37 protein-coding genes are annotated in these 43,101 nt (G+C 46.9%); 22 read left to right on the top strand and 15 right to left on the bottom strand.

Annotated elements, in window-relative coordinates; all coding sequences use genetic code 11:
• Window positions 1-184: 184 nt before the first annotated feature.
• Window positions 185-781, bottom strand: coding sequence for a DUF3172 domain-containing protein (locus QT994_RS21580; RefSeq protein ID WP_333050612.1), 597 nt, complete (start codon window positions 779-781; stop codon window positions 185-187).
• A 287-nt stretch (window positions 782-1,068) separates the two neighbouring features.
• On the opposite strand from QT994_RS21580, the gene clpS reads away from it, so the two are divergent.
• On the top strand, window positions 1,069-1,350 hold the full coding sequence (clpS, locus tag QT994_RS21575; RefSeq protein ID WP_015178019.1) for an ATP-dependent Clp protease adapter ClpS: 282 nt from the start codon (window positions 1,069-1,071) through the stop codon (window positions 1,348-1,350).
• A gap of 240 nt (window positions 1,351-1,590) precedes the next feature.
• Here the strand turns inward: clpS and QT994_RS21570 are convergent, their stop codons facing one another.
• Entirely contained in the window at window positions 1,591-1,923 is a 333-nt protein-coding gene (locus QT994_RS21570; RefSeq protein ID WP_006635107.1) for an RNA recognition motif domain-containing protein, read from the bottom strand.
• Between the two features lie 287 nt (window positions 1,924-2,210).
• Complete coding sequence (locus QT994_RS21565; RefSeq protein WP_333177991.1) at window positions 2,211-3,491, bottom strand: hypothetical protein; 1,281 nt, start codon at window positions 3,489-3,491, stop codon at window positions 2,211-2,213.
• A 409-nt stretch (window positions 3,492-3,900) separates the two neighbouring features.
• Between QT994_RS21565 and QT994_RS21560 the strand changes: the two genes are divergently transcribed.
• Window positions 3,901-5,283, top strand: a complete 1,383-nt coding sequence (locus QT994_RS21560) for a UDP-N-acetylmuramoyl-tripeptide--D-alanyl-D-alanine ligase (protein WP_333177988.1) — start codon at window positions 3,901-3,903, stop codon at window positions 5,281-5,283.
• A gap of 123 nt (window positions 5,284-5,406) precedes the next feature.
• On the opposite strand, the gene QT994_RS21555 is transcribed toward QT994_RS21560, so the two are convergent.
• The gene (locus QT994_RS21555) at window positions 5,407-5,841 is read right to left on the bottom strand and encodes a hypothetical protein (protein ID WP_333177986.1); all 435 of its coding nucleotides are present in this window, start codon (window positions 5,839-5,841) and stop codon (window positions 5,407-5,409) included.
• 216 nt (window positions 5,842-6,057) lie between these two features.
• Here QT994_RS21555 and QT994_RS21550 point away from each other — a divergent pair, with 216 nt between their 5' ends.
• Window positions 6,058-7,176: an HNH endonuclease gene (locus QT994_RS21550; RefSeq protein ID WP_333177984.1), complete on the top strand. Its 1,119-nt coding sequence runs from the start codon at window positions 6,058-6,060 to the stop codon at window positions 7,174-7,176.
• A 121-nt stretch (window positions 7,177-7,297) separates the two neighbouring features.
• Here the strand turns inward: QT994_RS21550 and fusA are convergent, their stop codons facing one another.
• The 5 genes from fusA to rpsB all read right to left on the bottom strand — a co-directional run bounded on the left by fusA (window position 7,298) and on the right by rpsB (window position 15,433).
• Window positions 7,298-9,382 (bottom strand): elongation factor G, encoded by a 2,085-nt coding sequence (fusA, locus tag QT994_RS21545; protein ID WP_333046387.1) that lies wholly within the window; start codon window positions 9,380-9,382, stop codon window positions 7,298-7,300.
• Window positions 9,383-9,827: 445 nt separating this feature from the next.
• A complete protein-coding gene (recG, locus tag QT994_RS21540; RefSeq protein ID WP_333177981.1) occupies window positions 9,828-12,341 on the bottom strand; it encodes an ATP-dependent DNA helicase RecG in 2,514 nt (837 codons plus the stop codon).
• 136 nt (window positions 12,342-12,477) lie between these two features.
• Window positions 12,478-13,434 (bottom strand): hypothetical protein, encoded by a 957-nt coding sequence (locus QT994_RS21535; protein WP_333177979.1) that lies wholly within the window; start codon window positions 13,432-13,434, stop codon window positions 12,478-12,480.
• Window positions 13,435-13,620: 186 nt separating this feature from the next.
• A complete protein-coding gene (tsf, locus tag QT994_RS21530; RefSeq protein ID WP_333046393.1) occupies window positions 13,621-14,280 on the bottom strand; it encodes a translation elongation factor Ts in 660 nt (219 codons plus the stop codon).
• A 322-nt stretch (window positions 14,281-14,602) separates the two neighbouring features.
• Complete coding sequence (rpsB, locus tag QT994_RS21525) at window positions 14,603-15,433, bottom strand: 30S ribosomal protein S2 (RefSeq protein ID WP_333046395.1); 831 nt, start codon at window positions 15,431-15,433, stop codon at window positions 14,603-14,605.
• Between the two features lie 435 nt (window positions 15,434-15,868).
• Here rpsB and QT994_RS21520 point away from each other — a divergent pair, with 435 nt between their 5' ends.
• The 4 genes from QT994_RS21520 (at window position 15,869) to QT994_RS21505 (ending at window position 20,774) form a co-directional block, all read left to right on the top strand.
• The gene (locus QT994_RS21520; RefSeq protein WP_333177975.1) at window positions 15,869-18,073 is read left to right on the top strand and encodes a cation:proton antiporter domain-containing protein; all 2,205 of its coding nucleotides are present in this window, start codon (window positions 15,869-15,871) and stop codon (window positions 18,071-18,073) included.
• Between the two features lie 83 nt (window positions 18,074-18,156).
• Window positions 18,157-18,693 (top strand): hypothetical protein, encoded by a 537-nt coding sequence (locus QT994_RS21515; RefSeq protein ID WP_333046398.1) that lies wholly within the window; start codon window positions 18,157-18,159, stop codon window positions 18,691-18,693.
• Between the two features lie 278 nt (window positions 18,694-18,971).
• On the top strand, window positions 18,972-19,598 hold the full coding sequence (locus tag QT994_RS21510) for a DUF3038 domain-containing protein (protein WP_333046514.1): 627 nt from the start codon (window positions 18,972-18,974) through the stop codon (window positions 19,596-19,598).
• Window positions 19,599-19,601: 3 nt separating this feature from the next.
• Window positions 19,602-20,774: a DUF4335 domain-containing protein gene (locus tag QT994_RS21505; protein ID WP_333177973.1), complete on the top strand. Its 1,173-nt coding sequence runs from the start codon at window positions 19,602-19,604 to the stop codon at window positions 20,772-20,774.
• A 175-nt stretch (window positions 20,775-20,949) separates the two neighbouring features.
• Here the strand turns inward: QT994_RS21505 and QT994_RS21500 are convergent, their stop codons facing one another.
• Both QT994_RS21500 and QT994_RS21495 read right to left on the bottom strand, forming a co-directional pair.
• The gene (locus tag QT994_RS21500) at window positions 20,950-23,028 is read right to left on the bottom strand and encodes an abortive infection protein (RefSeq protein ID WP_333177970.1); all 2,079 of its coding nucleotides are present in this window, start codon (window positions 23,026-23,028) and stop codon (window positions 20,950-20,952) included.
• 5 nt (window positions 23,029-23,033) lie between these two features.
• Complete coding sequence (locus QT994_RS21495) at window positions 23,034-23,705, bottom strand: hypothetical protein (protein ID WP_333177967.1); 672 nt, start codon at window positions 23,703-23,705, stop codon at window positions 23,034-23,036.
• 240 nt (window positions 23,706-23,945) lie between these two features.
• Between QT994_RS21495 and QT994_RS21490 the strand changes: the two genes are divergently transcribed.
• Window positions 23,946-24,881 (top strand): OmpA family protein, encoded by a 936-nt coding sequence (locus QT994_RS21490; protein ID WP_333177964.1) that lies wholly within the window; start codon window positions 23,946-23,948, stop codon window positions 24,879-24,881.
• A gap of 165 nt (window positions 24,882-25,046) precedes the next feature.
• Here QT994_RS21490 and QT994_RS21485 read toward each other — a convergent pair whose 3' ends face one another.
• The gene (locus tag QT994_RS21485; RefSeq protein ID WP_333177961.1) at window positions 25,047-26,159 is read right to left on the bottom strand and encodes an AI-2E family transporter; all 1,113 of its coding nucleotides are present in this window, start codon (window positions 26,157-26,159) and stop codon (window positions 25,047-25,049) included.
• Window positions 26,160-26,241: 82 nt separating this feature from the next.
• Here QT994_RS21485 and QT994_RS21480 point away from each other — a divergent pair, with 82 nt between their 5' ends.
• The 3 genes from QT994_RS21480 to QT994_RS21470 all read left to right on the top strand — a co-directional run bounded on the left by QT994_RS21480 (window position 26,242) and on the right by QT994_RS21470 (window position 28,078).
• A complete protein-coding gene (locus QT994_RS21480; protein ID WP_333046408.1) occupies window positions 26,242-26,616 on the top strand; it encodes a type II toxin-antitoxin system RelE/ParE family toxin in 375 nt (124 codons plus the stop codon).
• Window positions 26,617-26,768: 152 nt separating this feature from the next.
• Complete coding sequence (locus QT994_RS21475; RefSeq protein ID WP_333177958.1) at window positions 26,769-27,104, top strand: helix-turn-helix transcriptional regulator; 336 nt, start codon at window positions 26,769-26,771, stop codon at window positions 27,102-27,104.
• Between the two features lie 17 nt (window positions 27,105-27,121).
• A complete protein-coding gene (locus tag QT994_RS21470) occupies window positions 27,122-28,078 on the top strand; it encodes an alpha/beta hydrolase (RefSeq protein WP_333177955.1) in 957 nt (318 codons plus the stop codon).
• A gap of 321 nt (window positions 28,079-28,399) precedes the next feature.
• Here QT994_RS21470 and QT994_RS21465 read toward each other — a convergent pair whose 3' ends face one another.
• A complete protein-coding gene (locus tag QT994_RS21465; RefSeq protein WP_333177952.1) occupies window positions 28,400-28,627 on the bottom strand; it encodes a hypothetical protein in 228 nt (75 codons plus the stop codon).
• Between the two features lie 113 nt (window positions 28,628-28,740).
• On the opposite strand from QT994_RS21465, the gene QT994_RS21460 reads away from it, so the two are divergent.
• A complete protein-coding gene (locus QT994_RS21460) occupies window positions 28,741-28,932 on the top strand; it encodes a DUF433 domain-containing protein (protein ID WP_333177949.1) in 192 nt (63 codons plus the stop codon).
• A 50-nt stretch (window positions 28,933-28,982) separates the two neighbouring features.
• Here the strand turns inward: QT994_RS21460 and cysS are convergent, their stop codons facing one another.
• On the bottom strand, window positions 28,983-30,527 hold the full coding sequence (gene cysS, locus QT994_RS21455; RefSeq protein ID WP_333177946.1) for a cysteine--tRNA ligase: 1,545 nt from the start codon (window positions 30,525-30,527) through the stop codon (window positions 28,983-28,985).
• Window positions 30,528-30,637: 110 nt separating this feature from the next.
• Window positions 30,638-30,760: a hypothetical protein gene (locus QT994_RS21450; protein WP_333177943.1), complete on the bottom strand. Its 123-nt coding sequence runs from the start codon at window positions 30,758-30,760 to the stop codon at window positions 30,638-30,640.
• Between the two features lie 569 nt (window positions 30,761-31,329).
• Between QT994_RS21450 and QT994_RS21445 the strand changes: the two genes are divergently transcribed.
• The 10 genes from QT994_RS21445 (at window position 31,330) to QT994_RS21400 (ending at window position 43,012) form a co-directional block, all read left to right on the top strand.
• A complete protein-coding gene (locus QT994_RS21445) occupies window positions 31,330-32,682 on the top strand; it encodes a DUF4912 domain-containing protein (RefSeq protein ID WP_333177941.1) in 1,353 nt (450 codons plus the stop codon).
• A gap of 703 nt (window positions 32,683-33,385) precedes the next feature.
• Window positions 33,386-34,702 carry an ABC transporter substrate-binding protein gene (locus tag QT994_RS21440; protein ID WP_333177939.1) on the top strand — a complete coding sequence of 439 codons (1,317 nt, stop codon included), beginning with the start codon at window positions 33,386-33,388 and terminating at the stop codon, window positions 34,700-34,702.
• Between the two features lie 258 nt (window positions 34,703-34,960).
• Window positions 34,961-35,869 (top strand): sugar ABC transporter permease, encoded by a 909-nt coding sequence (locus QT994_RS21435; RefSeq protein ID WP_333177936.1) that lies wholly within the window; start codon window positions 34,961-34,963, stop codon window positions 35,867-35,869.
• 64 nt (window positions 35,870-35,933) lie between these two features.
• On the top strand, window positions 35,934-36,797 hold the full coding sequence (locus QT994_RS21430) for a carbohydrate ABC transporter permease (RefSeq protein ID WP_333177933.1): 864 nt from the start codon (window positions 35,934-35,936) through the stop codon (window positions 36,795-36,797).
• Between the two features lie 139 nt (window positions 36,798-36,936).
• The gene (locus tag QT994_RS21425; RefSeq protein ID WP_333177930.1) at window positions 36,937-38,019 is read left to right on the top strand and encodes an ABC transporter ATP-binding protein; all 1,083 of its coding nucleotides are present in this window, start codon (window positions 36,937-36,939) and stop codon (window positions 38,017-38,019) included.
• Window positions 38,020-38,352: 333 nt separating this feature from the next.
• Complete coding sequence (locus QT994_RS21420; protein WP_333046425.1) at window positions 38,353-38,703, top strand: hypothetical protein; 351 nt, start codon at window positions 38,353-38,355, stop codon at window positions 38,701-38,703.
• A gap of 464 nt (window positions 38,704-39,167) precedes the next feature.
• A complete protein-coding gene (locus QT994_RS21415) occupies window positions 39,168-39,578 on the top strand; it encodes a DUF3574 domain-containing protein (protein WP_333177928.1) in 411 nt (136 codons plus the stop codon).
• A 99-nt stretch (window positions 39,579-39,677) separates the two neighbouring features.
• A complete protein-coding gene (locus QT994_RS21410) occupies window positions 39,678-39,944 on the top strand; it encodes a hypothetical protein (protein WP_333177926.1) in 267 nt (88 codons plus the stop codon).
• Between the two features lie 325 nt (window positions 39,945-40,269).
• The gene (locus QT994_RS21405) at window positions 40,270-40,782 is read left to right on the top strand and encodes a hypothetical protein (protein ID WP_333046430.1); all 513 of its coding nucleotides are present in this window, start codon (window positions 40,270-40,272) and stop codon (window positions 40,780-40,782) included.
• A 223-nt stretch (window positions 40,783-41,005) separates the two neighbouring features.
• Complete coding sequence (locus tag QT994_RS21400; RefSeq protein ID WP_333177923.1) at window positions 41,006-43,012, top strand: ABC transporter ATP-binding protein; 2,007 nt, start codon at window positions 41,006-41,008, stop codon at window positions 43,010-43,012.
• The last annotated feature ends 89 nt before the right edge of the window (window positions 43,013-43,101 follow it).

The following is a 43,101-nucleotide window of genomic DNA, read 5'->3' as shown; positions in this document are numbered from 1 at the left end:
AAACCTATCTTTAGTTGAGTTTGAATATATCGATCGCTTCTGTTCTTAGTTTGCGATCGATTATTCAGCAAACCCTACTTAGAGCAGTTTTCGATTCTATGAAATAAAGTAGGGACTTAGGCTTGGCTTAAGTCCCTACTTTATTTCTGTACTTTGCTCAAGTGAAAATCGCTATATCGGCGATTTAGAAATTTTGACCTTCAGTGGTTGGAGCTATCGAACCCGGTTGGTTGAGGAACAGGTTTTTAGCGCCGTCGTTTTGGTAGATACAGTTAATTTCGGGTTGAGCTTCCAGGGGACCGGTGAAGCCAAAGGTGTTCATGCGATTTTTGCACTCTCGCACTTGGTTTTGGCTGACGAGTTTTCTTTGTTCGAGAATAGCCCAGTTATTGGTTCGCAAAACGCATCCGGGACGCATACTCGGCTGCGAGATGTAGACGTTGAAGGGGTTTAGAGTGACGTAGAGGCGCATATCTGTCACCATCGCGCTTGCTCCAAACTGCACGCAAAGTTCCGGGTTCGGGGCACTGCGATCGATAAATTCGCGGGAGGCTACGTTCTCTGGGCTAATTGTAGCTGTGGAGCTAAAGGCAATGCCAATCCCAATTCCCAGAATAAAGACTGCTGTTAAAATCCCTAGGGTGGCGGAATTGAGGAAAGAGGGTTTGCCGGACTGAGGTGGGCGTCGCGACTGTCCGCCAAATGAGCCGGAGTCTTCGTCTCCCCGGGATGGGTCGGCGCTGAATCGGTCGTCGTTGTAGGATTTAGGTTTGCGTTTCATATAAGGTTCCCTCAGTTCTGGAGACTCAACAGGTAGTAGTTTGTTATTTTTAACCGATCTCGCCTTTCTAATATTATGGCGCTAGGAAAGTGGTTGCGGAGGGCCCAGGACACCCCCTCTGGTTTTGGTGTAGGGTTCACAGCTCGCGATCGACCAAGGGGCTGCCTTGTCTGAATTTTCAGATTTCAATAAAATAGCTGAAAGTGACATACTCTTGCACAGCGGAGGAATCCGGCTCAAGACTGTTAACAAATTTTAACATTTTACAAGTCAGGAGGTATAGGTTAGTGTCTGTCGAAATTATTCAAAAGCCTTCCACAGTCCGCAAGCTTGCACCGCGCTACCGCGTTCTGCTGCACAATGATGATTTCAATCCTATGGAGTACGTGGTGCAGACTTTGATGGCGACGGTACCGAGTCTGACTCAGCCACAGGCGGTAAATGTGATGATGGAAGCCCATACTAACGGGATGGGATTGGTGATTGTTTGCGCTCTCGAACACGCTGAGTTTTACGCTGAAACGCTCAATAATCACGGATTGAGCAGCAGCATCGAACCTGACGATTAGAACCTGACGGTACTGCAACGGATTCGCCCAGACCATTTCAGACTCATACCGTCAACCTCTCATACCAAAAAGCCAAGGGTTAGGCCCTTGGCTTTTTGGTATATTTAATCGGGTAGATATGGAAATTTGAAGAGCATAGGTTTTTCGGAACGGCCGGAAGTGGTTCGGAGCTAGGTGAGCTCTCGCGCCAATTTCAACTCTCCAATCTCAAATCTTTATCCGAGGAAACTAAAGAGGAAATTAATAACGTCCTCCTCCGCCTCCTCCTCCGCGAGCAAATTTTCCTGGGCCGCCGCCGCCCCGGTTGCCGCCACCCCGGCCGCCTTCATCTTCGCGCGGCTTGGCTTTGTTAACTTTGAGGTCGCGACCCATCCACTCTGCTCCGTCGAGAGCACTAATGGCTGCATCTTCTTCTGCATCTGTGGACATTTCTACAAAACCGAAGCCGCGGGGGCGACTGGTTTCTCTGTCGGTAGGTAGATGTACTCGCTTAACGGTTCCGTATTCGGCGAAGACGGTGGTGATGTCTTCTTGGGTAACTTGGTAGGATAAGTTACCGACGTATATCGACATGAGGAATAACTCCAAAATTTAGACAGTGCGAAGATTTCAGTTTCGGAGAGTCCCCTGCCGATACAGAAGGGCAAGTTTTTAGACAATTCTGTAGCAATGAACAAAGCCTGCAACTGAATCTGATTCACACTTGGTACTTTAACATAGAATAGCGTCTTTTGAGTAGGTTTCAGCAGTTAATTAAGTCGTTCTAATTAAACGTAAAACTTTTAGGGTATTCATAAAGCTGGTTTATCGGTGTCATGTTTTGCCTGCAGTGGAAGCAGAGAAAGTTGTGGCGCGCGCTCTCACCGCAGGAAAGATACATCCACCTTGCCAAAGTTGGTAGTCAAAGCTAGGTTCACGTTTTCCAAGGCTTTGACTAACCACACCACGCCTTCTCGGGTACTGCATTCGTAGTGACCGAACAAAATTGCCAGCCGCTTTTCTAGGTAGGGCTTGACTTTGCCGCAAATTAGTACGATTTTCAGCAGCAAACCTGTGGTTTGGGTGGGCCCGAGGTTTGAGATTAGGTCGATGAAGACAAAGTGGTTGGGCCGCACAGGACTCTCCACTACTAAAAAGTTCAATAACTGGCTGCAAGTTCTAATCATTAAAAATTCGTTAAACTTCTGATCATCGCTGTGGGGAAGGGTATTTTGTAGTTGCTTATACAATTTTTCGTTAAAGAGACGTTTGCCGTAGCGCTCATCGGTGACAGAAGAAATCAGGTATTCGTACAAGTCGTCTTTAAAGGAGCGGTAGGATTGATTTGTGCTGGCGTTCGCCGTGAAACGGCCCGCTAGCTGTCTGTAGGTATCGGCTCCTTCTACTTTTCCGACAAATTGCTTGAGGGCAAAGAATAGTTCCGGGTCGCTCAACAGGGTCGGATTTTTTATAGGCTGTATATTCCTACCGAAGGAAATGGAGGTTTCCCGACGAGCTATTTGAGCTTTCCTCACTTGGTGAGCGACATATTGTGAGAGATTGATCTCAAATTGCTGCTGCTTTTGAGCTTGGATTTTTTTAATGATTTTCTGCTGTTCGTAGGTGCTGTCGTCGCTGAGGAGGCAGTGTTTGTAGAGGTAAGGGTAACGGGGAATTAAAGTTCCCAGGGCAAGGCTAGCAGGGGTTTTGCTGTTGCTGCTATCTTCATTGCTGTGAGTTATGACTTTGGCTAAGCGTTTGAGGGTGAGGTACTGTTCGCTTTCGATAAATTGATTTACTAATTTAGGGATGGAGCCTCGCCCCCCCGATCGATTGTATCCAAATAATATTTTGGGCGCTTCTTCAAACAGAGCGATCAATTCAGGGATGGCTGCTTGCTTGCTGGGGTATGTTTGCCAGCGGTTGATCAGGATGTGGCAGCAGCGGTTGAGGATGTATTTGAATTCTTGTTCAGCGTGTGCTGAGCGTGCTATTTTTTCGAGTGCGTCGGCGATCGAGCGATCGGGATATCCGACGCCCTCGATAAACAAAGTGCGAAAGCGGCCGATCAGTTCTGCCGGCTGCTCTCGTTGTACCAACTCCAGCCAGTGCTTGTAAAGTAGCTGTTCTTCTTCGTGGCTTTGTCTGTTGTAGTCGTTCACTGTGGATTAACCCTCCGAGGCTGGGGCAGGAGCTTTCAGCGCTATTAGCTTAATGAATTGGCCAATGAATCGCAATAATTGAGTCAACCGAGCTTCTCGCCCGATGGGGCTTAGGGGTAGAAGCTGTCAGCAGCTTAAGCCGATCGATATTTTTTGCTTAGTTAAACTATTTATCAACACCAGCATGACATGAATTGTTGGTAATTAGCAAGGCCTTAAATCACCATCGACTTTGTAAAGTATTGGTAAAGATTGTAGGTGGGTACGGCATAATTTATTGGTGGGCGGACGATTTAGTATTAGGATGATCAAGGTCAATCCTGATCCGCAGCCCGCTGTTAGTTAAATTTGAGGTTGGGCGAGGTAGAATTAGCTTTGAAAATAATTATTTGAAATGTGAGTGCTGGTTATGGTTTGTCGCGTAAGTATCGCCCAACTTGCTGAAATTTTAACTGTACCTTGGCCTGCTGTGTCTGAGGGCGTTTTGACAGCTTTAGGGACAGGTATTGCCACAGATACGCGCACTCTTGAGGGGGGCGAAGTATTTTTGGCGCTGCGGGGAGACAATTTTGATGGCCATCAATTTTTGGCAAAAGCTCGGGATTTGGGGGCGATTGCAGCGATTGTCGATCAAGATTGGCAAGAGGAATTGCCTAATTTTCCCTTGTTGCGCGTTGACGATACTTTAAAAGCTTATCAGTCGATCGCCCGTTGGTGGCGCGACCAATTCAGTATACCTATAGTTGCTGTTACTGGTTCTGTAGGTAAAACTACTGTTAAAGAGTTAATTGCGGCAGTTTTGTCAACGAGGGGAAATGTTCTTAAAACTCAATATAACTACAACAATGAAATTGGAGTCCCAAAAACTCTGTTGGAGCTTTCACCTTCCCAAAATTTTGCTGTAATTGAAATGGGAATGCGCGGGAGTGGCGAAATTGCGCTGCTGTCGCAAATTGCGAGTCCTACTGTGGCGGTAATTACTAATGTAGGAACGGCACATATCGGACGGTTGGGATCGGAAGACGCGATCGCCCAAGCTAAGTGCGAACTGTTAGCCGAAATGCCTGCGGATAGCATTGCTATTCTCAATCACGATTGTGGCAGATTAATCGCAACTGCGTCAAAAGTTTGGCCGGGAAAAACTTTAACTTATGGTTTAGAAGGCGGGGATTTTTGCGGAGAATTGCTCAATCCTGATACAATGTTAGTAGAAGGTGTGGAATTGCCACTGCCGCTGCCGGGACGGCACAATGCTGTAAATTATTTGGCGGCTTTGGCGGTAGGAAAAGTTTTAGGTATTGATTGGGAAGTTTTAAAGCAAGGTTTGTCTGTGCAGTTACCGGATGGACGGGCGCGCCGCTACGATTTGCCCGAAGATATTATGATTCTGGATGAGACTTACAATGCTGGTTTGGAGTCGATGTTGGCGGCGTTGAGACTGTTAGCAGATACTCGGGGAAAGCGCCGGATTGCGGTGTTGGGAACGATGAAGGAATTGGGCGACAGAGCCATCGAATTTCACCGACAAGTAGGAAGGGCGGCGCGAGAGTTGAATCTCGATGCTTTGTTTATTTTCGCTGATTTTGAGGAAGCGGCGGCGATGGCTGCGGGTGCGGCGGGTTTGCCTTTTGTGGAGGTAGAAGATATTGCGAGGGAGAATTCCCGCGAAGATTTAGCAAGGCATTTAATGGAGTTTGTCACACCGGGCGATCGTATTTTATTTAAGGCTTCTCATTCGGTGGAGTTGAATCGAGTTGTGGAGAAGTTTAGGGCAGATTTTGCGGGGGAGTAATAGAAAAGAAATTTTGGGGATTTGAAATTATGCGAGCGCTTCTAGTCGATCGTCGCCTCCAACTCACGTTTCGATCGCTGATGCGTAGGGTAAGATGCCCATCTACACCTAAGTCCCGAGGGTTCAATATCCCGATCGCTCTAACGGCTCGATTTCGATATCTGGAGCAATCTCAATGGCTGCAATTCTGGCATTCTCAACTATCGTATTTCCTATCATTGTATTGTGTACTGCCTCAAACTTAGATTCGGCTTCCGAAATTTCTTCGTAGTGTACAATCAGATGATAATATTTATTAATTGGTTCTCCAGAATCTGAAATTTCCACGGCAAGCGAATCTATATTCTGAGATTGTTCGGCTTTCTCCCGATACTCGTCGGCTAAATGTTCCAGGGCGATCGCGATCGCGTGTTCTTTCGTTTGTCCGTAAAAATTCATGGTATCATCAGGGCGATCGCTCAAAGATGATGATATCTGACAAAGATACTGCCCGTTTGATTGAGCGCAAACGTCGATCGAAATTGTACCAGCAGTGCGATCGGGATTTATTTGAGTCATAAGCTGTTCGGCATTTAAAAGACGATAGTAGGGTGCGTCAGTCCATAAGCGTTTCCCTTGTCCAGTAAGTATTCTAACTGACGCACCCTACAAGGCTGAAACTCACCACAGCACAAGTTTTAGGAGCCGGGGAAGCATGACCTATTTCAGGATATGTCGAAAAAAAGCTAAAATATCGATTAGTTTTCGTTGGACTTGTAATGTCGGAGAGCAGATATGAATTCAGTTGAGGAGACCGGATTGTCACCAATCGTTGACTTGCCACTGATAGGGTCTGCTGAACAATATCTCTTCTCAGTCGAGGACGATCGAGAGCGTGCTGATAAGCTACAAGAATTACTTGTCCCCAAGCTTAAGGTTCTCATTGAACAAGCTTGTAACCTAATTCACCAAGTTTATGGCACAGATGTACTCTCAGATTGCCGAATAACGACTACACCAGCTCATCGATCTGGAGCCAAGAAAACCAAGCCCGTGGAAATAGCAACCGCTGGCTTGGCTATAAAAGGAAAAAAATGGTTTTTCCAACATAGGTTCGTGTGTACTTCTGATAACTTGTTTGTGAACTTTTTTGGATTAAGAGGGTTAGAAGCTAATCCAATTGTCCAAGTCATGAAGAACCATGTGGAAGATGTTACTAGGATTTTGAAGCAGGGTGAATATTATATTTACTCTGATACTATTGCACCGGAAGATGATGGAAAGTTAGAGTATGATGAGTTCATTAACAAACTGCAATTGGCTCCTGAACGAGATTGGAAAACTACCTTTATTCGGAGTCCATCCCTAGTTCTTCCTATTAAAGACCTAGATGCAGCTCAGCCAGTGATTAATAACTTTGTCGAAATCTTTGCTATCTTTCGTGCTGCATCAAATGTGTTTCTTGGTGAGGAAGACCGTTTTGAAGAATACCTAAAATGTTTGTGGGATTGGCAAAATCCGCTTCAGGTTCAGGAATCTGTAACTACTAGATTGTTTCCTGATGAAGTAGATGCAGTACAAACCTTTCGTGAAGGGGCAGTACGGCAAGTTTCAGTCAATGCCTATGAACGAGAGCCTAAAGCTCGGCAAAAATGTATTGATTATTACGGTTCAAGTTGCTATATTTGTAATTTCGATTTTGGCAAAACTTTTGGACAACCAGGAAAAGGTTTCATTCATGTTCATCATCTAAAACCCCTTTCAGAAATTGCAGAAGAGTATGAAATTGACCCTATAAAAGATTTGCGTCCTGTTTGCCCAAATTGTCACGCTATGATTCATCGTAGTTCACCACCATTTACTCTTGAAGAAATCCAGATGTTGTTGAAGTCTGCTCGTGGTTCTACTATCTAATATGTTTTGTTGACTTATTCTAACCGATAGTTTACAAAAATTAGATCCCCGATTTCTTCAAAAAGCGGGGATCTAATTTTTCTGTTTGACTCCAGATAGCACCTACCAGGAGTCAAATACATTACTTCGCAGCTTGACGCTCTTTTGCCGCCTTAATCACTTCTTCAGCGATGTTATTCGGACAAGGAGCATAGTGCGAGAAAGACATTGAGAACTGTCCGCGCCCAGAGGTCATAGTACGCAAATCGCTAATGTAACCAAACATTTCGCTCAATGGTACATCTGCCTTGATCCGTGCTCCTGTCTGGCTTGTTTCCTGAGATTTCATCATCCCCCGGCGGCGGTTGAGGTCGCCGATCACGTCGCCCATGTAATCATCTGGAGTGAATACATCGACATTCATAATCGGTTCGAGCAACTGAGGCCCTGCTTTAGGCAGAGACTGCCGATAGGCCGCTTTGGCAGCAATTTCAAAGGCCATTGCTGACGAGTCAACGGGGTGGAAACCGCCTTCTAGTAGCGTGAATTTCAAGTCCAAGCAAGGGAATCCAGCCAAGACGCCTTTGTCGATGCAGCTTTCAAAGCCTTTTTCGACGGCTGGCCAATATTCTCTCGGCACGCTACCACCAGTCACTTTTGACTCAAACTGGAAGCCGCTTCCAACTTCACCAGGCTCGATCACATAGCCAATTTTCGCAAATTGACCGGAACCACCTGATTGCTTTTTGTGGGTGTATTCGTCTTCGAGGCGCTTGGTAATCGACTCGCGGTAGGCTACCTGTGGTTCGCCGACTTCTACTTCGATGCCGTGGGTGCGCTTGAGAATGTCTACTTTGATGTCGAGGTGTAACTCGCCCATCCCCTTGAGAATCATTTCGCCGCTTTCTTGATCCGTCACCATGTGGAAGGATGGGTCTTCTTGCACCATCTTGGTGAGGGCTGCTCCCATTTTTTCTTCGCCGCCTTTTTGTTTCGGTTTGACCGAAATCGAAATAACGGGATCGGGGAATACCATCGGCTCTAGGGTGGCGGGATTTTTGGGGTCGCAGATGGTGTGTCCGGTGCGGACGTTTTTCATACCGACGATCGCCACGATGTCCCCGGCTTGGGCCGATTCAATTTCTTCGCGAGAGTTGGCGTGCATTTCCACCAAACGGCTGATGCGCTCGGTCTTGCCTGTGGCGGTGTTGAGTACGGTGTCGCCCTTGGACAGAGTACCGGAGTAGAGGCGCGTGAAGGTTAGAGCACCGTAGCGATCGTCCATGATCTTAAACGCGAGTGCCCGCAATGGCCGGTTGGGATCGACGATCGCAAACTCGCCGGTTTCCTCGCCATCGAGATCGACTTCTGGCTGCGGTGTGACTTCCATCGGGTTTGGCAGGTAGTCAACTACGGCATCTAGAACCAACTGCACGCCTTTGTTTTTAAACGATGAGCCGCAGTAGGTGGGGAAAAATGCCCGATCGCGAGTACCTTTGCGAATACAGCGCTTGAGGTCATCAATACTCGGCTCGTTGCCTTCGAGATATTGTTCCATCAGAGTGTCGTCTTGCTCGACGGCCAGTTCGATCAACTGTTCGCGCCAAGTTTCGACATCATCGACCATATCGGCGGGGACATCTTTAATTTGATAGTTCATCGGATCGCCGGAATCATCCCAGATCCAGGCTTTGCGGGTCAGCAAATCGACTACGCCGCAAAACTTTTCTTCTATGCCGATCGGCAATACCATCACCATCGGTTTAGCTCCGAGGATTTTATCAACTTGCTTGACAACGCGGTAAAAATCTGCACCGGTGCGATCGAGCTTGTTGATGTAGATGACGCGAGCGACTTTGGAATCGTTAGCGTAGCGCCAGTTGGTTTCAGATTGCGGTTCAACTCCACCCGAACCGCAGAACACACCAATGCCACCATCGAGAACCTTCAAAGAACGGTAAACCTCGATCGTAAAATCGACGTGTCCCGGAGTATCAATGATGTTGAGCTGATGCTCGTTCCAGAAGCAGGTGGTAGCAGCGGACTGAATCGTAATCCCGCGCTCTTGCTCCTGTTCCATGAAGTCAGTAGTCGCCGCGCCTTCGTGAACTTCACCAATTTTGTGGATTTTACCTGTCAGTTTCAGGATTCTTTCTGTTGTGGTGGTCTTGCCAGCATCTACGTGGGCGAAGATGCCGATATTTCGATAACGAGTGAGATCTTTCATAATTACTGTTGAGATTAAATGCGACGAACCGTCGGCGACCACCTGCAAGCGTGACAAGCGAGGAATCAATGTTGCCCGGTAAGGCCAGTACAGGCCGGATTTCCTTTTCCCTGTTTCTGGCAGGACTATCTTAATTTTGACACTTTCTCGTCATTCCTGCGAAGGATTCTTGCTTCAATAAGTGCTGCAAGCCTGACAACTCATTAAAATAACCCAGACAAAGGGCAAAATCTTCTCAGAAATTAGGTTCGGTTGAGGAACTCATTGAGCAAATAGTCCTGGACGCACGGGTGGTCAGAAACCGGGTTTTTCTACCAAAATATTAGATAAGATTGCATAAATCTTTGATTAATACGGAACCGCAGATGTAAGGCAGATTAAGCAGATAAACGCAGATAATTTCAAGATAGCTATAAAAAAACCAAATTGCTGCGTCCAGGAATATCTAAGTCAAAATCGACCCGCTCATCATCCGCTGATATCTCCGCTCCAACTCATCCCGCACCACCGGCCACTGATTCAAACTTTCATCATTCTCAATTACCATTTGAGCTGCGGCCCTCGCCAACTCCAAAACTTCCTGATCCTCCACCAAACTCGCCAAAGCAAAATCTGGCAAACCTGACTGCCGAGTTCCCAAAACCTGGCCCGGCCCGCGCAGTCTCATGTCCATTTCTGCAATAAAAAAGCCATCTTGAGATTGTTCTAAAACCTTCATTCTTTGCATAGCTTCCGCTGTTTTGGAACCAGGCATTAACAAACAATAAGAACGATTGCTGCCTCGACCGACTCTACCCCGCAACTGGTGTAGTTGCGACAGTCCAAAACGCTCGGAATTTTCAATCAGCATTACCGTGGCATTCGGCACGTCCACCCCTACTTCGACCACAGTAGTAGATACTAAAATATCGGTTTCTTTGTCCCGAAACTTAGAAATTGCTTCATCTTTGTCGGCACTGCTCATTCTACCGTGCAGCAAACCCACCTTAAACTCAGGAAATACACTTTTTTCAAGTTTCTCTTTTTCCTCAATTGCTGATCGCACATCCAACTTTTCCGACTCCTCCACCAGCGGCAGTACCACATAAACTTGACGCCCGCTAGCCACTTCCCGCCGAATCAAATCGTAAGCTTGGATGCGTTCTTTGGCAGACAGTACAGTTGTTTGAATCGCCTGCCTGCCGGGGGGAAGTTCATCAATTTGACTCACATCTAAATCCCCATGGAGCGTCAGTGCCAGCGTCCGGGGAATGGGAGTTGCCGTCATGGTCAAAACGTGGGGAGCCTCGCCTTTTTGCTGCAATTTAGCGCGCTGCTGCACACCGAATCTGTGCTGTTCATCAATTACCGCCAAACCCAATTTATGGAAATTCACCGTATCTTGAATCAGCGCGTGAGTTCCCACTAAAACAGGTAATTCTCCGGTTTCTAATTGGTTGTGAATTTCGCGGCGCTTGGCTATTTTTGTGGAACCAGTTAACAGTTCTACAGACAAGTGCATCAAGTTAAACCAACCTACCAATTTGCGATAGTGCTGTTCTGCTAAAACTTCTGTCGGCGCCATTAAAGCGGCTTGATAGCCGGATTGAATTGCTGCTAGCATGGCCACGACGGCTACTACTGTTTTGCCAGCACCGACATCGCCTTGCACTAATCTGTTCATCGGTTGCGCCGAAGCTAAATCGTTGAGGATGTCGTTAATTACTCTTTCCTGAGCATTAGTCAAAGCAAAAGGCAAGATTTCATAAAAATGTTCGATCAATTTACCGCTAGGAATGATGACTGCGCTAGCTTGAGCTTTCCTTTGGGTTTGGCGGCGCTTTAAAAGTCCTAATTGCAGGTAGAAAAATTCGTCAAAAACTAAGCGGCGGCGGGCGGCGGCTAAACAATCTCGATCGAGCGGAAAGTGAATATTAGTCACGGCATCGGCTAAACCCATTAAACCGTAACGCTCGCGCAAATCCTCTGGTAGCGATTCTGGCAACATTTTCGCCGCCGGCATTGCAGCCAAAATCGATCGCCTCACCGAACCAGCATCCACCCCCTCCGTCAGCGGATAAACTGGTATCAGGCGGCCGACTTTCATTGATTCGATCGCACCGCCGGAGTCGTCTAATACTTCTAACTCAGGATTTTCTAAAGTAATTCCATATTTACCCTGCTTCACCAACCCGGAAGCTGCCAGCACCGCGCCAGTACAATACTCGCGCTTTTTAAATTCTTGCCAACCGCGATTGCTGTAGCGAGGGCCTGCAAAAAAACGACTAATTTTTATCTCTCCGGTGCGGTCTTTTAAAATTACTTCTAATATGGTTAACTTCTTATTCTTCGGACTAGAAAAGCAATTGCAGCGCTTTACTTCAGCGATTAAAGTGACAGTTTCCCCGGCTATTAGCTCGCGAATTTGTACTTGCTTTGCATAGTCGATGTGGTTGCGCGGATAGTAGTAAAGTAAGTCATATACAGTGTATAAACCCAGTTTGGCCAAGCGGTTGCCGTTGGCGGGGCCGATGCCAGTGACCCGGGTTAACTGTTGGTCGAGAGTCAGGCTTGGTGGGGCGGGTGCTGTATTCAGGGGTGCAGTTCGGGGAACGGAAAGTGCTGGGGCGCTTGGTTCAGAAGCGTTAGCGTTTGCGGGTCTGACTTGTGCTACTTGTTCTTGCTGGTGGCGAGTTTCTTGTTCCCAAACTTGCTCCATTTGCCTGAGAAAACTGACCGTAATGGCGATCGAATGTTGGCGCTCTTCGAGATCTTTCTGAGGGTAGATGTCAAATTCAGCGGCTAGTTGTCTGGCTCGATCGCGCGCAGAAGCGGCCACAGAACCTGCAAGTTGTCTCAAACTCAGGCCCAGAAACTCGCTGAAGCGGTATTGACTGCCTTGGATGTCGTTAAATCCGCGATCGGCTTCTACTGAAAGAGCTTTTTGCAATCGCTGCCATTCTGGTTGGTTATTAGTCATCAGTCATTAGTAATTAGTCATCAGTCATTAGTCATTAGTCATTAGTCATTAGTCATTAGTTATTAATCATAGCTCAAGAATTCCAGACAACTGACAACTGACAACTGTCAACTGACAACTGTCAATTGACAACTGACTAATCTTCAAACCAACTCGATCGCCAAGCCGACTCAGCCTCCACCACAGCGAGTTCCCGCTGCTTTTTCTGATAATCGCGGCCCAGCGAGTTCAACTTTACAGACAGGTTACGAATTTGCTGTCGCCAAGCCGAGGTTCCCGCATCGGCAAACTCTATTTCCGACAGTCGCAGTTTAATTGCTGTAATGTGCAGCGCCCTACTACCAAAGGTTGCTGCCAATTTTCGCGATGCTGGTGAGGCGTCGGTTTCAATGATTAAGTTTAATAAGTTAGGAGGCCCAGCAACACTATCGCCGGAGGATTCAGCACCAGAAGCAGCTTCTAGAACCGGTTCTGGCAATTGACTCGGCAATATTCCCGACTGTTGCAGCAAGCGGTTGGTGTCGCGAGAAAGCAGCTTGAGTATATGGACGATCGACTTTTCAATACTATTTTGCCAGCGTGCCAAACTTTCTGGGGAATTGGCACTTGGCAATTGATAATTTGCCAATGAAAATAGATAGTTAATCGCCGAAACTTGGTTTTTTTCCTTTTCGTCTTCTTCCTTTTCGTCTTCTTCCTTTTCGTCTTCTTCCTTTTCGTCTTCTTCGTCTTCCTCTTCGTCTTTGTCGAAGTCGTCTTCGTCTTCCTCTTCGTCTTCGTCTTCCTCTTCCTCTATTTCTTCCTCTGTTTCTGATTCACTCACCAGCGATCGCAATTTTTCCTCCGACGCCGCAGCCAAAGCCCTTACAGACTGCTGCATTTTTTGCCGCCCATCGAAGGACAACTTGAGAAACGAATCCGGTACTGCTTGAGTGCAAAGGTGATAGCAAGCCAAAATTAACTGCTGCCGCACCGCTTGTCCCAACGCATTTAAATAACCTTCATAGGTATTGCTATACTCCAACTTCAAGGCTGCTAAAGCCTCTTCGAGTCCTGCCAAATCTTGCTCTATTCGCTCTCTTGGTCGCACCATATCTCTCGTATAAAATTAAAATAGGACTTACGCAGGTTTTAAATCCTTACGCTATCTGTAGTAAGGTGTGCACTGCAGGCCCTACAAATATAGTCTGTCCATAAGTCTTGTAAAAATTAAAAATTAAAAATGCAAAAAATTGATTTTTCACATTTTTAATTTTTAATTCTAAATCTTAATTTGGGATTATTGAGCACCCATTTGGGCTGCCACTTCATCGGCAAAGTTAGCTTCTACCTTTTCAATGCCTTCGCCCAAGACAAAACGCACGAAGCGGCGCACTTGGACATTTTCTCCAATTTGGGCGATCGTTTGTTTCACCAACTCTTCCACCGAGATATTCTGATCTTTAATAAAAGGCTGATCCATCAAAGATAACTCTTTCATGCGCTTCTCAATCCGCCCTAGAACAATCTTTTCTTTGATGTTGTCCGGCTTGTTGCCCAAGTCATCTTTGCCCATTTCAATTGCCTTTTCTCTTTCGACAACTTCGGCGGGGATATCTTCAACTTTCACGTATTCCACATTCGGGCAAGCTGCAATTTGCATCGCAATATCCCGCACCAACTTTTGGAATTCTTCGCGACGTGCCACAAAATCTGTTTCGCAGTTAACTTCCACCAGCACGCCGACGCGGCCGCCCGTGTGAATGTAGCTGCCTACAAGCCCTTCTGAGGCAACTCGTCCACCTTTTTTACCTGCCGAAGCCAGACCTTTTTTCCGCAGCCACTCAATGGATGTTTCCATATTGCCTTCGTTTTCAACGAGGGCTTTTTTGCAGTCCATCATGCCCGCGCCAGTTTTTTCGCGCAGTTCTTTAACAAGTTTTGCAGATATGTCCGCCATCTTCTTTAAGTTCCCAATCAAAATTAGTTATTAGTCATTAGTCATTAGTCATTAGTCATCAGTCATTAGTCACTAATTTTAATGTTAATGATTAGACCAGAGTGAAGAAATACCCAGTCGATATTAGTACCGACTTTGTAGGTGTAGCGCCAGAATTAATTCTGGCCCTGACACAATGAATGCTTTTGCCAGAGCTCTACTAATGACTTAGACTCGTGCTATGTACAATTAAAAATTAAAAATATCCAACTAAAAATAATAATTATTTTTAATTTTCAATCTTTAATTTTTAATTTACTGGTGTCAGATTCCAAGGGCCCTACTAGCTCTCGGTTTCTTCGCCCTCGGCCTCAGCGGCGTCGTCGGGATCTACATAATCGGGGTCATCCAATTCTTCGATTTCGACATCATATTCAGCGCCTTCGTAGCCACCTTCGTAGTCGTAGTCTTCCTCAGAGTCGCCGCCCTGCTGACCGTGACGACCTTCGTAGATGGCATCAGCCAACTTGCCGACAATCAGCTTGATCGATCGAATAGCATCGTCGTTAGCCGGAATCGCAATGTCAACCAAATCCGGGTCGCAGTTGGTGTCCAACAGAGAGACGATCGGAATTCCCAACTTTTGGCATTCCAACACCGCATTATACTCGCGGCGTTGGTCTACCAGCACCACTCCGTCGGGAATCTTCCGCATAGATTTAATCCCGCCCAGATATTTCTGGAGTTTGGTCATTTCTCGGCGCAGCACCGAAGCTTCTTTTTTCGGCAGCAAATCTAGGGCGCCGATTTCCTCGCGGCGCTCCAAATCCTTGAGGCGCTCCACGCGGGACTTAATCGTCGTCCAGTTGGTGAGCATTCCCCCCAGCCAGCGCTGGTTGACGTAATAAGCACCGCAGCGTTGAGCTTCTTGGGCTACAATCCCTGCGGCTTGGCGCTTCGTACCCACGAACAAAAACTTTTTGCCTTTTTCTGAGGCAACTCTCATGTACTCGTAGGCGTCTTCCATAAGCTGAGCGGTTTGCACGAGGTCGATGATGTGAACCCCGTTGCGCTCTGTGAAAATGTAGGGAGCCATTTTCGGGTTCCACCGGCGGGTTTGGTGTCCGAAGTGAACCCCTGACTCTAACATTTGAGCCAAACTGACTACTGGCATTGTATTTTTAACTCCTGATTCGGGTTAATCCTCCACCCGGTCGTATTTCTGAAGGTTTGCGCCCTCGAAACACCCGAAAACCCGGATGTGCGAATTTAAACAACTTTTCTAGTTTATCACAGCGCGCGCTACTTTTTCTGACAATCTGATATCCGTAGGGTTGGCGTGGCACCGGGATGTGAGATTTAATGGGCGGGTTGGGTGCGGGGTGTGCACGATGCGGTTAGAGTTACTCGCAAGCGCTTCTTAAAAACGAAAAATCTAGGTGGGAGGTGGCCAAAGCCTTTGTTCGCTTGTGAGAGAATGGCGTTGTTGGTGCGCCTCTTGTGCCTTCTACCTTCGATCGAGCTGGTATCCATTTTTTTCGATCGCCAATTCTGTCGGCTTTACTGCCGTGTCCTCTCGATCCGCAAAAATTCCAAAGCTAAAAACGCCATGCCCATCCCCATTCTCGTCCTGCTTGAAGTTCTAATTGTCATCGCACTTTCGAGACTTGTCGGTTTAGGATTTCGATCTATTAAACAACCTCAAGTCATTGGAGAAATTGTAGCAGGAATTATGCTCGGGCCTTCTCTGTTTGGCTTAGTTGCACCCGATTTAGCAACAGCACTTTTCCCAGCCGAAGCCGTTCCCTTCCTCAACGTGCTGTCTGAGGTGGGGCTGATATTTTTCATGTTCTTGGTTGGTTTGGAACTGAATCCGAAGTATCTCAAAAGCAATTTAGATATCGCGATTTTAACTTCCCACGTCAGTATTCTAGTGCCCTTTTCTCTGGGAAGCTTGCTAGCGCTGCTGCTGTATCCCATTGTTTCAAATAATAGCGTTTCCTTTACCGCCTTTGCTTTGTTTTTAGGCGCTGCGATGTCAATTACTGCTTTTCCGGTGCTGGCAAGAATTATTACAGAGCACAACTTGCAGAATACAAAATTGGGGACGCTGGCCCTGACTTGCGCGGCGGTAGATGACGTAACGGCGTGGTGTTTGTTAGCGGTGGCGATCGCAGTTACTCGAACTAACTCCATGATCGGCGCTTTGCCGACCATTTTTGCATCTTTAATTTACATCGCTTTCATGCTGATTGTAGTCCGCTGGTTGTTGCAACACATTTCCCAGCACTACAACCGCACCGGCAGATTAACACAGTTAGTGCTGTCGGGAATTTACATGGGAGTTGTAGCTTCTGCCTTAATTACTGAATTAATCGGCATTCATTTAATTTTCGGTGCATTTTTGCTGGGTGTCGCAATGCCGAAAAATGCGGGATTAACCCGAGAATTAGCTGAGAAAACCGAAGATTTTGTCCTGATATTTCTGCTGCCAGTCTTTTTTGCTTACAGCGGTTTGCGTACTCAAATCGGCCTACTCAACAGTCCAGAATTGTGGCTGCTGTGCGCCGCAGTTTTGGGAGTGGCAATTGTCGGCAAATACGTCGGCACTTACGTTGCTGCCAGAGTTTGCGGCATCAGCAACCGCGAAGCTTCAGCGTTGGGATGGCTGATGAATACTCGTGGTTTGACTGAACTAATTGTGCTGAATATCGGTCTTTCCTTGGGCGTAATTTCGCCGCTGCTATTTACGATGTTAGTCATCATGGCTTTAGTCACAACTTTTATGACTTCGCCTCTGTTGGAGTGGACTTATCCCAAACGGTTAATTCGGTTAGATATTTCAGAAGTTAGCTCTGAGGATTCAGAATTAGAAGATTCACCAATTGCCGGTAGCAGGGAAGAAACAGGTCAAAAATTGCTGCCCACTTATCGAATTTTATTACCAGTTGCCAATCCCAGCACGCAGAAAGGTTTACTGCAACTAGCGGTAGCGCTGGCGCAGCCGGCCGCTGGTATGGGTGGTGACGATTTACAGTCGGCGGCGGTTCATCCTCTGAGTTTGATAGAATTAAATGAGGACTATGCCTTTAAAAGTACGCCTGCGGAAGCCGATCGCATTATTCAAGAGCGCCGCTCGCAATTATCACAATTGATCCAGAGTTTGGAACTGCCGGAGGCGCGGAAATTTGTACATCCTATCATTCGGATTACTAATGATGTAGCGCGGGAAACGGCACAAATTGCGGAGCTCGATCGCGCGGATTTGATTTTAGTAGGATGGCACAGGCCTACTTTTAGCAGCAACCGTTTGGGAGGACGTGTCGGTCAAATTCTCAGCAACGCAAAGGTGGATGTAGCAATTTTTGTTGATAGAGGCCGAGAAAGGTTGAATAACTTGTTAGTACCTTACGCGGCAAACATTCACGATGATTTGGGGTTAGAATTGGCGCTGAGATTGTTAGTTAATAGCGAGGAACGCCGTTTGACGGTGCTGCGGGTGGCGGTTGACGGGGAAGCTGGAAACGAGCTGAGTTATGATTTTCAGCGAGTGATGGATCAGTTGCCGGTTGAGGTGCGATCGCGCATTGAAACTCCGATTGTGGAGGCTGCTGAGCCAATTCAAGCAGTGATTGCGGCTTCTGCTAATGCTGATTTGACGATTGCGGGTACGAGTCGGGAGTGGGGAATTGAGCGCCAAACTTTGGGACAGTATACTGATGAATTGGCTGTGCAGTGTCATTCTTCGCTGCTGATTGCCCGGTGCTACGTTAAAGTGCGATCGCACTTGGCGTCGGTACTTCCTCAAAGGTAGTCAGTTGATGGTTGACTGTTGACTGTTGTTATTGGTTATTGGTTATTTGTGAGTTAGTACCAATGCCCAATGCCCAATGCCCAATGCCCAATGCCCAATTATTAATTACCAAGATGATGAATCATTTAAGGCTCAAATCGCTGACATTTTACGGGATTACGATCGGCTTAGTTGCGCTGCTGTTTAAAGTAGTGAGTGCTTACGGCGAAACAAATTTAAAGGCAGCCCCGGCAATTGCGGGAAATTATCGCTTCGATGCTAAAAGTTTGCCCGAATGTCTGAAATCTGATTCCTTGGTATTGACAATCGAGCAATCGGGTGTTTATCTGAGCGGTAATTTGCGATCGGGCAGCAGAGAGGGCAGGGAAAAAACAGCCGAGGAGAAACCTTCTCTATTTGGTAAGTGGGAAACTCAAGGATTGAACTTGTCGGGTGCGGTTCCTAATTTAGCCGGTTGCAGCGACTCCACAGCAACCGGTCAAAACAGTTCTGTTAAAATGCGCGGAATTGTCGAGCAAGAAAGCCTCAGGGGAAAAATTAGTCTTACCGCTGGGGCAGCGGCTAGTGATTTTACGGCTCAAAGAGCAGCAGTGGCGAAACCCCAGAAGGCGGAACATTGATCGATCCCGATAGGAAATAAGAGATGGGAAATGGGTAATTCTTTGTCGCTTTCCGACTCTCCCCTTCTGCCCTCATGAAGCAAGGAATCACAAAGCGGCGGCGGGGTGGGGGAGTGGGCGATCGAAGTCCCGCCGCCGGAACTCGCCCGCGACGGTCGGTTGCTGCTAAATTGAAAATATACCTAAAAGTTAATGATAAAAATAAAGTATCCCAGAGAAGTTCTTGGTTGAGAATTTGTCTTGCTCAAGACCCCCCGTGCCCGTATAGTTTGTTTGGAATGGATGTTGCCGTGATATTAATGCCGTCAGAAACTTCGCTTACCCAGTCAAACCCGTTAATTTTAGACAGTTTGCCAGACTTATCGCCCTCCGATGGGGGATGTCCCCGCCGAGCCAGATTGCAAATTGACTTGATGTTGCTGGCGATCGAAGCCTTGTATCTCGGAGGTGCCGAAGAAATGCTGGCCGTGTCAAAGGACCTGGAATTGGAATCAATTATCAAAAATCGGGTTGCCCTTTGGCTGATGCGTAATACTAACCCGCTGAGACGCTACACCCAGCGCCGCTCGCTTACCATTGTGGAGGCAAAAGCGCTGGTGGCGATCGCCTGCAATATGGCGCGTAAGTTAACCGCGACAATTCGGCAGTTGCTGCTAGACTCGCAGCAGTTGCGATCGAGAAATATCCCCCTCAACCAGCACTTGCCACTGGCGGAGTATTTAGAACGCTTTCGAGCTCACTTTCGATCGCGCATGAACCCCAAGCGATCGCTAGTTGCAGCTTACGATTCCGACGACAAGCTCAACGAACTAGCTTTGAACTTGTTGAGCAAACTGCTATTTTGTACAGGCACAGCCGGAATGCAGCGCTTCTGGGTTAGCCTGTTTGATGGAGAACTTGAATAAAAAATGACTATTAGGCGTCAGTACAGTCTGCCAAATTGCACCCTGGTTCTAGAAGGGTTGAGCGATGGATCGGCAGCCAGCCAGTTAGATATACGGCCGGTGCTTTCCATACTAATGAGCGCTGAATGCTATGTGAAAGATCTCGGCGAGCCCCTGACGGGGGGACGGGAATTTTTTGAAAGCTTGGTGAGGGCCGTCAGCAGCTACGCTCAAGAATTTATGAGCGGAGTGCATTATCCCGATCGCTACGGCCCGAATGTGGGTATGGTGCAGTTACACAGAATTGACGGGAATTTGCACCGGTTGACCGTTCTACCCGCCTCCACAGGCAGCGCAACCCAAATCGAGCAAAAAACAGAACAGTCGGCAAAATTTGATTTGACGACGGTACAGCTATTTGATTTGGTAGAGGCGATAGATCAGTTTTTTGCCGACACGCAGACGCTGCCGGAATTGTCACTGCAATTAACCCCAATTTCCAAGCGTTACGTCAAGTCTGCCGAACCTTTGGCGAAGCGGAGTTTGCCTGCTGTCGTGGGGGTGTCGAGTTTGGCTTTGGCGGCGATGGCGTTTTTCTTGGTGCCAGTGCCCGAAGTCCAGCGTCCGAGAGATCCGGTGCGGCAGCCCAATCCAGTGGGCCAGAATCAGGGAACGCCGAATCCGGGCGGATCGGGCTCGCCGAATCCCAATCCCAGGCCTGCGCCTGACGGTTTGCTGCCTGCGGATAAAACTCCGAACGCTGAATCGAGTTCGCCGACTCCGAACCCCGCCCCGCAGTCGGACGCTTCACCTAGCGCCACACCGCAGTCGAACACTTCGCCGGAAAGCACGCCCAGTCCTGTTGCTACAGGTTTGGCAAGCCCTGATTCAGCAGCCGTACCAATTACCGATCCAGGGCAAATTGAGCTGTTGAGGGGCAAACTTTCACAGCAAATTGGCGGAGTTGTGAAGAATCAGCCTCCGGTTGATGCGGAGTTGCTTTATCGGGTGAGTGTGGCCCAAGACGGGGCAATTGTCGGTTACAAGTCCGAGAATTCGGCAGCAGTTGATCGATCCGAAACGCCGTTGTCGGAGTTGCTTTACAAGCCGGTTGGCAGCAGGCCGCCTGCGGAACCGCTGGCTGATTTCCGAGTAGTTTTTGCACAAGACGGCACTGTTCAAGTCACTCCCTGGTAATGGTTGATTGTTGACTGTTAACGGTTGATTGTTGACTGTTAACGGTTAACGGTTAACGGTTGACTGATACCAAATCCCGCTTAAATACTCCCTCAATCTCTTAGTCTGCGGAGGCAGACTTGGTTTTTCTAGTAGCGATTTCAAGATCCGAATCATCTACAAACCGATTGCTGATTCAAAGGCCTGTTGGTGCGATCGGCTCAATGTCGGGGTCAAATCCTCCGACTTGATTTGTGCGAATTATCCACAAAAATGCTCCCTGTTTTAAGAAAATTTTGGCTATTTCATCTTGGGTGCGCCTGGGCAGCATTGTTCGGTAACTAATAGCAGCTTTTATCAGGTTCACTATACCGACAAAAAAAGTTTTTTTCAGTTCCGCATCAATCCCCGCCAACCTTGCATTTTTCCGCCAATCTGGACGGACAATGCCGAGGGGCATTAATACTTTTTCTAAACTCTCTCCTAAAGCTACTAGCTGGTGAAACCTTTGGGTTTGTGCGTCGGTGGGATGTGTTTTCAACCAGTCTTGAATCTGAGGATTTGACTCTATTTCGGAAGTAATTTTTTTAATTGTCGCGTAAATTGCCTGACTTGAATCTTGCACGCAAGAAGTTGCTGGCGTGACTAAACTTGCGCCGGTGCCGTCTCCGCTGCGGTAGCGGGCCATCATGATATCTAGTTGCTGGTTTAATTCGGTTAAAGGCGACAAGGTGATGCCGTCAAAATCGTAGTCGCAACACACGCAGTCTAATTTACAGATAATATCGCAAACCGGGCGATCGCCCAACCAGCCGCGCTGCAAGTCTCCCATGTAGCTTTGCCATTTGCTGGAACCGGCAACAATTCCGTCGGGATTGTGGGCGTAAACTTGTTTGTATTCTATGTCAAAACGCAGTTCGCTGGTAAAGCGATCGCGCACTACTTTTGCTACTCCGAAAGCAAAATGTCCGGTGACAATCCCCAGCGGTGGCCGTTCGCCTTTTTTGCCGCCGATACCGCCGAAACTGTGAATCACTATCCCGATATCTCCTTCTTGCCAAGGAGAGATTGAATCGTTTTCTGTAGCCTCATTTGGGGTTAACAATACTCTTTTTGCTTGCCCTTTTTGGGCTGGTGTATTTTCCCAATTTTTGTAGTTTAAATAAGAGAGAGATTTTTTGAGGCCGAAATGTGTTTCATCGGGTGTTAATTGGGCAATTTTGCGAGGTTCGATTGCCTGCACTACAAATATACTGTCTTCGTCTCTTTCGCCGTAAATGTACCAGCCGTCTGGATTTAAGGGGGATTGTTCGATCAGGTGATTGGTAAACCTCGCTACGCCATTTTTATCTGGCTGTACTTGGGGAATCCGAATTATTTCAGCGGCGCCGTCAAATTGTTGAGATGTTTTGTTGAAATGCCGGACAATAAATTTGTCGCTGTCGGCTTCTTTGCGCTGTAAAATTGAGACTAAGGCGCAGAAACGTCCGATAATTTGTACTGGTTCGCGATCGATCGTGAGTTCCTGGCGATCGCTGCTGCTATAATTAATCGCAATCACCGGCCTGCGTAACATCACAGTCACGCTGTCTTCGAGTCTGCTGCCTGCTAGAGTTTCTAAAGGGCCGACATTTCGCCAACCGCTCAATCTATCTGGATGGATATTGCCAGATTTTTTACTATTTTTAGCCTGTTTTGTGAAGTTTATATCTTGGGTTACGGCGTGGACAAAAAACTGTACTTCGCGATTTGTACTCCATTTCAAAAAGGCTGTTTTACCAAGGAAGTATTGATGTTTTTTGGGTGCATTTATCACTTCAAGATACACTGAACCGTAGGGCTGGCGATCTTCCTTTGACGGCAAAATTAAGCGCCCCTGCCAAAGAGCGATCGGCTTGTAGAGGTAGGCAACTGCTGCTGGATTTTCACAGATTATCTCCGGCTCAAGCGCTTCTGAAATATGGCTTTTTCCTCCAAAAATAGTAGCTGTTAAATTGCCGTCACTTTCTACGAATCGGGGTTCTAAAAAAACTTTTTCAGGTTGTGAAATATTAGCGGTTAAAGAGCCAGTATTTTTTTTAAACGAGCGTTTAAAGAAAAGGCGAGTGTTTTCCAATTTTTCATGCAACCAATTGAGGAAAATGCGAATAAAAATAAATGCTGTTAAACCAAAAACAACAGCTAAAATAATCAGCCCCAGAGTCAAAATGAATTGGTTTAAAGACTGACCTGAAACTAAAAAAATTGTTGGCCCGATCAAAGAGAATACCGCCATAATATCTAAAAACGAGTTTTAGGTTCGATCCAGTCTTTGCTGGCTTGACTGCCGAAAACTAGGGGTTTGTCTTCGGTGACTGGTACCGTTTGCCCTGTCATATCAACGGCACAAAGAGGCCAAGATCGATCGCCCAAATTGCCGGCGCGGAACAGAACTTTTCCGGGACAAACTTGACTCCAACCCAACAATACAGCATGAGTGTAAAGACTGCGAGCGGGAGCAACGGTATAAGTGTAATTATCATTTTTGTCCCAAATGACACCGTAGTCGGACATATCGGAAGAGTTGAAAAGTGCTTCAAATTCGCGGGCGAGAATGCGGGAACCGTCTTGATTCCAAGAAACAGGCACTAAAATGGCGATCGTCCCGGACATATCTGTATCATCGCTAGCATACATCCCACTTTCGGCCAGTGGCGAAGCAGCAGCCACTGTTTGCAGTTCGCCGGTTTTGAGATTTTCCACAAACATGACGCTGCTAACCCGACACCGGGAAAATTCCGGCTGCACTTGCAACTCAATTCGACTGTAAGCTGCGTATTGGCCGTTAGTTGAAACTAGGGATGGACTGCGATAGTAGCGCAGGCCTGTGCCGGCAGTGGAGCTCACTTTAGCATGAGTGGCACTAATCCATTCCCAAGGAACGGGATAAGGGCTATTTAAAGGGTCAGTCATCGGTTTTTTTTCCAAAACTTTTACTGAATTATCCAACAGATTCAGGCTGGCACGCAACAAACTAGAAACCCGGTTTCTGCCTCGATATTTCGCCGTCCAACCCCAGATTTATAGAAACCGGGTTTCTTTTTGAGATTTAAGATTGGAGGATAAATCTCAAATCTTAAATCTCAAATCTCAAATCGGATAGGTAAGATAGTATCGAAATTAATCTGGTATGTACACCGAGAGGGATGAAATATGACGCGATCTTTTAACCAAAAACCTTCAATCCCCCCGATTCGCGTCTCCAAGTCGCGGGGAAAAGGTTTGCTTGTACTGTCGCTGATTTTTCGACTGCTGCTGCTGGGGGTGGGCAGCGGTTTTGCGTGGGTTTTGGGGATGGCGATCGCTCAAATTCATCCGTCAGGCGCGACGGAGATGCCGCTGGCAGAGAGATTGCTGCGTGTAACTCCAAATTTGACCTCCAGCCCGAAACGCGCCCCAGTAACGCCAATTCCGGCGCTCCCGCCACCAACGGCTACACCGACTCCCCAGTCAAAAGTCAGCCCTGCCCAGAGAGAGAAATTGCAGTCGGATTTGAGACAGTTGCAGGGCCAACTCAACGCGCTGATTGGTCGCACGGCGGCTTTGGAGAGTCAGTTGGGCAGCAGCCGGCCGACGGAAACTTTGGAAAAGCGTTTGCAGTTGATGTCGCGGGAATTGGCTGCGCCGGAAACGGCGGCAAGTCTTGCCCCTGCTTTACCTGCGATCGGCAGCAGCCCGAGTCTGAACCCTGAAACGGTGAATACTGCGCCCCAGAATGCCAATAATCCGGTGTTTGGGGGGGAGGGGCTGATGGTGACTCTACCCAGCGATGTTTTGTTTGATACTGGCAGCATTTCTTTGCGCGCGGGAACTAATGCGATTTTGGACAATTTGGTCGCGGAGTTGGGCAATCACGAGGGGGCAACTGTGCGGGTTGCGGGCCACACTGACGACGCGGGGGAAGCGGCGGACAATCGCAATGTGTCGTTTGCGCGGGCTCAGGCTGTGGTGCAGTATTTGTCGGGTGTGCTCGGTCAGAAGTATCATTGGGTGGCGATCGGCTATGGAGAAAGTCGCCCTTCGGTAGATAATAGTTCTGATGGTAATCGGCAGCGCAACCGCCGCATTGAAGTGGCAATTAGTCCTTAGTCAGCGGACTTGTGGATACTAGATTTATTGCATGAATCTTTGATTGATAGTCAACCGCTGATGTAAGGCAGATAAACACGGATAAACGCAGATAATTTCCACAGAGGTGAGCGAATGCTTGCAATTGGAGTCTACTGTGTTGAATTCTCAAGGCGTAAGCTGCTATCACGCTGAAGGTGTAAGAGGTGGCAAGTCAGAATTATTTTTAGCCTGATCTATTGCCTCTCGATGTTCGCTCCTAAGCTTCGGTTTTAAATACAAGTTCTCAATCAAAGCTGCCACTCCCGCAAACCAAGGCGGTACGATTACAGCTCCAATAATTCCTAATACTTGAACGCCTCCCAATACAGAAAGCAATTGATATAAAGGATGCACACCAACCGATGAACCAACCAGCAAAGGATCGAGGACGTAAGTTTCTAAATTCTGGATGATTACAAATAACAGTAATACCCACAAAAGTACCCAGCCACCTTTAGCTAAAGCTACTATTAATGCTGGTACTGCTCCTAACACGGGGCCAATGAAGGGAATCAGGTTGGTAACACCTGCGATCGCACCCAAGCCTAAAGCAAATTCCGGCATTCCCAAAATGCTCAAACCTGTGGTAATAAATATCCCTAAAATGCCCGAAACTAACACTCGCCCGCGAATATAACTCCCCATTCTTTGACCGATGGGCGCGGCTTGTGAGGCTAATCTTGCGTCCCAAGGTTTTGGGAAAAATTGCACCAAACTTTTAATTAATGTGTCGCTGTCTGCAACCATGTAACCTGAAATAAATAATGCTAAAACTAAGCTGAAGAAACCGCCGAGAATGCCTCTAGTTAAACTGTACGATCGCAAAACCAGTTGTTGGCTCGATCGAATCAGCCAATTAGTCAGCGATTGAGTGTCCACCAACTGACCCACCAAGGCAGGGGCATCGTCGGTTAGGCGACTCAATAAATTAGTTGCTAAGGTTTCCAGACTTTCGACATAAACTGGTAACTGCCGCAGCAGTAACTCTATTTGTTCGATTACCGTGGGCCCGATTAACACTACCGTCCCGCTAAATCCGCCGATGAGAGTTAAATAAACCATAATCACCGCCAGCCAGCGGGGAACCCGCATCGTTTGGGCCCAATTAACGATCGGGACGATCGATGCGGCCAGCACAACTGATATCATCAGAATTACTAGCAGGCTCCGCAATTGCCACAGCAGCACTAGCAGCAAGGACGATGCTACAATTAGCAGCAAGTTAGGTAAAGAAATGGTTATCCGCTGTTCTGACATGATTAAGTAATTATATTTTTGGCGCTCGTCTCACCCTTGATGTTATAATAATTTTTATAATATAAACAATATAATTAAGAATATGAATTCGGTATTAAAACCCGTTGAATGGATCGGCAGTTCTCGCGACGACTTGCGCGAGTTTCCCGAAGATGTCCAGCAAATCATGGGTTTCGCCTTATACCGCGCTCAAGTGGGTAAAAAGCATCCTGATGCTAAACCACTCAAAGGATTTAAAGGTGCTGGTGTTCTAGAAATTGTTGATAATTTTGATGGAGACACTTACAGAGCTGTCTACACGGTGAAGTTTGAAGGAATAGTCTATGTTCTCCATGCTTTTCAAAAGAAATCCAAGCAGGGAATTTCTACTCCCAAGCAAGATATAGAGCTGATTGAAGCTCGGCTTAAGCGTGCCCAAGAACATTATCAAACATCAGGGCTGTTTAATTCTCAGTAGGGTCAATCCCCCGTGGTTGCCCCGATACCTGAAACGCCTAGTGGATGGGGCAGGGTAGGCACGGGGGACGCCCCTACAAAATCCCGATTTTCCTGAGAATGAAACAGCCCTGTATAAAACATATTTAGAACAGAAAGACTTGGAGGAATAAAATGGCTGAAGAAATGAAAGTGCATTCAAGCAGTGGGAATGTCTTTGCTGACTTAGGGCTCCCCAATCCTGATGAACTATTGATTAAGGCAGAACTAGCTCATCAAATCAGTGAGTTACTCTCGGAACGCCAACTAAGCCAGACTGAAGCAGAAAAGCTCTTAGGAATCGATCGACCCAAGATATTAGCACTGATGCGCGGTAAATTATCCGACTTCTCTACAGAACGCCTATTTAGTTTTCTCAACGCACTCGGCAGCAATGTAGAGATTCGTATTGCCCACTCCCAACCAAATGTCCAAGCTCAAACTCGCATTGTCGTAGCGCCTAGTGTATGATAAATTAAAACATTAATATGCAGCCACAATATTCCACCCAAGATTTATCCACCCTTTCGTCTATAAAATCACCAACGCTGTTTTACGAATGGCAAAATTATCGCTGTGCTTATGAGGTTTATAAACCAACTACTGCGACAGAAGATAGCATCCCTTTGTTATTAATTCATCCGATTGGAGTTGGATTGTCAAGAATCTTTTGGCATAGATTTTGTGAGAGTTGGTACAAAGCAGGGAACACTAATCCGATTTATAATCCCGACCTGTTGGGCTGCGGTGATTGCGAAATGCCGGCTGTGGCTTGCTATCCTGACGATTGGGCTGCACAGTTGCAGTATTTCTTGGAAACTGTAGTCAAAAAACCTGCGATCGTACTTGTACAAGGTGCATTACTGTCTGTAGCCTTGGCTTTAGCAAAAATGCAGCAGGAAAGCGGTTCAAATTTAATTCGCGGCTTAGTCCTCGCGGGGCCTCCCGCTTGGGCTGTGATGAACAAACATTCGACAGAAAGACAGCAACGAATTGTCTGGAATTTGTTAAATTCTCCGTTGGGAAATGCTTTTTATCGCTACGCCAGACGCGCTGAGTTTTTGCGTTTTTTTTCAGTAAAACAACTGTTTGGCGATGCGGCAAAAGTTGACAGCGAATGGTTGGATGCTTTGCAGGCTGGGGCGGCAAATCCTGACAGCAGACACGCGGTTTTCTCGTTTTTAGCGGGGTTTTGGCGGCAGGATTATAGCGGTACGATTCAAAAGTTCGATCGCCCCGCACTGATTGTGATGGGAGAAAAAGCCTCAAGCATCAGTCAAGCGGGTAAGGAAGAGAAACCGGATGAAAGATTAGCGCAATATTTAGCTCATTTTCCCAATGCGGAAGGTTTATTAATGCCGGGGCGGAATGTTTTGCCCTACGAATCAACCGCAGAATTTGTCGCGGCTGTTGCGGAGTTTGTGGATAAGTTAAATAAACATTAAATCTATTTGTGAAGTTATTATCTAATAATAACTGACACAGTTAATAGACCTCATCATGTGTCCCGATGTCGAGTAAAACAATGACTTCACTATTTGTTTCCGTGTCCTCTTCAATCGAGAATACAATCCGACAATTATCGCCGCAAGAGCATGACTGAAGACCCTCAAGTTAGCCACCTAGTTTATGAGTACCTAGGTTGGGAAAAAATACATCTGCTTCCATTTGTTGAAGAGATTCTTCAATACGTTGCTGGAGCTCAGGATTTCGTTTAACAAACTTGCGAAATGCTCGTTTGAATTTGGGAGTCAGAACCAGTTGTCTCATGCTTCGGGCTCGTCCAAAGACTGGCGTAATGTTGCAATAACCTCCTCGGCTGACTGGTGTCGAAATTTGCCTGTACGGAAATCAGCTAATGTTTGTTGGGCATCCGCAGCTATTTCGGCGCGGATACTCTCGCGGTGACGGTTTTGCAGGATTTTTATCAGCATTTCCTGCTGTTCGTAGGACAGTTGCAAAGCAGTTTCTAGCACTTGGTCGAGGGTATTCATAGAGCTAGGCTATTACCTCTAAGGTTGAACAACTTGCGAAGTTTAGTAAATTGTATCGCTTATTCCAAGATTAGGTTAAACTTCAAGAAAAATGTACTAAACTAGGTCTTGTCATGAGCGATCGCAAAATCATTACGATCGAGCCAGGTAAACGCGGTGGAAAGCCTTGCATCAGGCGAATGCGAATTACCGTTTATGATGTTTGGGGTTGGCTGGCTGCAGGAATGTCTCATGCAGAAATTCTGGACGATTTTCCAGAGTTGACGGAGGAAGATATTAGAGCGTGTTTAAAATTCGGCGGTTGAAACCGCTTCTTGTCAAACAAAGTCTGCCTCCGCACACTATGAATGTAGTTTCAACCCCGATGCCAGATGGTTGTACCATCCTTTTGATCGATCAAAGTAATCCCATTATCCTTAAGTTCGTTGCGAATGCGATCGCCCTCAGCGAAATTCTTAGATTTCCGGGCATCTTTCCGCTGCTGAATCATCACCTCAATCTCCTCATCAGTTAATCCGCTAATGATTTCAAGTTCAAGACTAAAAGATGGGGGAGGGAGACGGATAGTCGCACTTAGCGGGAAGCTTATGCTAAATCCTAAAACTCGGGCTAACTTAACAAGATTCTGCCACTTTTGTTGCAACACTTCCGAAGGCATTTCCGTTTTTCCCCCATGTACAATTATATTGCTTTCGCGCCGCAATTCCTTCGCCAATTCAAACATAACAGCTAAAGCATTAGGAGTATTGAAATCATCATCCATTGCTGCTCTAAATTGCTGTACAGCCTCACTCTCCACTATGGGCAATTTCAGAATTTTATCTAAATCCCAGCCCAATTGGGGACCGTGCACAGAACCAAAAACTAGGCTTTCTTCAAGAGTATGCCAGCCATTTTTTGCGGAGGCGATCGCCTCTTCGGTAAAATCAATTTGACTGCGATACTGCGCCATGAATACAAACAGCCTCACCGCCATCGGTTCCACCGCTTTTGACTTCTGGCTTCCTTCCAAAGCTGTATCGCCCGACCAATTTCCATCCAACAAATCGCGAATTGTAATAAAATTGTGCAAAGATTTCGACATCTTTTTGCCGTTGACAGTCACAAAAGCATTGTGCATCCAATAATTAGCAAGTGACTTGCCTGTCGCGGCTTCAGATTGAGCAATTTCGTTTTCGTGGTGCGGAAAAGTTAAATCGGAACCGCCGCAGTGAATGTCAATAGTTTCGCCCAAGCAATCGCGCACCATAGCCGAACATTCGATGTGCCATCCGGGGCGACCTTTTCCCCAAGATGAATCCCAAGCAGGTTCTCCCGGTTTAGCGCTTTTCCACAGGGCAAAATCAGAGGAATCTTGCTTTTTTTGAGCTTCTATTTCTGCGGTTTCCAATCTACCGCTAGCCCCGGCTTGCATTTCTTCCAACTTGCGGCCGGAAAGTTTTCCGTAATCGGCAAACTGCCTCACGTTGTAGTAAACGTCGCCGCCGGAGGCATAGGCATAACCTTTATTTTCTAATTCGTGAATCAGCCGTTTAATGCCGTCCATTGTATGCGTGGCGCGGGGATATTCATCGGCCCTGAGAATATTCAGCTTGTCCATATCTACGAAATATTCATCGATGAAGCGTTGCGCCACGGCTTCCATTGTGGAATTGGTTTCGCGGGCGCGATCGAGAATTTTGTCGTCAATATCTGTAAAATTCTGCACGTAGCGCACATCGTATCCTCGCCACATCAGATAACGCCGCACCATGTCCCAAACAATGTAAGCGCGGGCGTGGCCAACGTGGCAGTAATCGTATACCGTAACGCCGCAGCAGTACATCCGCACCTTTCCTGGTTCGAGGGGTTCAAAAGGTGATTCGCGACGGGTCAAGCTGTTGTAAAGCGTTAGAGTCATTCGATTTTAGATTTTAGATTTTAGATTTTAGATCTTACAAGATTTAGGCAGAAGCTCTAGGTGTAGGGTGTGCAGTGCCCACCTTATCTGTATAAGTAGCAAGTAGCGCGTCAAACCATTTTTGCGTTCAAGAGTGTGGGTTTGTAGTTGCGATCGCCCGTTAACGAAGCTTGCACCAGAGTATCGCCCAACAGGCAGCCTAGCAAATTTTGTACTAAATCTCCTCTATCCATAGTACCGCCCCGGCCGACTCAATCTCACATCTAATTCATGTCAGGGAATCTTGACAATAGTTGCCGTGACGATCCCCATCAGCGCTTAATTGTCAAGATTCCCTGACATATTGATCCCCAAAATCCCGAAAATGCGTATAAGTACCCAGGATTCAGGGCAAAGACCCCTTGACCCGATCGCAACTTGTCTGCAACATTAAGTCATGACAAAGCGATCCCAAAGAAATGCTTCGATTAAGCAGCCCTGGGAGTCGAATAGCGCGCGTGCTGCCAGCACAGCGTTGCTAGCAGCACCGGTCGCACTCACAAAATCGATCTTGTCAATCAAGAATCGACAGATAAAGCTTTATTTAGATCGGACGGTGCGCGCAGAAGCCAATAAGTCCAAACCCCCGATCGCATAGGGGAAAAGACAAGCTACAAACAAGCCAGGCTTCAAAGGTTGGAGAGATTTGGAAGCTCGATAATATGTGGATTTAAAAGAGTTTCTAACTCAAAAAGTCAACACACTTACTTGTGTTGAAAGGAAAAATCTAACCCGCCATCCTAAATTAGTGGAGAACCAACTCATGGCAAAAGAACGCCCACCATTAGAAGAGATGACTTTGCGACAACTCCGCAGAGTTGCTAGCGAATGTGGAGTCTCTCGCTACAGCCGGATGCGGAAATCGCAACTTCTGGCATCAATTCAAGAAATTCAACGCACCAAATTTTCCTACAGCCCATCTCGCAAACTAGAGGCACAAGAAGCAGTGGAAGCAGCAAAGTTTGAACTCGGTCAAGAAGATAGAACAGGCGGTTCTTTGTCGTCTGTAGATGAAGGTTTAGCAGATTTGCCCAACGGCTACGGCGAAAGCCGGGTGGTTTTAATGCCCCGCGACCCAGAATGGGCCTACACTTACTGGGACATTCCCAACGATCGCAAAGAAGAATTGCGTCGCCAAGGAGGACAGCAACTGGCCCTGCGGATCTACGACGTTACAGATGTTAACCTCGACATCCAAAGCCCGCACAGTATTCAAGAATATCCCTGCGACGAACTGGCACGAGAATGGTATGTGCCAATCCCCGTGAGCGATCGAGACTACGCGATCGACATCGGCTACCGCTGTGCAGATGGCCGCTGGCTGGTATTAGCTCGATCGGCCCAAGTTCGCGTTCCTCCCGTCTATCCCAGCGACTGGATTGAAGATCAATTCATCACCCTCGACTGGGAAGAAGAATTGCACGGCAAAACCTTCGCGGAACTGGTTCCTCCGGCCAAGAAACTCGCACAAGCAGCAGTCAATGGCAATGGTTACAGCACCAGCAACGCCATCTACGAACAAATCTTCGGCATGGCAGAATCGGCAGAATCCCTGCGCGTAGCGGGTTCTGTCTTCGGTTCCATGCAGCACGTCGCCGGTTCCGTCCAGCAAGTCGGCATCCACGAACAAGCTCTCAGTTCCTACGTCTTCCCCTCCGGCGTCGGAATGTGGGCTGCTCCTACCATGTCCGGTCTCACCGCGTCGGGTGTCGGTATGTCCGGCCTCACCATGTCGGGTGTCGGTATGTCGGGTGTCGGTATGTCCGGTCTCACCATGTCGGGTTTCGGTATGTCCGGTGTCGGTATGTCGGGAGTTGGCTTCGCCGCCCCGATGCGCCCCCGCCAGTTCTGGTTAGTTGCTGATGCCGAACTGATCGTCTACGGCGCCACCGAGCCCGACGCCACCGTCTACGTAGGCGGACAGCCGATTAAACTCAATGCTGACGGCACTTTCCGCTTCCAGATGTCCTTCCAAGACGGCTTAATCGACTATCCGATTTTTGCAGTAGCAGCAGACGGCGAACAAAACCGCGCCATCCACTTGAAATTCAACCGCGAAACCCCAGAACGGCGCACCAATACCAAGCAGGATGCTGTTGTGGAATGGTTGGGCTAATCGCTCGCGGTCGATCGATCAATGGGTGATAATGCAGGTTTGTGCCAATTTTTTAACCATCACAAGGCATAGCCTCAGCCGAGCCTGATTTGTTAAGGTTAATCCCAGACAACAACCCATAACACCCCCTATACACCGTTCTCCTGTTTTTAGGAGCGGTGTTTTTTGTATTTAGGACTTAGTTAGAAACCGAGTTTTTATAGCAAAATAGCTCGTGGATCGGCCCAGCAAAAAAAGTTATAGCCATTCTTTAAAGCAGGGATAAATATAGAATAGATTGGATGCGACCATCTGTAGGGACTTAAACCAAGCCTAATTCCGGCGCAAAACTCTGCGACGTTTAATAATTGATATAAAATTAATGGTTGTAAAAAGACTTTTTTAAACTGGTATAGCCGTTTTTAGTTGAGTGAATTACAGATATCCGGTGCAGGTCTTAGGCAAAGCCTCAGTCCCTACTTTATGTCAGCCCATTGACAATTGCTATGTTAGACAATCTTCTCAATATCTATCTGTAGACAGATGTTGACTTAACTCCCCTTCTAGATGGTTAAGTCAAAATTTGGACTCTTCACTCGACCATTATTAAGTAAGCTAAAGTTTACTTAAACTTTTATTGCACAAACTCCCTAAATTTAGTGAAACAAAACAAAGCGAGTTATGAGAGAAATAAGGCGATCGCACCGCCATTTCTCAAAAGCAAATGCAAAAAATACATTCCCTGCTGCAACGAAGCCAGAACCGTCCCCGTCTTTTAGCCTTATTCGCTGCCACATTAGCCGCCGTCTTACTTTTATTTATCCTGCCGGCACTGACTCAACAGCCAGTCGTGATCACCATGTTAATGCAAGGTCAAGACCTTGTTAACTGGAAACCCTTTGTCAGAGAATTTGAACAGAAAAACCCCGACATTCGCATCAACCTCATAGAAGGGCCTTTCGACAGCAACCTCATAGAAAATCTTTACACATCTGCCTTTCTTTTAGGCGAATCGCCCTACGACATCATCAACATGGATATTGTCTGGGTTCCCAAATTTGCAGCCGCAGGTTGGGTAAGGGATTTGACAGACAAAATTCCCCCCGAACAACTGTCCAAATTCATCCAAGGTAACGTCGAAGGCGGGCGTTATCGGGGCAAACTTTACCGAATTCCCCACGCTTCGGATGCCGGAATGCTTTATTATCGCAAAGACATTTTAGAACAAGCGGGAATTCCCGCCCCGAAAACCTTTGAAGAGATGGTAAAAATCTCTCAAAACTTGCAGAAACAGGGAAAAGCAACTTGGGGTTATCTGTGGCAAGGCAAACAATACGAGGGAGTCTCTGCGATGTTTGTCGAGGTACTCTCGGGTTTCGGCGGCTTTTGGGCTAACCCTGAAACTTTTGAAGTTGGGTTAGATAAACCGGAGGCAATTAAAGCAGTGGAATTTCTCAAAAATACGATCGCCTCCGGCATTTCTCCTCCGGGTGTCACCACCTACGGCGAAGAAGAAACCCGGCTTTTGTTTCAAAACGGCAAAGCGCTTTTTTTGCGAAACTGGCCGTATGTTTGGAAGCTGGCAAATGCCGAAGGATCGAATGTTAGAGGCAAAATTGCGATCGAGCCAATGCTCAGCAGTACGGGTAAAACAGGCGGTTCCTGCTTGGGCGGCTGGGGCTGGGGAATTGCCAAAACCTCAAAACATCCAGAACAAGCCTGGAAAGCAATTCAGTATCTTACCAGCGAGGAAACCCAGCGCAAATTTATTTTAGAAACTGGTTTAGTTCCCAGTTACAAATCCCTATTTACCAACAAAGAAATAGTCGCCCAATATCCCCACTACCCCCAACTGCTAAAAGTAGTGGAACGGTCAGCTTTGCGCCCGCCCTTGGCACAATACGCTCAAGCTTCTGATATTTTGCAGCGTTATTTGAGTTCAGCTTTTACCGGGAGAATGAGTGCAGAACAAGCAATGAAAGCAGCAGCTAGCGAAACTCGCAATTTATTAGGCAGTTTGAAACAACGCCAAGCTTCTTGAACAGTTGACAGTTGACTGTTAACAGTTGACAGTTGACAACCGTAGGGTGCGTCGCCATTCAAAATCCATCAATAAAAATCGATAATCAAGCGAGCGACGTACCCTACTAAAGCCGTAGGGTGCGTCGCCATTCAAAATCCATCAATAAAAATCGATAATCGAGCGAGCGACGCACCCTACGAATGATGTTGTAAGAGTTGTGAAAATTGGCCTTACTACGACGAACCATAAATTAGAGATAAATTAGGGCTAAAAAATATGCAAGTAGACAAGATGCGACAGCGCGAACAAAAAACCGGATGGATATTAGTAGCACCAGCTTTGATAATTCTGCTGCTAGTATTTGCTTACCCAATATTGCGCGCTTTTTGGCTGAGTTTATTCACCCAAAACCTCGGTACAGAATTAAAACTGGTTTTTTCCGGTTTTGCTAACTACAGTCGAATGTTAGGTGACGGGCGTTTCTGGCAAACTTTAGGCAACACCACAGTATTTACAGTCGCCTCTGTTGTGCTGGAATTAATTATCGGTATGGGCATTGCCTTAGTCTTAAATCAATCCTTCCCAGGGCGCGGCATCGTGCGGACAATTTCCCTGCTACCTTGGGCGCTGCCCACTGCATTGATGGGAGTAGCTTGGGCGTGGATTTTTAACGACCAATACGGCGTAATTAACGACATTTTGAGGCGTTTGGGATTGATTCAAAATAGCATTAGCTGGTTGGGAGATCCGACTTTGGCAATGATGGCAGTAATTACAGCAGATGTGTGGAAAACTACGCCTTTTGTCAGCTTGCTTTTGCTAGCGGGATTGCAATCAATTCCCGGTGATTTGTACGAAGCCCACGCGATTGACGGCGCGAGTAGCTGGCAGAGTTTCCGTCAAGTTACCGTGCCTCTGCTGATGCCCCAAATTGTGATTGCTTTGCTGTTTCGATTTGCCCAATCTTTCGGCATTTTTGACTTGATTCAGGTGATGACGGGAGGGGGGCCGGCGGGGGCAACGGAGACGGTTTCTATCTACATTTACAGCACGGTAATGAGGTATTTAGACTTTGGGTACGGGGCGGCGTTGGTGGTGTGTACTTTTTTGCTGTTAGTGGCAGCAGTTGCGATCGCCGCTTACCTGTTATCGAGAGCCCGCGTCAATGCAGCCGGAGGAAAATAACAAGATTTTATATTTTAAATTTTGGATTCCCAACAGTTGCACGTTCCTTTCATTGGTATAAATTATGTCGATCGCCCGCGAACAACCTACCAAAAAAACCTTTAACATCCGGCAATTAATCTTGCCAATCTCGGCGATATTAATCGTCGCATATTTTCTCGCACCCATCCTCTGGCAGGTACTAACTTCTTTCAAGGTAAATGCGGATATTTCGGCGATTCCAAACGTCTACATTCCCCACCGAGTTACTTTCGAGCATTACCTGTCGCTGTTCCAGCGCCGCCCGTTTGCACTTTACATTTTAAATAGCGCTTTTGTTTCCATTACTTCAACATTGCTGTGTTTAGCAGTAGGCGCTCCCGCAGCCTACGCTTTAGCCAGGTTGCGGCTGTGGGGCGAGAGAATCATCCTGGCAACTGTGACGATTGTAACGCTATTTCCGGCAGTTCTGCTATTTTTGGGACTGCTGGAAATTGTCAAAGCTTTAGATTTAGGCAATAATTATTTAGCATTAATTATTCCTTACACCGCGATCAATTTGCCGCTGACAATTTTGGTGATGCGGAGTTTCTTTCAACAGTTGCCAAAAGATTTGGAAGATGCGGCTAAAGTTGACGGATACAACACTTTTCAAATGCTGTGGCAAATCGTGCTACCGATGACATTTCCCGCGTTAGTCACAACGGGAATTTTGACGTTTATTTCAGCTTGGAACGAGTTTATATTTGCACTAACATTTATGACTCGCGAATCTCTAAAGACAATCCCCGTCGCCACTGCTCAACTCAGCGGGGTGTCAGTATTTGAGATTCCTTACGGCCCGATCGCCGCAGCTACCGTTTTGGGAACTTTACCCTTGGTTTTGCTGGTTTTGGTGTTTCAGCGGCGCATCGTTCAAGGTTTAACTGCGGGGGCGGTAAAAGGATAAATCGATTTTAGATTTTAGATTTTAGATTTTAGATTGAACTGGTTCCTAGGCTCTGGCTGGGAACGAGTCAAACAACACAGTCAACAGTCAACAGTCAACAGCCAACAGTCAACAGTCAACAGTCAACACTTTAAAAATCATGGCAAAATTGCAACTAAAAAACCTCAATAAAACCTACAGCCCTAAAGTAGTTCCCGTAAAAGACATTAGCTTAGATGTCAGCGAGGGCGAATTTCTGACATTGCTGGGGCCGTCGGGGTGTGGCAAATCTACGACACTGCGGTTAATTGCAGGGTTGGAACAGCCGACTAGAGGCGAGATTAGAATTGGCGATCGTAATGTCACTTATCTCAGACCGGGCGATCGGGATATTGCAATGGTTTTTCAAAGTTACGCCCTGTATCCGCACATGACAGTATACGAGAATATGGCGTCGAGCCTCAAACTTCGCAAAATCCCCTCCGGCGAAATCAACCGATTAGTGACAGAAGTTGCAACATCCCTAGGATTGACGGAATTAATCGATCGCAAACCAGGAAAACTATCAGGTGGACAGCGGCAGCGAGTCGCCCTCGGCCGCGCATTAGTGCGCCAACCGGAAGTATTTTTGCTCGACGAACCTTTGAGCAATCTCGACGCATTATTACGGGAAAAAGTTAGGGCAGAACTCAAACAATTATTTTCCTCCCAAAAAGCTCCTGTGGTGTATGTAACTCACGACCAAACCGAAGCAATGACGCTTTCTACAAAAGTCGCAGTTCTCAACAGCGGCAGCGTGCAGCAGTTAGACCCGCCACACTTAATTTATACCCGTCCTGCAAATCAGTTTGTAGCGGGTTTTGTGGGTAGCCCGCAAATGAATTTGCTAGTGCTTAAATGCCAGGGAAATTTTGCTCAGTTGGGGGATTTTCGAGTTCCACTCCCAAATATGCCGACTGTGCCGCCAGAAATTGTGTTAGGAATTCGCCCCGAACACGTCGGCTTTGCAGATGCAGAGGCCGGCAATATGCCGGGCCCAGACGCCATTAAAGGTGAGGTTTATTTAGTGGAAAACTTGGGAATGCAAAATTTAGTTAGCGTCCGAGTTAAAGGTTTGGAGCCAGTAACGGTGCGGGCTTTGCTGCCAAATGACCGCCACTGGAATTCGGAAATTGTAGAGCTGGTTTTTCCGCCTCAGTTGCTGCACTGGTTTGACGTGAAAACGGGCGATCGCTTGCAATAAGAATTTGCCCTGCATAGCATGATTGATTAAAAATTGTCTAACCCTGTGCTGAAAAATATTTTTTTTGCTTATAACTAACTTATGACTTTAGTTAGAGGTAGAAGTATTATGGGGCTGTTAAGGTGATATTCATGTGTGAAAAAGCTAATTGGCTGACACAGAGGTTGCGTGTTTACCAGATTTTATCGCTAACCTATAACTCTATTTAGGTGGTTAATCGGAAGTTAAAGCTAAGTTGGCTTTACCTCGCATTAGCTGCTGGTTTTGGAGCGAGTCAATTAGATAAAAAAATGTTGAAAATTATCACCAATCAACTTAGGGAGTATTATCCAGATGAATTTGATTTCCACAGCCATTGCTCGCATCAGTTCCCTGCTTAAGGGCTTTCAAATCAAGAGTTTTTTGAGTGTTGTCCTAGTCGGTTTTCTGCTTCTGACAACAAACGTTGATTCGGGAAGCAGTAACAAAGGTTTTGGCGCGCAAGCCAGCTCAAAAGCGGATCTAAACAATTCTGAAAGACCCCAAACAACGCGGGAATGGAGGCAAGAAGCTCGCGAAACGTCAGACTCTCGCGGCGAACGAGCTCAGAAGATTGGGCAAGAAGCAGGAGCAGCCGTGAAAGAATTCGGGCAGATGTACCAAGACACTGCTAAGAGAAGTATCCGCGAATTAAAGGATCAATAGCTCCACCTAAAAAAATATAACACTGAGAAACCTGATTGCTTTAGGGGCGCCGCCAAGAGTGCTCGCCCTTGCGGGTTTCTGAACACCTGAAAAGTTTGACGTTTAAAATAGGTTGAGCTACTTAATACAGCCGACGCAATCAAGTAGACGAGCATAAATAAACTAGGACAGACGCTCATAAACCCGGTTTCTCATGTGAAACTGGGTTTTTGACTTGGAAGCGCTTTATATTAAATTATATCAAATTTGGGTGACAAACCCCGTTGATAAAACTCGGCGGTTGAAACCGCTCAAGACTCAAACGAAGTCCTATGAACTCATATGTTGCACCATTCTCAATTAGCCTTTTATGAACAGGCTTTCCGGCCTGTTCCACAAGAAAATTTATCTTTTGTGGAACGGGCCGGAAAGCCCGTTCTTGAGAATGGTGTAAGATGTGAGATGAATAAACATCTTAACAGTCTTTGCTTGACCGACCTGCTGTTCATCCTGTTTGTCCGGCAACACTTGCCCGCACTCAACTTCCCGAAACTTCAGATACTAATGCCAAGCAAACAAATCTCCTCAAAGATGAACTGTATTTTGGCTTAACAAAACCAGGAGGTGAGACAATTTCTGAATCCGAATGGCAGGAGTTTGTCAAGGCAGTTATTACCCCTTGTTTTCGAGAAGGGCTAACCCTATTAGACGGCTCCGGGCAGTTTCTCAACAGATCGGGAATTCTGATTAGAGAAAACTCTAAAAGAGTTATTTTAATTTATGAAAGTAGTCGTGAAAAAAATCAAGCTATTAATGAAATTATCGAAACTTATAAGCGCACTTTCCTGCAAGAGTCAGTGCTGCGGGCAACCAGCGAAGTTAAGGTTTCTTTCTGATGTGGTCATCCAATCAGCGTATTTATGATATTATTCGTGGTAATCAAGGTCATATCCTCAAAGATAAGTAGGGTGCGGGTGCAAGAAAAATCATAATTTGTGGGTATCGATCGCAGACTGCAAAAAATCGCTAGAAAAACCTGCCTGGGAGAAAACAAAAACATGATGAACGACGGCAACCAAAAAGCTGAAGCGCCTGAAAGCGAGGATGCACAAAATTTGTCCGCCATGGCGAAAGCTTTTCTTGTGAACGTGGCTTGGTCTTACGCAGAGGCATTGGAGCGCATGAAACGATCGCAAAATCCACAGGAACCAGCGCCGGAATCTTCGACAGAACAAGTAGAACGCGATCCTGAAAAAAATTAATGAAAGACTATTAATGCGATCGATTTGCCAAACTATCTGTGCGATCGAACCCAATAGTCAATTAGCTGTTTTGAGTTAAGAACAATCAACTCAGAACAGCGAACTGTGCAGATTAAGCCGGATTTGTATTAGATTTTACAATAAAAAAAATGAAAGCCCCGTGACCCTTCAACAAGCTCAGGAAAAGCTTTAGTCCGGGGATGACAACGGCGTTGCAGGTGCGAACCTCAACTTATATCTATGCCTAAAAGAAATTTAAACTAAACAAAGTACGGTTTTACCGCTACAGTGTACAAAACAAATAACCAATTTTTAGATCGGTCTCATGTCTAATTCAAAAATGATTGGTAAAGCGATCGCAGGTAGCCTTTGCTTGGGCATCCTCATTAGCTTCAACGCCTCACTCAGCCCAGCATCCGCAGCAACACCAACAATTGCCCCAGAAACAGCAGCCCCGGCCGCCAGCAACATCGACACGCAACTCCTAGGCCAATGGCAAGGCACAGTCCCCTCCGGTCAGTCTTTCACTTTCGTCTTTGCCCCAGAAGGCAAATTGTTTCTCATGGCTAAAGGCCCCGACGGAGCCGCCCGCGCCAAAGAAATGAGGTACAAAGTTAATCTCGGTGAAAAACCGATGCACCTTGATGTCGGCCTCAGCAGCACAGAAACCGTTCAGACTGTTTTTGAATTGACTCCCGAAGGTCAAATGCGCCTTCAGTTGCAAGGCACCAATCCCGGACAGGCTAGACCTAATTCCTTAAACGAGCAGGCAACCGTGTTTAAAAAGGTCTCCGAGGCCACTACACTGCCTGCTGACACTCAAGTCATCGGTTTTTGAGGAAAATTACTCGCAGGCAGAAGGCACTCCAGTAGTTCTGAGTTTTGAGTTTTAAGTTATAAACCATTTAAAATTCAAAACTCATCCACGGCGAAGCGTTGCGAGGAATGTTAGCTTTCGCCATCTGTTATGCAAAGCAATCTTAAAATCTTCGTACTGCCTTCTGCCTTCAACAGGCCCTGCTACAATCCACTTAACCTCCATTTAACTGCCATAGACCTCCATGAGTGAAACCGTCCTAGAAGTTCGCAACCTGCGGGTTCAATTTCAATCTGCGGACGCAGGCGATGCGTCTGCAACCGTCAAAGCGGTTGACGGCATTTCGTTTGAGGTCAAGCGAGGGCAAACTCTGGGAATCGTGGGAGAGTCGGGGTCGGGAAAATCGGTAACATCCCTCGCTGTTATGGGTTTGCTTGCGAGTTCGTCAACGAAAATCGATGGCGAAATTTGGTTTTATTCGACAAAAGACGGCGCTAGCAATGGGCCTGTGAATCTGCTGGAAATGCCGGACAGGGAAAAACAAACATACCGGGGCAGCCAGATTGCGACGATTTTTCAAGAGCCGATGAGTTCGCTGAATCCTGTTTATACGATCGGATTTCAACTAACAGAAGCCATTTGTTTGCACCAAAAGGTGTCGCAGACAGAAGCGCGGCGCAAAGCTGCTTCTCTGCTGCAAGAGGTGAAGCTGCTACCGGGCGACGATGAGATCAGGCAGCGGTGTTTGGCTTTGCAGCAAGAAGCAGGTGGGGAGGACGATCGCGATTTGATGCAGCTCGTTAACGGCCAAAAACAAGCTATGCTCGATCGCTACCCCCACGAACTCTCAGGCGGCCAAATTCAGCGCGTGATGATTGCAATGGCCATTTCTTGCAATCCAACTTTATTAATTGCTGACGAACCGACAACAGCCTTAGACGTAACCGTGCAGGCAACTATCTTAGCTTTGCTGCGCGAGTTGCGGGACTCTAGAGGCATGGCAATGATTTTTATTACCCACGATTTGGGCGTCATTGCTGAAATTGGCGATACCGTGGCGGTGATGTACCGAGGCAAGATTGTTGAGTGCGGTGCGATCGAACAAATTTTCAGCAATCCCCAACATCCTTACACAAAAGGTCTGTTAGCTTGCCGCCCAACTCTCGATCGGCAACTGCGCCGCTTACCGACAGTTTCCGATTTTATGGATGTCACCACAAATGCTAGCGGCGAATTAGTAATTGTCGAGAAAAATGCCGATTTAGATGGCGACAGCAGCGGGGGAAATCCCGCTTTTGCAACAGGAAAACCGCCTCGGCTGCCGCATATTTCCGGCCCTTTGCTAGCTGTTAATAACTTGCGCGTCGGTTTTCCGGTGCAGGGAATGTTTGGCGAAACTAAACGCTTGTTTATGGCGGTAAACGATATTTCTTTTGAGGTTTACCCGGGCGAGACTTTGGGTTTGGTGGGCGAGTCTGGCTGCGGCAAATCAACTTTGGCGAGAGCTTTGCTGCAATTAATTCCCGTGGCCAGCGGTAAAGTGTTTTTTGAAGGTCAAGAAATTACGCCTCCTGCGAAAAGTAGCTCGGCATCGCAGTGGATGGCTAATTATCGGCTGAAAAAAGAGTACGATCGCAAATTGCGGTGGCTGCGGCGCGATCTGCAAATTATTTTTCAAGACCCTTTTAGTTCTCTCGATCCGCGCCTAAATGTTGGGGATGCGGTGATGGAACCGATGGTGATTCACCGCTTTGGTAAGAACCAGAAAGAACAGCGCGATCGCGGGGCTTATTTGTTGGAGAGAGTGGGTTTAAATCCCGATTTTATGCGGCGCTACCCTCACGAGTTTTCGGGTGGACAGAGACAGCGAATTTGTATTGCTAGAGCTTTGGCTTTGAATCCTAAGTTTATTATTTGCGATGAGTCTGTTTCGGCATTAGATGTGTCGGTGCAGGCGCAAGTTTTAAATTTGCTGAAGGAGTTGCAAACAGAGTTTGGACTGACTTATATTTTTATTTCTCACGATTTGAGCGTGGTCAAGTTTATGAGCGATCGCGCGATCGTCATGAACAAAGGTAAAATCGAAGAAATTGGCACTGCCGAGCGCATTTACCGCCAACCGCAGCAAGCTTACACGCGACAACTTATAGCTGCTATTCCTGCGGGGAATTTGGAGCGAATTCGGCAACAGCAACTAGGTCGCCAAGCTGCTTGGGCTCCATCGCCTGCGGATGAATCGAAACACGTTTGAGCTTTAGTGTTTTAACCCACATTCCGCACCCCGACTGTCACATGGGGTGCGGGTGGGCTGCGGTTCGCGAGTCGTGTTCAGGGCGACCA

Origin of the sequence: Microcoleus sp. S13_B4 (assembly GCF_036700885.1) — a bacterium.
Classification (GTDB): Bacteria; Cyanobacteriota; Cyanobacteriia; order Cyanobacteriales; family Microcoleaceae; genus Microcoleus.
This window is presented reverse-complemented; position numbering and strand designations above follow the sequence as displayed.

Excerpts from the sequence above, each read along its gene's own strand:
- QT994_RS21425 (WP_333177930.1), top strand. The coding sequence starts at position 36,937 with ATGGCAAAATTGCAACTAAAAAACCTCAATAAAACCTACAGCCCTAAA.
- QT994_RS21510 (WP_333046514.1), top strand. The coding sequence starts at position 18,972 with ATGGATGTTGCCGTGATATTAATGCCGTCAGAAACTTCGCTTACCCAG.
- QT994_RS21495 (WP_333177967.1), bottom strand. The coding sequence starts at position 23,705 with ATGACTGACCCTTTAAATAGCCCTTATCCCGTTCCTTGGGAATGGATT.
- QT994_RS21580 (WP_333050612.1), bottom strand. The coding sequence starts at position 781 with ATGAAACGCAAACCTAAATCCTACAACGACGACCGATTCAGCGCCGAC.
- QT994_RS21480 (WP_333046408.1), top strand. The coding sequence starts at position 26,242 with ATGAATTCGGTATTAAAACCCGTTGAATGGATCGGCAGTTCTCGCGAC.
- cysS (WP_333177946.1), bottom strand. The coding sequence starts at position 30,527 with ATGACTCTAACGCTTTACAACAGCTTGACCCGTCGCGAATCACCTTTT.
- QT994_RS21555 (WP_333177986.1), bottom strand. The coding sequence starts at position 5,841 with ATGACTCAAATAAATCCCGATCGCACTGCTGGTACAATTTCGATCGAC.
- QT994_RS21505 (WP_333177973.1), top strand. The coding sequence starts at position 19,602 with ATGACTATTAGGCGTCAGTACAGTCTGCCAAATTGCACCCTGGTTCTA.
- QT994_RS21560 (WP_333177988.1), top strand. The coding sequence starts at position 3,901 with ATGGTTTGTCGCGTAAGTATCGCCCAACTTGCTGAAATTTTAACTGTA.
- QT994_RS21485 (WP_333177961.1), bottom strand. The coding sequence starts at position 26,159 with ATGTCAGAACAGCGGATAACCATTTCTTTACCTAACTTGCTGCTAATT.
- QT994_RS21445 (WP_333177941.1), top strand. The coding sequence starts at position 31,330 with ATGGCAAAAGAACGCCCACCATTAGAAGAGATGACTTTGCGACAACTC.
- QT994_RS21450 (WP_333177943.1), bottom strand. The coding sequence starts at position 30,760 with ATGGATAGAGGAGATTTAGTACAAAATTTGCTAGGCTGCCTGTTGGGC.
- tsf (WP_333046393.1), bottom strand. The coding sequence starts at position 14,280 with ATGGCGGACATATCTGCAAAACTTGTTAAAGAACTGCGCGAAAAAACT.
- QT994_RS21550 (WP_333177984.1), top strand. The coding sequence starts at position 6,058 with ATGAATTCAGTTGAGGAGACCGGATTGTCACCAATCGTTGACTTGCCA.
- QT994_RS21440 (WP_333177939.1), top strand. The coding sequence starts at position 33,386 with ATGCAAAAAATACATTCCCTGCTGCAACGAAGCCAGAACCGTCCCCGT.
- QT994_RS21405 (WP_333046430.1), top strand. The coding sequence starts at position 40,270 with ATGTCTAATTCAAAAATGATTGGTAAAGCGATCGCAGGTAGCCTTTGC.
- QT994_RS21535 (WP_333177979.1), bottom strand. The coding sequence starts at position 13,434 with ATGGTGCGACCAAGAGAGCGAATAGAGCAAGATTTGGCAGGACTCGAA.
- QT994_RS21515 (WP_333046398.1), top strand. The coding sequence starts at position 18,157 with ATGCCCAATGCCCAATTATTAATTACCAAGATGATGAATCATTTAAGG.
- QT994_RS21470 (WP_333177955.1), top strand. The coding sequence starts at position 27,122 with ATGCAGCCACAATATTCCACCCAAGATTTATCCACCCTTTCGTCTATA.
- fusA (WP_333046387.1), bottom strand. The coding sequence starts at position 9,382 with ATGAAAGATCTCACTCGTTATCGAAATATCGGCATCTTCGCCCACGTA.
- QT994_RS21490 (WP_333177964.1), top strand. The coding sequence starts at position 23,946 with ATGACGCGATCTTTTAACCAAAAACCTTCAATCCCCCCGATTCGCGTC.
- QT994_RS21435 (WP_333177936.1), top strand. The coding sequence starts at position 34,961 with ATGCAAGTAGACAAGATGCGACAGCGCGAACAAAAAACCGGATGGATA.
- QT994_RS21460 (WP_333177949.1), top strand. The coding sequence starts at position 28,741 with ATGAGCGATCGCAAAATCATTACGATCGAGCCAGGTAAACGCGGTGGA.
- QT994_RS21465 (WP_333177952.1), bottom strand. The coding sequence starts at position 28,627 with ATGAATACCCTCGACCAAGTGCTAGAAACTGCTTTGCAACTGTCCTAC.
- QT994_RS21400 (WP_333177923.1), top strand. The coding sequence starts at position 41,006 with ATGAGTGAAACCGTCCTAGAAGTTCGCAACCTGCGGGTTCAATTTCAA.
- QT994_RS21500 (WP_333177970.1), bottom strand. The coding sequence starts at position 23,028 with ATGGCGGTATTCTCTTTGATCGGGCCAACAATTTTTTTAGTTTCAGGT.
- QT994_RS21475 (WP_333177958.1), top strand. The coding sequence starts at position 26,769 with ATGGCTGAAGAAATGAAAGTGCATTCAAGCAGTGGGAATGTCTTTGCT.
- QT994_RS21420 (WP_333046425.1), top strand. The coding sequence starts at position 38,353 with ATGAATTTGATTTCCACAGCCATTGCTCGCATCAGTTCCCTGCTTAAG.
- QT994_RS21430 (WP_333177933.1), top strand. The coding sequence starts at position 35,934 with ATGTCGATCGCCCGCGAACAACCTACCAAAAAAACCTTTAACATCCGG.
- rpsB (WP_333046395.1), bottom strand. The coding sequence starts at position 15,433 with ATGCCAGTAGTCAGTTTGGCTCAAATGTTAGAGTCAGGGGTTCACTTC.
- QT994_RS21570 (WP_006635107.1), bottom strand. The coding sequence starts at position 1,923 with ATGTCGATATACGTCGGTAACTTATCCTACCAAGTTACCCAAGAAGAC.
- recG (WP_333177981.1), bottom strand. The coding sequence starts at position 12,341 with ATGACTAATAACCAACCAGAATGGCAGCGATTGCAAAAAGCTCTTTCA.
- QT994_RS21520 (WP_333177975.1), top strand. The coding sequence starts at position 15,869 with ATGCCCATCCCCATTCTCGTCCTGCTTGAAGTTCTAATTGTCATCGCA.